Genomic DNA, 56884 nt, shown 5'->3' on the forward strand with positions numbered 1-56884 from the left:
GGAAAAACACCTCCCCGGATAAGAAGTGCAGCCATTCTGCCAACCGGCTCCGAGCCAGGGTTCCACACTTCGGCGCGAGTTCAAGCTCCGGTGCGAGATCCGCAACGAAACCCATGATGGCAGGAGCTTCACGGAGGGTGGACCCATTTGCCAGCTCGAGCAGGGGCGCTTCGCCGAACGGCGTCAGGCGATGAAATCGGCTCCCAATTTCGGAATCCGGTTCTGCCGATTGGAGCTTTACCAACTCGAAGAGGATGCCGCTTTCCATCAGCGCGATATGGGCGGCCTGTGACGCTGCGCCCGGAGCATGATAGAGGCGCATTGGCTCTCGTTGCCAATCGGCAGGCGCCCACCGCCCGACTACACCGTCCATGTCCCGCCGCCTAGCTTCGCGCGGGGAGGATTGTAGCGAATGCAGCTTTACGGGCTGCGATAACGGATCTCGCATGCCGCGGGGGGACGTAGCTACTCAAGAGGGCGGCCCCTGCGTCCTGCGGGAAATAAACTCCGGACATCGAAGCCGCGGACCGTGCGAACTCCGTTCGTTCTACGCTCGTGTTACTGGACAAGCCAGGATCATGCGTCTCTTTGATCGCCAGTTCTTCCACTGGTGAAGTCATGAACGCGCTCCTCGCTTCGGCCGATTGCCGTCCTTCAACACGGCCCCACCATCCCCGACAACGCGAATTTCCGAAATTGGCCTGTGCAGCAATCGCCACTTGAAAACGCAGCCTCGCCGCTTGTGGGCTCTGCAGGTTGCTGTCGACTGCACGCCCGGTTGCTGGACGCTCTGATGCACAAGCACTTCTCGTAATCTCTTCTTGTAGCCCGTTGCGCGTGTAGCAATAAGGATCCCGCTGCCGCGATACCGGCGTTGCCGACACGTCTATTCTGCAGCTTTTCATGCCCGAAATGACAGCCGATCGGCAATCTAGCGGGGGCGCGATAGCCTGATCAGCGCCCTGATCGTAGGGAAGTCTACTTGATCCATAGATCCACCCTGTCCTTCGCAATATGCGCATGCGCTGCCTGCCTCGTGACGGCGCTTCTATTTCTTTCCTGTTTGATAAACCCTTATACAGGCATCACGATAGGTGTGGCATTCTTCGTGTCCATGCTGTTGATGGGGAGTCTCCTCACCCCGGTTACTGAGGTTAGGCTGGCCATCTGCTTGCTCTATGTCCTTTGCTTGCTCGACGTCATCTTCCTGCTCCATGCTTAGACGGTTAGCTCCGGCTTGGAATGAACCAGCAACCTCTCGGTACGGCACAGGCAAGTCCTGTCCGCATTGCTGCACAAGCCTATCTCCCGATCTCCCGTTGTGGAGATGTACTGCGTCATGGATGAAGGTGCGTGAGCCTTTCGGGGAGTCGAAGTCGACCTTTCAGGAGAATATTTCATGTCCCGCGCCGAAGTCCTACTCGCCGCCGCGGCAGTTCTTGCCGGCACGTCTGCAGTTGCGCAGCCTGGCGACAAGCCGGTTTCCGTTGTCCTCGTCCATGGCGCCTTCGTCGACGGATCCGGCTGGCAAATGGTTCATGACCGGCTGGAGAAAGACGGATACGAGGTTCTCATTGTCCAGAACCCGACAATCACTCTCGACGGAGACGCTGCCGCCACCCGGCGCGTGATCGCTCAAGCAAAGCATCCTGTGGTACTTGTCGGCCACTCCTATGGTGGGGCAGTGATCACGGCAGCTGGCAACGACGCGCGGGTCCGCAGCCTCGTCTATATCGCCGCGTATGCACCCGACGCGGGAGAGTCGACAAAGACCCTCGCTTCCAAACCCCAACCCGCTGGTACGCCGACAGCACCCGTGCTTGCGCCGGACGATGGCTTTCTGTTGCTCGACAAAGCCAAGATGCCCACGTCCTTTGCAGCCGACGTCGATCCGGCGCTCGCTCGCTACATGGCGAATTCACAAGTGCCCTGGGGGGTCGGCGCGATCGGTGGTACCGTGACCAAGCCCGCCTGGAAGTCGAAGCCGGTCTACTACCTTCTGGCAACGCAGGACCGAATGGTGCCTCCAGCGCTGCAGCGGGAGATGGCGCTGCGTGCCAAGGCGAAGATCGTCGAGGAAGACAGCAGCCACGCGGTAATGCTCTCCCACCCCGACGCCGTAGTGAAAATCATCGAGGCCGCTTCCGTCACCAAGTGATATTTTTCTCCGCGTGAGGCACGGCATCCCGCGAATGCGCATGTCGCCAATTCACATGTTACGTGCATGGCGACTACCGCCCATTCTGCCGGCACCGCGTGTTCTGCACTGCCGACCGCAACCTCGCGACAGAGCCGGGTACTGCTCCGTGCAAAGCTCTTCGTGAGGCGCAAGCGAAGCGCGCGCTGGAAGCCGTTCGGTGGTTTCGTATGTTCGCTTCCTGACGCGAAAGACTTGACCCTCTACTCTACATTTGTTGTCCTCCGGACATGTCTCGGTCGCGCCGCCCATCGCCCTAGATGCGCAGGCTGATCGCAGCCGAACAGGGAGAAGGCCGATGACACGCACGTGGTCAGGATCGACGGGTCTACTCGGCTGGGCACTTCCGATGGCGGCATTCGCGATCTCCGTACCAGCGCCGGCGCGGTCGCAGGAAGTGCAGCTACTGTCCGCGTCCGAATGGCAGGTATATGGCACCGCCTACACCAGAATGCGTGATGCCGGCGTGCCCGGGGAAGGCACGGTGCGGGTTGATCCCCGTGGCGTGACCGACCAGCCCTGGTCCAGCGGCGCCACACTGCCTGTGCCAGGAGCGCTCGCCGCTGGGGAACGGTGGACGCGGTGTTCTGGGCGCGGGCGGAACGCCCGATGGCGGTGACCGTCGGCCTGCAGGGCGGCGCACCGGATTACGCGCGCTTCGCCGAGGCGGAGGTGACGCTCACTCCCGGCTGGCAGCAGATCAGAATCAGCGGCATCGCACCCTCCGCTTTAGCTGCGGATAGCCAATCGCTGACGGTCCCGCTCGGGCTCGTCTCAGCCAGTGTGACGCTTGGCCCAGTCGCGTTTCAGCGCGGGACACCGGATCGAGACGCCGTGGCCAAGGCCTTTGCCAGCTTCCGTCCTGTATCGATTGCCACGGACGTGACGATCCCATCCGAACCCGGCGTGACATTGGCAGGAACGCTGCACCTACCGGCCGGGCGCCTCGGGCCGGTGCCGATCGCGGTGTTGATCCAGGGACACGGGCGCAACGGTCGCGGTGGTTTTTCGAAGATTGTGAAGCGACTTGCTGCGGACGGCATCGCCGCACTGGAATATGACAAGCGCGGCATCGGCCAGTCGACCGGCGAGTATCGCGAGGATATCGAGCGGCTGACTGCCGATGCGGCCGCGGCGGTTGCCGCGATGCGCCGCCGACCGGAGATCGACGGGCGCCGTGTTGCGCTGGTGGGACACAGCCAGGGCGGCGTGATCGCGCCCGCCGTGGCCGCCGCCGATCCTTCCATCGCGACGGTAGTTACGCTCTCGGGGTCGGTAGGCGACGGACTCCCATATCTGCGCCAGGCGCTGCGCGATCAGATGGTCGCAGCGCGCCGTCCGGCGGCATCGATTGACCCTGTGGTGGATGCCGCAATTGCCTTCATCAAGGGTCGCGTCGACAACCTCGATGCCGCGTCAATGGCGCCTCTGCGCGCGACGCTGGTCACCCGCTTACAGGCTTCGGGTTTCACGCGCACCGAAAGCGAGGTCGGATTGGCGCTGATCGATACCGAAGAGGTCGCCCGGGCACCGCGCCTGCGCTCCGCCTCCGATCTGCGCGCGTTGCGGGTGCCGGTACTGGCGGTGTTCGGCACGCTTGATCCCCAGGTTGTCGCGTCGCGGGAGGCGCCCGCAGCGCGCTCGGCGCTTGCCGGCAATCCGTGCGGCCAGGTGGTGGTGCTCGATGGATTGAGCCACTGGTTCCAGGAAGGGGCTACGAGCGGAAGCTTCGAAGAGAGTGCGGGGCTCGGTCCGAACCTCGGCTCGCCTCGGATCGTCTCGCTGGTCGGGGACTGGCTTCGCAATAGGCTCGCTCAACTCGATGCAGCGCGGCGCTATGAGGGGAGCACCTCCTTCGAGAACAAATGCCACACACATAGTGCCACCGGAGTTATCCGATAGCTTCTCGACGATGTCAGACCAGTAGGAGTGCACGGGCCACGTCTACGGGTCCTCCACCCAGATTTGCAGAGGCCGAAGCTGCAAAGCGCGCTCGTCGCGCCTAGGTAAAGCGCAGACGGCTCGCCAAAGCGCCGTGCTGGCAAGCTGCCGCCGCGACAACTGATCTGCTGCATACGGGTATTGTTGTCAGGCCAATGTTGACCCATCGGGGGGTCGATGTCATGACTAGCGTTACGGAAACGTGATCCGAAGATGTCGCCGCGGCATTCACTCCTTCCTTAAGGCGAGTGGAGCAAGGCGATGGGACAGATGATCTAAGCCGTCTTGGGGAGGGAGTAGTCTGATATGAGTTCGCTCCTAGTCGCCCCCGCTCTGTGGGCCGTGCGACCATCCGCCCAAATCCAGAAGTACGGCCGGACCTGACAGGGACCGGCAATAACTCGGCATGAAGCCGTCAAATCGAGAGGAACTACGGATGGGGAACGACATGCCGGCCAAGGGACTTCCGACCAGCCGCCGCGGGCTATTGCGCGGCGCCGGCATCACCGGAGCAGGCGCGTTGTTCGCCCCATCGATCGCTCGCGCGCAATCGCGCGGCCAAAAGGTCAACATCGCGTGCGTCGGCATCGGCGGTCGCGGCGCAGACGTGGTCAAGGATCTCCACAACAGCGGCCTCGCGAACGTCGTCGCGCTTTGTGACACAGAGATGGGCAACGCTCGCACCGCCGAGGTCATCCGGATGTTCCCCGACGTCCCGCGCTTTCGCGACTTCCGCGAGATGTTCGACAAGGTCGGCAACAGTTTCCAGGCGGTCAGCATCGCTACCCCGGATTTCTCGCACTTCCCCGTGGCCATGCAGTCCATGGCGATGGGAAAGCACATCTATTGCGAAAAACCGATGGGCCACAGCGTCCGCCAGATCCAGCTCATGATGGACGCTGCCACCAAGTACAAAGTGGTGACGCAGATGGCGAACCAGGGCCATTCCGGTCCCGGTTATTTCCAGTTCAAGGCTTGGACGGACGCGGGGATCATCAAGAACGTCAAGCGGATCACCACCTTCATGAACAGCCCGCGCCGCTGGCATGGGAAGTCGGTGACCGGCTTCCTGCCCACGCAACCGGTGCCTGCGGACCTCGACTTCGACGTGTGGCAGGCAACGAGCAAGCCGCATCCGTACAACTTCGGCTATATGGTCGGCGAGTGGCGCTCCTGGTTCGACTATGGCAACGGCGCCCTGGGCGACTGGGGCGCCCACATCTTCGACAATGCGCACGAGTTCCTGCGCCTGGGTTTGCCTACCGAGGTCGAGAGCGTGAAGATCGAGGGAGCAAGCCGCTTCTACTTTCCGCAAGCGTCGACCCTGGCGTTCCGCTTTCCCGCACGCGGCGCGATGCCGCCGGTGGAGCTCAGCTGGTATGAGGGACAGCAGAATTTGCCGCCCCTGCCCGCCGACTTCGGCAGTTCCGTGGTCGATCCGAACATCCCGCCGCCCACGTCCGGCAGCATCGAGACCAAGCGTCTGGCGCCAGGCAAGGTGATCTACGGCGAAGGCCTGACCTTCAAGGGCGGGTCGCACGCCTCCGAGCTCGAGATCCTGGGCGCTGCGGGCCGCGACCTGCGCGGAAAGCTGCCCAAGGTGCCGGCTTATGACACCAGCCATGCCGGCAATTTCCTGCGCGCCGTGATGGGGCAGGAGCATGCCCATTCCAACTTCCTTGTCGCGGGACCTTTGTGTCAGACGATGGCGCTGGGCGTTATCGCGCAGCGGACGAATGCAAAGTTGAGCTTCGACCCGGGCAGCCGTCGGATTACCAACCACAAGGTCGCCGATGCCTTGCTGTTCGGCGACACCCCGCGGCCGGAATGGGAGCAATATTACCGGTTGTAAGTACGAACCGGGGTCGTCCCGACAGCCCCACCGGCCCTATGGATCAGAACTTCAGCGTAGCGCGCAGGCCGCCCGTTGAAGCTTCGTCCAGAACCAGGTCTGCGTCGTAGAAGCGAAGCAGATCGGCAGTCGCGGCGAGGCCAAGTCCCGCGCCGGGCGTCGCCGGGTCGAGCCGCGTGCCCACGGCTGTCACCAGGGCGCGCTGGTCGGGAGGGATGCCGGGACCGTCGTCGGCGACCTCGATATGGTCGGTAGAGCCGGTGATCGTCACGGTGGTCCGTGCCCATTTGAACGCATTGTCGATCAGGTTGGACAGGATCTCGGCAAGATCGCCGCTGTCGCACGGCAGGCGAAGGCCCGGCGGGATATTCGTGACCACCCGGATCGCCCGGTCGGCATGCAGGCGCTGCATCGCGGCCAGAATGCGGGCGAGCAGCGGCTCGACTTCCGTCAGCGTCCCCGCTCCGCGCGTTCCCGCCGCCGCGGCGCGGGCCAGGTGATAGTCGATCTGGTGCTTCATCGCGCGGCATCGGTCGAGCAGGAATTCGGCGCTCTCGGTCTCGCCCGCCAGTGCCAGCTGCTCCGCCTCGTCCGCAATCAGCGCGAGCGGGGTGCGAAGATTGTGCGCGAGGTTGCCGGATTCGGTTCGTGCCCGGGCGATCAACTGCGCCTGGCCTACCAGCAAGGCATTGAACCGCGTCACGATCGGCGCGAACTCCTCCGGAACATGCGGGTCGAGCCGCTCGATCTCGCCATTGCGAAGCCGTTCCACCTCCTCGCCCAGCCGTCGTACCGGCGCAAGGCCGAACCGGACGAGCAACGCGGCACCGCCAAGCAGGAGGAGGCCGACCACCGTCATCGACAAGGTCAGGTCGAGCCGGAACCGTTCCACCTGTTGTTCCAGCAGATGCTGCGCGGATGCGATCGTGATGATCAGCGGCTGCCCTTCCCGCACGACATGGGCGCTCCGCTGGAGAACTTCCTCATCGCCCGCCCGGACATAGTGCCAGGCGTCGTCCTTTGCGGGGATCAGGCGAAGCCCGTCGTGCAGCGAGGGTGAGGAGGCGATGCCGCGTGGCCCTGTTACCTGCCAGTAAAGGCCCGAACCGCCGACGTTGAATTGCGGATCGGACAGCGGCTGGCGAACCAAGGGCCGATTCTGCGGATCGAATTCGACCAGGGCAGTCAGTTCGTCCAAATGGTGGTCGAGCTCAACCTGGAAGCGGTCCGTAGTGTGGCTGCGATAGAGATAGCCAATGAACAGCCCTGCGAGCAGGACCGCGAGGATCACGCCAAGGGCCGATCCAAAGATCAGCCGGAATCGAAGGCTGTTGTGCACCCGCGGGCTCATGCGCTGATCCGATAGCCGATGCCCCGCACCGTGACGACACGATCCCGCCCGATTTTCCGGCGCAGCCGGCCGACCAGCACCTCGATCGCATTCTCGTCGCGATCTTCGTTGAGCGTGTAGAGGCTGTCGAGGATGCTTTGCCGCGTGAGCGTCCGGCCCCCGCTGTAGAGCAGCAGCTGCAACAGGTGGAACTCTCGCGCGGTCAATGGCAGCCGCGCGTCCTCGAGCCAGGCCTCGCCGGACGCGGTGTCGATCGCGATCGGACCCGAGACGACCCGGGTTGCGCTGAGCCCGACGGAGCGCCGCGCGAGCGCGTGAAGGCGGGCGACCAGCTCTTCGGTCCGCACGGGCTTCACGATGAAATCGTCGGCACCTGCATTCAGCCCTTCCACCTTCTCCTCCCACCCGCTCCGTGCGGTCAGGATCAGGATCGGGGTCGCGATCCGCTTCGCTCGCAGGGCACGCACCAGTTCGATGCCCGACATCCCGGGCAAACCGACGTCGATGACAATCACGTTGAACCCGTCTGCGGCAAAGCCAAGCGCATCCTCGCCCGTGCCGAGCCATTCGCAGGTCATGCCATGCCGGCCAAGATTGGCCACCACACGCTGGGCCAGAGCCGCTTCGTCTTCCACCAGCAGGATTCGCATGGCTGCGTTCTGACAGCATCCTGTCAGGTTGCGAAGCTAGTTGCGCCCATGTGAACAGACATACGGGGGCGCACTGACATGATCCGGACCGGGCGATGGCCGTTGCTGCTTGCGCTGTTCGGCGCGCTTTCCGCCTGTGGGGACAAGCCTGAGAGTGCGGCCCCCGAGCAGGGGAATGCGGCGGCATCGGCCGCTGCGAGCACGTCCCCGCTCGCCCTCTCAGCGGCCGATTTCGCGCGCATCGGCGTGACCTTCGCGCCGGTGGAAAGCGTCAGCGAACTGCCGATCGCCACCGTCCCCGCCACCCTCGCCCCTCCGCCCAACGCCCGCGTCGCGGTCGCCGCCGTCATCCCCGGCGTCGTCACCCGGACGATGGTGGTAGAGGGCGACAGCGTGCGCGCCGGCCAGCCGCTCGCCACGGTTGCCGCACGCGAAATGTTCACGCTCGCCGCTGGGATCGACCAGGCGTCGGCCCGCGTCGCCGTCGCCCGCGCCAACGACCGCCGCCTGGGTCAGCTCGCCCGCGAAGGCGTCATCGCCGGATCGCGTGCCGACGAGGCCCGCGCCGCGCTGCGTGAGGTGGAGGCGGAATTGAACGAGCAGCGCCGTATCGTCCGCCTCGTCAACGGATCGCCCAATCGTGGCAGCTACACGCTGACCGCGCCGATCTCGGGCAAGATCACGTCGGCTACCATCACCACCGGCAGCCCGGTGAGCGAGGCGACCTCCGCCTATGTCATCGACGCGCAGAGCCGCTACGAACTGACCGCCCAACTGCCCGAACGACTGCTGGGTCAGGTGCGCCCCGGCATGACCGTGCGCTTGCCCGGCAATGCCGGCGACGGCATCCGCGGCGAAGTGACCAGCGTGGGCACCGTGCTCGATCCGCAGACCCGCTCCGCCACCTTGCGCGCTCGCGTGCCCGCCAGCGCCGGCGTGGTCTCCGGTCGCGCGGTCTCCGCAACCCTTTTCGCTCCCGCCCCCGCCGGCGCGATCGCCGTTCCCGCTGCCGCCGTCACCGATGTCGACGGCAAGCCCAGCGTGTTCGTCCGCACTCCCAAGGGTGCCGCGGTCCGCACCGTCGAAACGGGCGACCGCGCCGATGGCATGATCGTCATCCGCGCGGGCCTTCGCGCCGGGGAGCAGATCGCCGTCGCCGGGGTGAGTGAGCTCAAGTCGATCGCAGGGCAGAACTGATGCTGCGATCCCTGGTCGCCTGGTCGCTGTCCTATCGGCTGGTGGTGATCGGCCTGACGCTGATCGTCGGCGTGCTGGGCGCGCTCGCCTATGCCTCGCTGCCGGTCGATGCCTATCCCAATATCGCGCAGACCCAGATCAAGATCATCCTGAAGGCGCCCGGCATGACGCCGGAGGAGGTGGAAACCCGCGTCATCGCCCCGATCGAGCTCGAAACGCTCGGCCTGCCCAATCAGGCGACGCTGCGCTCCACCGCCAAATACGCCATCGCCGACATCACCATCGACTTCACCGACGGCACCGACATCTATTGGGCGCGCCAGCAGGTGGGCGAGCGGCTGGCGAACGTCATGGCCGACATGCCCGAAGGCGTGACCGGCGGCATGGCGCCGATCTCCACGCCGCTGTCCGACGTGCTGATGTTCACCATCGACGGGCCGCTGTCGCTCGCCGAGAAGCGCGAGTTGCTGGACTGGACCATCCGCCCCGCGCTGCGCACCGTCCCCGGCGTCGCCGATGTGAACGCGCTCGGCGGTTTCGTCCGCACCTATGAGATCCGTCCCGACAGCGCGGCGCTTGCTGCCGCGCGCCTGTCCGTCGACGATCTGCGGAATGCGATCCTTCGCGGAAACCGCAACGACGGCGCCGGCCGCATCGCGGCGGGCGAGGAGGCGCTGATCGTCCGCGCGGTGGGCGCAATCCAGAGTGTCGAGGATGTCGAGCAAATGGCGGTCGTCGCGCGCGATGGGCGCGTGGTGCGGATCGGCGATGTCGCCACCGTCGGCACCGGATCGCTGACCCGCTACGGCGGCGTGACCGCGCACAGCAAGGGTGAAGCGGTGCAGGGCCTCGTCATGGCACTGCGCGGCGCGGATTCTCGCCAGGTCGTCGAGGGCGTGCGTGAGCGCCTGGCCGAACTGGAGCGCAGCTTTCCCAAGGGCACGAAGATCACGATCTTCTACGATCGCTCCGACCTGGTTGGTCGCGCGGTGCAGACCGTGCAAAAGGCGCTGATCGAGGCGACGATCCTCGTCATCGTCCTTCTGATCCTGTTCCTGGGCGACTGGCGCGCGGCGGCGATCGTCGCGACAACGCTGCCGATGGCGGCGCTCACCACCTTCCTGTTCATGCGCGGCATGGGGCTGTCCGCCAATCTGATGAGCCTGGGCGGCCTTGCCATCGCGATCGGCCTGCTCGTCGACGGCGCGGTCGTGGTGGTGGAAAATATCGTCGACCGGTTGAACCGCCCGGGCGAGGATCGCGCGCCGCGCCTCAACATCGTCTATCGGGCAACCGCAGAGGTGGTCGTGCCAGTGTCCGCCGGCATCGTCATCATCGCGCTCGTCTTCCTGCCCCTGCTTTCGCTGCAGGGGCTGGAGGGCAAGCTCTTCGCCCCCGTTGCCCTCACCATCATGTTCGCGCTCGCCGGCTCGCTGTTGCTCGCGCTCACGCTGGTGCCGGTGCTCGCCTCGTACGGCCTCAAGAGCGGCCATCATCGCGAGCCTTGGGTCATGCGGCAACTCGCCCCGCGCTACCACCGGCTGCTGGCGGCCGCCTTCCTGCGCAAGAAGCTGGTCTATGCCCTGGCGGGCGTGGGGCTGGTGATTGCGGGCCTTGCCTATGGCGCGGTCGGCAAGACGTTCATGCCGACGATGGACGAAGGATCGGTGGTGATCCAGATCACCAAGCTGCCGACCGTCGGTCTCGACCGCTCGCTGGATCTCACCTCGCGGGTCGAGCGGGAGCTGATCAGCAAGGTGCCCGAAGTCACCGGCGTCATCTCGCGCACCGGCACCGACGAGATCGGCCTCGATCCGATGGGGCTCAACGAAACCGACCTGTTCGTGACGCTGAAGCCGGCGAAGGAATGGCGCGGCGATCGCGAGTTCGTCGTCGCCGAGATGCGGCGCGCGCTGGAAGGGATGCCGGGTTTCGACCCCAGCTTCACCCAGCCGATCGAGATGCGCGTCGCCGAGATGCTGACCGGCGCCCGCGGTGACCTCGCGGTCAAGATCTTCGGCCCGGACCTCAAGACGCTGGCGGGGCTCGCCGGGCGCATCCAGCACGTCCTCCAGTCCACCCCCGGCGCGGCCGAGGTGCTGACCGTCGCCAACGAGAATATCGACTATCTCCAGCTCGACATCGATCGCACTGCCGCGGGCCGCGCCGGCATGCCGATCGACCAGTTGCAGGACACGCTTCGCGCCCAGCTTGAGGGGCTGCCCGCCGGGATCGTCGCCGAGGGGCAGAAGCGCGTCCCCGTGATGATCCGCAGCAACGACGGCACCCGCGACGACGCCACCCGCTTCGCTGATCTCCAGGTGACGACCCCCAGCGGCGAGCTTGCCCGGCTCAGCGATCTGGCGCGGGTGGAAAAGACCGAAGGGCCGATCCGCATCGATCACGAAAGCGGCTCGCGCTATGCTTTGGTGCAGGCGTTCGTCTCGGGCCGCGACCTCGTCGGCTATGTCGATGATGCCCGGGCCCGCGTTGCTGCGGAAGTCCCGCTGCCGCAAGGCTATCGCCTCGAATGGGGCGGGCAGTTCGAAAACCAGCAGCGCGCCTCCGCCCGGCTGGCGACCGTCATCCCGATCGCCCTGCTGCTGATCTTCCTCGTCCTGTTCGTGACGCTGAAATCGGTGCGCGGCTCGCTGCTGATCCTCGCCAACATCCCCTTTGCGGCGGTCGGCGGGATTGTCGCTCTGTGGCTGACGGGCGAGTATCTGTCCGTCCCTGCCTCGGTCGGCTTCATCGCGCTGCTCGGCATCGCGGTGCTCAACGGGCTCGTGCTGGTCGCCTATTTCCGCCAGCTGCGCGAAGAAGGCATGCCGATTGCGCAGGCGGTACGGACCGGCGCGGAACGCCGTCTGCGGCCGGTGATGATGACCGCCAGCATCACCGGCTTCGGCCTTGTCCCGCTGCTCTTCGCAACCGGCCCGGGTTCGGAGATCCAGCGCCCGCTGGCGATCGTCGTGATCGGTGGCCTCGTCACCTCAACGCTACTGACGCTCGTCCTTCTCCCGATCCTGTTTGAACGATTTGGCGAAAGCCGGAAGGAGCTGGCCGCATGAGCCGGGTATTGCTCACCGTGACCTGCGGCCTCGTGGATGCGGAGGCGATCGCCACCGGCCTTCGCGACGCGCTCCATGTGCCGGTGCACCAGCGCGCGGAAACCGTGCTGGGCCGTGACTTCGATGACGCCGGCACGGTGGAGCGGGTCGCCGGCGCGCTCGCGCGCTCCGCGATCGTGCTGGAGATTGCGGCGGACCAGGTGGCGCACGCGCTCGAGGTGGCCACCAACACGCGCCGCCGCCTTCCATTCCGCTGGCACAGCGTCGCCGTGCTTGATGGGGGGCGGATCGCATGAAGCGGGCATGGCTGCTGGTGGCGGGCGCAATGCTCCCCGCATCGCCGGCAATGGCACAATCCAGCGATCTGCCGCCGGCCGAGCTCGTTATTCGCGTGCTCGACAATGCACCCGGCGTAGAGGCGGCCACTGCGCGGATCGGCGCGGCGGAGGCAGAGGCCGACGCCCTGCGCCGTGGCCCGCACGAAATCACCGCCCAGGGAACGCTCTCGCGCCGCCGCGTCGATCGGGAGGGAAATTTCGCCGAGTTTGACGCCACGATCAGCCGCGCCTTTCGCCTGCCGGGCAAGGCTGCGCTCGATCGCCGAGCGGGGGCGCTTGGCGTCGATGTCGCGCAAAACCGGATGGAGGATGCCCGGCATCAGGCCGCGCTGTCGCTTGCGACCTTGTGGTACGACTGGCTGCTCGCCGCCGATCTCGAACGCAACGCGGTCCGGCTGGTCGAGAACCAACGCGCCCTGGTCGCCGCGACCGAACGCCGGGTTCAGCTACGGGACGCGGCCGAACTCGACCTGCAACAGGTGAGCGCAGCGCTGGCGCTGGCGCAAGCGCAGGTGGCCGACGCAGCCGCTCAGCGTGACCGGGCGCGTGCGCTGCTGGAAGCCCGCTTCCCCGACCTGCCCCTGCCCGTCGAAGCTCCCGCGCTGGCGCCGCCAACGATTCCCCCGGAAGGCCTGCAGGAGCTTCAGCGGCTGATCGTCGCGCGCAGCCACGAGATCGCGGCTGCGGCGGGCACGGCGGAGCGGCAGTCCATTCTCGCGCGCCGCGCGCAAAAGGATCGCTTCGCCGACCCATCGCTGGGCGTTCGATTGTTCAGTGAGCGCGGCGGCGAGGAGAAAGGCGCCGGCCTTTTCGCCTCCGTGCCGCTAGGTGGCGGCTACCGCCGCGCCTTGTCCAATCAGGCGGCGGCAGAGGCGGACGCGGCGCGGGCGGAGCGGGTCGCAGTGGAACGAGAGGTCGGCGGCAACGCCGCGGCCGACATCGCCGAATTCCGCGCCCGCCAGGCCGCGTGGCTCGCCGCACGTGCCGCGGTCGAGCGCGCCGACCGCAGCGCAGCCCTGGCATCGCGCGGCCAGCAGCTCGGCGCCATCGACCTCGCCGACCGGCTCTATGCCGAACGCCAGGCGAATGAGGCCGGTGCGCAGGAACTCACCGCCCGCGCAAACGCGGCCCGCCTGATCCTGAAACTGCGCATCGACGCGCACACGCTGTGGATTGATTAGGGCCGCCTAGCTGACCGCGCGACCATCAGGATCGAGGCGCGCGCGTCCCAGCCCCTGCAAGGTCGTGCGTAACGCCTGATCGAGCGGAGTGGCGGGCACGTCGCCCAGGAAGGCGCGCAACTCGGCGTCGACCAACCGCAGCGGCCGCTGCCAGATGTAGATCAACTCACGCATTTCCCGCGCCGTTTCGTTGAACGGGGCGGCCGCGTGGACCAGCGGCCATGGGAAACGGTATATCGGCGCCTCCGGGCGACCGGCTGCCTCGCGGATTGCTTGTGCGAAGACGGCATTGTCGTCGACCCAGCTTCCCTCGAAGTGGAAGCTGTCAAAGGCGGCGAGGTCCCCTTCCCGCTCGATCAAGCGGACCATCGTTTCGGCCAGATCCGGCAGATAGGCCCAGCCGTGACCGACGCCTGGGCGCGCCGGGTTGAAGACCCGCTTCAGCGGGCCCTTCATCGGCACCATGCCTTGCGGGAGCCAACTGTTGCCAGTTCGCGGACCATAGAAGTCGCCGGCGCGCACCACGAGCGCTTTTGCGCCCCGGCTGCTCGCGTGGCGCAAGCGGCGCTCCATCTCGACGCGGATTGCGCCCTTGCGCGTGACCGGGTTCTGCGGAGCATCCTCGTCGATGGCATCCCCCGCGTCCGGGCCGTAGTTATAGACCGTTCCCGGCAGCAGGATGCGCGCGCCCGTCGCCGTCGCGGCGGCGATCGTGCTGTCGAGCATCGGCAGGACCAGCCCTGCCCAGTTCCGATAGCCCGGCGGATTAACGGCGTGCACGATCACCGACACATCCGCGGCGGAACGCACGACGGTTGCCTCGTCCATCGCGTCGCCCGCCTGCCAATCGATATCCGGATTGCTCGCTCGCGCACGCTCAGGGTCGCGATGAAGCGCGCGGACCTGCCACCCCCCGGCGAGCAACGCTCGCGCCACTTCGCTGCCGATACCGCCCGTCGCGCCGATCACCAGCGCCCTGCCCGTTTCCTTGGTCATTGCACATCTCCTTCGATCGAGAGCGACAATGGGAGCCTGAGGCTTCTACGGGAATTGCGGAATAGCGCAGCATCGCTATGCATAATCGCATGGGCAGCGATGAGCCGGGCTGGGATTTATGGCGGACCTTTGCCGCAGTCCTGCGCGAAGGCAGCCTGTCCGCGGCCGCCCGCAGGCTCGGCCTCACACAGCCCACTGCCGGGCGCCACATCGCCGATCTCGAGAAAGCGCTGGGGACCGGGGGGCTGTTCACGCGTTCGCCGCGCGGGCTCCGGCCGACAGAGACGGCGTTGGCGCTGGCGCCACATGCCGAAGCCATGAGCGCCGCCGCCGCGGCGCTCGTGCGCAGCGCTTCGGCATCCGAAGATGCGGTTGCGGGCACGGTGCGGATCAGCGCGAGCGAGGTCGTGGGTGCCGAAGTCCTGCCAAAGATCCTGACCGACCTTCACATCGCGCATCCCGGTCTGACGCTGGAGGTCATGCTGTCGAACGCGTCGTCAGACCTGCTGCGACGCGACGCCGACCTTGCTGTCCGCATGACCGAGCCGAAGCAGCAGGCGCTGCTCGTACAGGCGGTCGGCCAGGTCCCCTTGGGTCTATACGCCCATCGCGATTACCTGGCGCGCGCAGCAGCGCTGGAGCGGGCGGACGACCTGGCCCGGCACGCGATCATCGGCTTCGATCGCGACACCGCCTCTCTGCAGACGATCAAGGCGATCTGGCCCGACCTGCCTCCCTTCACGCTGCGCACCGACAATCACCTTGCCCAGATCGCAATGGTGCGGGCGGGCTTCGGCATCGGCGTGATGCAGCGTGCGATCGCCATGCGTACGGAGACGCTGGTTCCGGTGCTGCCAGATGTCTTTCACGCGGACCTTCCGGTCTGGATTGCGATGCACGAAGACCTGCGTTCGACGCGGCGCATGCGGATCGTCTTCGATGCCCTGGTGCAGGGCATGGCGGCACACGTCAGGGCGGGACGAAACGAGCCGGATCGCGGTTAGCCCTTGGGCAGAACGATAAACGACACACCTGTCCGCAACCTGGGAAGGCGGTGCCAGTCACCGAGTACCGCTTCGTCGGGCGCTTAAAATGCCAGGTCGAAGCCGATCCGGACACTGCGCGGCCTGAGCGGCGTAGTCTGGTCCTGGTCCCTTATGAGGAATGGTGAGCCGAGCGCGAAGCGGTTTCCCCGCGCATCAAGCAGGTTCGTGGCGGTGAGGCTCAGACCACGACGATCGTCGCCGACCCGCACTTCCAGCCCCGTATCCACATAGTCCCCTTGCAGCCGGCCAAGGATCGAGCCGATGCCAAGCGTCGACTGGCCGATGTAGCGGGCATAGCCGCTGACATCGAACCGCTGGTCCGTCCCGAGCGGCCCGGAATAGCGGATGCCCAGCCGTCCGCTCTTGTCGGCCACATTGGGCAGGCGGCTCTTGTCGATCGGGCCGGCGTCGAGCGGCAGGATTGAAAAGGCAGGCTCGGTGACCCGGCTGTCGTTGAGGTATAGTGCCGCGTCGAGCTCGAGCCCGGGAACCGGGCGCCACCGTCCGGATACTCCGACCGACCACACCCGGCCGTTGCCGATGTTCGCCGTCGTCGGGAAACCGAAGCCGTCGACGATGTCGGCCTGGATGTTGCGCCACCGGGTGTGGGAGACCGTGACGCCGGCGTCGGCCCGGCCGCTGCCGATCCGGCTGCCGACTTCCATCGTCGCGACGCGATCCCCCTCGAACCGCTGGATATAATCCTGCCGCACGGCGATCCCGCCGGGGCGGAAGCCCTCCTGATAGCGCGCGAACAGCGTCAGCTGGTCCGCAGGTCGCCAGGATATCGACGCCGACGGCAGAAACTGGGTTTCCGCGCGTGAATCGCCCGCGCCCGGGTCGACCCGCAGCGCTACCACCCGCGCCACATCCTCGGACCGGCCCGACAGGCGGGAGCGCGTGAGCCGACCGCCGAGCGTCACGGTCGTACGCTCGATCGGGACGATCGCATATTCGCCATACAGAGTGACTTCATCGACGGCGTTGCGAACGCCCGTCAGCATCTCCCGCATCGACGTCTCGCCCATCCGGCGCCGCACACGGGCGCGATTGTGCAGCAGACTGGCGGCGACCAGCCAACCGGCCCCGTCCTTGTCGCGACGCGCAAGCCGGGTCTCGGCCGTCAGCATGCGAATGCGATTGCGCTGGGTGAAGGCCGTCTGGATCGCACCCAGCGCAGGTGCCTCGTCGGGACGGGCAGCGTTGAGCCGCGGCCCCTCGAACTGCTCGAAGACGTGCTGATTGGCGTAGCCGACGGAGGAGGTCCATTCGAGCGACCCCCATGCTTTCCGCACCACAAGGTCGCCGAGCCAGAACTCGTTGCGATAGGGCTGGGCGACCGTGCTTTCGCGCGACAGGCCGTCGCCGACACGATCGGCATATTGGCTGTCCCTGCCGTCGATCTTCTGGCCAAGGCCGGTCAGGTCGATCGTCCAATCGTCTCCGGGCTGGAAGCGCAGAGCCGCCCGGCCGCCCCAGGAATTGACGCGGTTGACGTCCCTCAGATGGCGCTGCCGGTCGTCGATATAGCCGCCCTCTGCCGCCCCGAACGCCAGCACGCGCAGCGCAAGCCTGTCCTCGACCAGCGGCAGGTTGAGGACCGCGCCTCCATCCACGCCGGGATCCCCGTGCTGGGTCGCCTGTACCCCACCCCATATCGACCCGTTGACTGCCGCCAGATCGGGCGCGTTGGGGACGACGCGCACCACCCCACCGAGCGATCCGGCGCCATAGAGCGTTCCCTGCGGCCCCTCGAGCACCTCGACGCTGCGGACGTCATACAGGCGCAAGCTGGGGTCCGGCGCGCTGTAGGTGATGCGGCTGTTCCCCCAATATTGGCCCACCGTTGCCTGGGTCGGCCCGACGAAACTGGAATCGGCAATGCCGCGAATGAACAGCTTGTTGCGCCCCGACCCGAGATGCGTCGAGGTAACGCTGGCGGCACGGGTCTCGATCAGGTTCGTGCCGCGCGCCGCCTCGGCCAACGACAGGCGCTCGCCCGCGATAATCTCCGCCGCGCCGGCATAGGCGGCGAGCGGCACATCGCGCTTGGTGGCGGTGACGATGATCTCCTCCGGCTCAGGCTCCGGCGGAGGTGCGGGACGCGGCCGCTCAGCCTGCGGAACAACCCGAGGCGGCCGCGGCGGGGCGCGCTCGATCACGAAGCTGGCGGGCGCCACCCGCACCGCCCGCGCCGAGGTACCGGCAAGGAGCCGCTCCAGCGCCTGCGCCGGGGTATATCGCCCCCGCACCGCATTCACGCGCATTCGCGTCAGCCGGGGGTCGCGAAAGCCGACGCTGATCCGCGCCTGCTGGCCCAGCGCCCGGATCGCCGTCTCTGCGTTGGCAGCGGGCACATCGATGTCGGTCGCGCGCTCCTGGCCAAGAGCCGGGGCGGTCGCGACCAGCAGGGCGACGGGGGTGAGACTAAGGGCGCGCACCATCAGACGGGGTCATGAGCCAGCCGTCACCACGGCGCTCGAGATGGACGTCGACCAACGGCCCCACCCGCGCCATCACGGCATCGGCCCCACCATCGGTCATGATGGTGCCCGAGAAGCGACGGGACGCCAGCCGACCGTCGATGGTCACGGGCACCCCAAGGTTGCGGGAAAGGTCGGCGGCAAGTTCGGCCAGCGGCGTATCGGCGAACTGGAGGTACCCGGTCCGCCACGACCCGACCGTCTTGGGATCCACGGCAGCCTTGCGGGGCTGGGCAGCGGCGTTCGCCCGCGTCAGCATTTCGCCCGCATCCAGTCGCATCTCGGCGCCGGTACCGCGGTACACGACCGCGCCCTCGGCCACTTCGACCGACAAGGCGCCGCCCTGCCCGATCACATTGAAGGTCGTGCCGACGTCGATCAGGCGAGTGCCGTCCGCCGTCGTCACCACGAACGGCCGCCGTTCATCGTGCCGGATCTGGAACAGCGCCTCACCGTCCGCCATCGTCACAGAGCGCGGGTTGGCAGGATTGATCGCCAACCGGGTGCCGCCGTTGAGCACGATTCGCGAGCCGTCGGCGAGTTCGATCGCACGGCGCTGCCCCGGTCCGGTGGCATATTCCTGCATCGAGCCGTGATCGAGCGCGAGCCAGCCGCCGCCTACGGCAAGCACCGCCACACCCGCTGCGAGCGCGGGCGCGCCCCAGCGCCGCCGCTCACGGCGCACGGGGACGGCGGCCGGCTGCCAGGCTGGAGCGGGCGCAGCGTCGGGCACCGGCGCGGGCGGCACATCGAACAACGCATCGGCTGCAGACAGTTCGTCGAGCGCGGCCTCATAGGCGATGTTGCGCGCGGGATCGGCTTCCAGCCAAAGGGTGAGCCCCTCCCAATCCGCGAACGCAGGGTCGCCGACGCGGATCGCCCAGAGGCGCGCTTCCTCGCGAAGCAGTTCGTCGGATGAAGCGTTCATGCCCATACTTTCTTGGAGACGGAGCCGCCTCGGCTATTCCGCATCGAATTTTTCTCTCAGCTGCGACAGCGCGCGATAGGCCTTCTGCAAGTCCTTCTCGACCGAACTGAGGCTCACGCCCATCTCACGCGCGATCTCGGCCTGGCCGACACCGTCGAGCCGGTACCGGCGGAACACCTGGCTCACCCGCGGTCCCTGGGCGGCGAGTACCGCCTCGGCCTCCTGCAAGCGCTGACGGGCGATCAACACCCGTTCGCCGACGGCCTCATCCTGCTCGCCGACGCTCAGGTCGTGCCAATCCTGCTGGCGTCGTTCGCGGCTGACGGCGCTGCGGCGACGGTCGCGCAGCACGTTCTCGGACGCCCGGAAAAGATAGGCGATCGGGTCCGCGATCGGCTGCGCGGGGGTGGCTACCACGCGCTGCCACAGATCCTGGAACACGTCCTCCGCCTCATCGCCGGCCCCACGGGCGGCAAGGAAGCGCAGCAGGCGCGGCCGCTCTTCGACAAGGACGCGCGCCAGGCCGTCAAGCTTCGAATCCGGTTCCATCGCGCACGGGAAAGCACTCCCGGCGCCGGTTGCCAAGCCCTGTCGCTCTCCGGAGCAGTGGCGCGGCTACCCGGTCGGACACCACCGGCACCGCTTGGGGGTCACAATCCGGGGCGACGCTGAAGCGTGCTGCCGCTGGGCAGACCGGCGGACTCGCCAGATGGTTTTTCGGCCCGCCGCATCGAAAAGCGCGAGCGGTGCGGGGGCGCCGGCGGGGTCATCAAAGATGGGGGGGTAGCCTGCCCGAGCGGCGATGGATGTGACCCCGTGTCGAGGTAGCGCAGCGGGTTCACCGGCGTTCCGTCGATCCGATACTCAAAGTGAAGGTGGGTTCCGGTCGATCGCCCGGTTGAACCCATCCGTCCGATCACTTGCCCTTGTTCCACCAGCTCACCCGGGCGCACGAGGATCTGGGCGAGGTGGGCATAGCGCGTGGTCGTGCCGTCGTCATGGGCAAGCTCGATCAGTTCGCCATAGCCGCCGTGCCGCCCTGCCACCCGCACGAAACCTGCAGCGGCAGCGAGCACGGGCGTCCCCATCGCACCCGGCAAGTCCACTCCCCGATGTTCCGCGGCCCGCCCGTGAAAGGGGTCGCTGCGGGCGCCGAAACCAGACGACACGCGCAGCCCCGGCCGCTCCTGTGCAGAAGCGATCGACGGAAGGAGCGCCAGCAAGGCAAACGACAGTCGCATGACCGGCAGACGGACCTGCGGGCATGATTCCGCATTCGTCGAAATGGTTACGGGATTGTCCCGATGGCTCCGTTTCTCCCCCGAAAACCATCCCGGGAGGACAGAATGAGCCCCACCGAAGCGCGTATGCTCGATTTGCTGAAGAAGGGTCGCGACCAGTATGGCTTCGTCGCCGTAAAGGCGGAGTTCGAAGCAGAGGGAACCCGCCCTGACGAGTTCCTCCGGCTGCTGGAACTGGCCCGCCGTGCGGATCTCAAGGTCGCGCTCAAGATCGGGGGCTGCGAGGCCGTATCGGATCTGCACGCCTCAAGGGTTTACGGCACCGACTATATTATCGCGCCCATGGTGGAGACCCCCTACGCGCTCTGCAAGTTCGCGGATGCACGCGACAAGGTCTATGGCGGTGGTCCCAGCAGCACCGAATTCCTGTTCAATCTCGAGACCGAGTCGACGTTGCAGGCGCTGAACGCGATGCTGCCGATCGCGGCCGAGCGGCTGGACGGGGTCGTGTTCGGCCGCGTGGACTTCACCCTCTCCCGTGGTCTGCCCCGCGGCGCAATCAACGACCGCGCGATCACCGAGGCCGTACTCGTGGCTGCAGAGGCCTGTCGGCGCCATGACCTGACGCTGGTCGTCGGCGGCTCCGTGGCAGTCGAGGCTGCCTCCGCCTTGCGCGAAATCCGCCAGGTCCGGCTCGATCGCTTCGAGACGCGCAAGGTGGTGTTCGACGGCGCAGCCGTCGAAGGAAAGGACTTCGATGGCGGCATCGCACTTGCGACCGCGTTCGAGCTCGCCTGGCTGGAGAACAAGCGCGACCATTATCGCGCCCTGGCCGAGGAAGACGCGAGCCGTATCGCGATGATGCGCGAGCGCACGGCGCGTGCGACCGCTCCCGATCTGGTCGCCGCCTGATCCATGCCGTTGGTCGGACATGTCGCCGCGCTGATGCGCGAAGTCGCCGAGCGCGTGGTGATGCCACGCCATCGGGCCCTCGCAGCGCACGAAATCGCCGAGAAGAGCCCCGGCGAAGTCGTGACCTGTGTCGATCGGGAAGCCGAAGCGTGGCTGCGCGATGGCCTCGACCGGCTTGAAACGGGTGCGCGCGTTATCGGCGAGGAGGCCTGCGCCGAGAACCCGGCGCTGCTCGACGGCATCGGCAGCGGTGCCGTCTGGCTCGTTGATCCGCTCGACGGCACGGCCAACTTCGCGAGCGGACATGGTGCGTTCGGCATCATGGTCGCGCTGGTTTCCGATGGTGAGCCGGTGGCCTCCTGGATGCTGGACCCGACGACCGGTCGCATGTGCCATGCCGAGCGCGGCCTCGGCGCATGGATCGACGAGCGCCCGGTACGCGCACGCGCCACCGGGCGGCTGCGCCCGGTGGCGGCGCTCGCCAGCCAGTTCATGAGCCCGGCAGAGCGCGCGCGCACCCACCGCGCTGCCGAGCGCCGGTTTGCGCTGGAGCCGATCCCGCGCTGTGCGGCCGAAAGCTATCCACGGCTGGTCATCGGCCGCCATGACATCGCCTTGTTCCAGCGTATCCTGCCCTGGGATCATGCCGCCGGCGTGCTGTTCCTGACCGAAGCGGGCGGTAATGCCGCGCATTGGGACGGCAGCCCATACCGGGTCGGCTCGGGTCGTGCCGGATTGATCGCGGCCGCGGACGTTCGGCTCTGGGAGACCGCCGTCGACGTGCTGCGGGGGCCGCTTTCGGAAGTCGGAACGCTGGGGGCGCTCGCCGCATGAAGCCCCGCCGAGTGACCTTCCTGGCGAGCGCCGCGCTTGTGCTCGTTTCCGCTCCTGTCTCAGCTCAGCTTCTCTCCCCGGTAGGCAGTCCGGATCAGGCGCGGGGCGGCTCCGGCACGCCTTCCGCTGCTCCGGGCATCTCCGTGCCTGAAGCAAGCCCCGCACCCTTCTCCCCGGCCCGGATCGACGCGCCTTTGCCCGAAGCCGATCCGGTGCCCCCGGCACGGACACCATCGGCCACTGCGGAGCTGGCGGCGCCCCCGACGAGCGAGTTCGAAGCCTATGTCTCCGGTATCGTCGGCAAGCCGCTGCGCCGTTTCGGGGCTGAGCTTCTCGTGCCGGAGGCCCGCGACTTCACGACGCCCACCACCACCGCGATCCCGGCAGACTATCTGATCAGCCCCGGCGACCAGCTCCGGCTCGACCTGTCGGGCTCCGTTCAGGGATCGAACCTGCGCCTCACCGTCGACAGCGAAGGCCGCATCTTTGTCCCGCGCGTGGGGGCGATCCAGGTCGGGGGCGTCCGGTATGGCGATGTCCGCAACGTCATCGCGGCCCAGGTCTCGCGCCAATACCGCAACTTCCAGCTGGAGGTTGGAGTGGCGCGGCTGCGCGGTCTGACCGTCTATGTCACCGGCTTCGCACGGCGGCCCGGCGCCTACACGGTCAACAGCGTCTCGACCCTGGTGAACGCGGTGCTGGCCGCGGGCGGCCCGTCGGAAGGCGGCAGCTTCCGCTCGATCCAGCTGCGCCGCGGCGGCACGCTGATCTCCGATTTCGATCTCTACGATCTGCTGCTGCGGGGCGACAAGACCGGCGACGCCGTGCTTCGCAACGGCGACGTGATCCACATTGCGCCCGCGGGCGAGCAGGTCGCCGTCACCGGCAGCGTCAATCGTGAGGCGATCTTCGAAGTCGGTCCCGGCGAGACCCTGGCCGATGCGGTCGCCTATGCGGGCGGGGTTAGCACCATAGCCGACGCTACGCGTCTGCTGGTGCTCGATACGCTCGGCAGCGGCAACGGAGGCTGGCAGCAGCTGAGCGCGGCCGACGCCCGCACCCGCGCTGCGCGCCGCGGCGATGTCGTGCGTGTGCTGACCAACGTCGGCATCGCGCGGCCCGTCGCGCAGCAGCCGGTGCTGGTCACGTTGAGTGGCGAGGTCACGAAGCCCGGCCGCTATTATGTCCAGCCGGGCTCCCGCCTCGCCGATGTGGTGCAACAGGCCGGCGGCCTCACCCGCGAGGCCTTCCCCTACGCCAGCGTGATCACGCGCGAGAGCGTGAAGGCGCAGCAGCGGGAGAGCTTCACCCGCGCGGTCAACGACATGGAACTGCTGCTCAGCACCCAGCCGCTGGTATCGGCCAACCGTGCCCAGTTGGCCTCTGCCGCAAACCTCCAGCTGATCGATCAGGTGATTGCCAAGATGCGTGCCCGCGAACCGAGCGGGCGGCTGGTGTTCGACCTGCCGGTGACCGCCGCGGCGCTGCCAACCGACCTGATCGTCGAGAACAACGACGCGATCTACGTACCCACCCGTCCGGTCACCGTCGGCGTGTTCGGCGCGGTCGCGAGCCCCGCGTCCTTCGCTTATCGAGAAGGCCAGACCATCGGCGATGCGGTCCAGAGCGCAGGCGGAATCCAGTCCCTGGGCGACAAAAAGGAGATCTTCGTCGTGCGCGCGAACGGCACCGTGCTCGCGCGGGGTAGCCGGACGCTCAAGGCACCGGCACTGCCCGGCGATCTGGTCTTCGTGCCGGTCGATGCCAACCGCGGCGAGTTCTGGGCACGACTGCGCGATGTTACCGGCAGCCTGTTCGGCAGCGTGGTCGGTGCCGCGACCGTCGTGAATGCGGTGAACTGATGGCGCAGCTTTCGAAATGGGCGCGCGATCCGCGCCGGCGCCTGAGCGTCTACGGCATCGCCGCGCTCGTGCTCGCGTTGCTTTGTGTCGTGCCACAGCCCTTTGAGGCGCGCGCCAAGCTCGTGCCTCAAGAGCCCGGCAGCCTGGGCCTGAGCTCGACCGTCAGTGGCATGGGACAGCTCGGCGGCTTTGCCGCGCTCTTGGGCGGCGGCAAGCAGCCGATCGACCTCTATCTCTCCGTCGCGCGGGGCCGGGAGGTCACCGATGCAGTCATTGCGCGGCTGAAGCTCACCGATGTCTATGGTTCGGCGCGCAAGGCGCAGCTGGCGCTCGCCAAGAAAGTAGACATCCACTCGCTCACCGGCGGCGTGATCGAAGTCGAGGCGCGTACCCATGATGCTGAGGAAGCGGAAAGGCTGACCCAGGCCTATGTGGCGGCGATCAGCCAGCGGCTGAACGGCCTCAGCCGGGACCGCGTCCGCCGGAAGCAGGAGGTGGTGCGCGCGCGCTTCGGCGAGGCTGGGGGGCGCGTCGTGACCGCCGAGGCGGCGCTCAACGCCTTCCGTCGCCGCAACCGTCTTGCCGAGCCTGAGGCCCAGCTGGGCGCAGAGCTGGCGCTGCGCGCAGGATTGCAGGCGCAGCTCCAGGCAAAGCAGGTCGAGGTGGAGACGCTGCGCCAGTTCCAGGGTGCCGAAAATCCGCAGCTGCGCGCGGCGGAATCGGAAATTGCGACCCTGCGCACGCAGATCGCGCGCACGGCCGATCCAGCATCGGGCGCAGCCGGGCCGAACGTCGCCGGCCTTACGGAAGTGTCGGGCGAGTATCTCGACCTCTACCGAGACTATCGCTTCGCGCAGGCGCTGTACGAGGTCTACGCCCGTTCGTCGGAAGAGATTGCGGTGGAGTCCCTCGCGGCTGAGACCGCGTCGGATGCCGAGGTGATCGAAGCGCCGCGGCTCGATGCCGATCGCAAGTATAACGTCTCCGCGGTGGTGCTGCTCGCGCTGGTGATTGCGCTGGCGTTGTTCACGGAATGGTATGCGCCAGCGACCGGGATCCAGCTGCCGTTCCTTGCTAGGCCGCGGTCGTGAGCGGCCCGGAACTCTCGGTCGTGATCCCGTGCTACAACGAAATCGAGAACGTGCGCGCGATCACCGAAGCGGTCACGCGCGAGGCAGAGCGCCACGCCGCGAGCCATGAGATCATCCTGATCGACAATGGCTCGACCGACGGGACGCGGGACGCGATCCGCGCATTGTGCGCGGCCGATCCGCGGGTGCGCGGCATCCTGAACAACCGCAACTATGGCCAGATGCGCTCGCCCACGCATGGCATCTACCAGAGCCGCGGGGCCGCGGTGATCGGCATGTGCGCCGATTTCCAGGACCCGCCCGCGATGATCGGCGAACTGGTCGCACTGTGGCGCGGGGGCGCTGCGATCGTGCTCGGCCAGCGCCGCAGCGAGCGGGCCGGGCCCCTCCTGGGGCTGGTGCGCTGTACGGGCTACGCCTTGCTCGGCCGCATCGCCGACTATCCCGTCATCCCCAACGTTACCGGCTTTGGCCTGTTCGATCGCAAGGTCGTGGACACGCTGAAGCACTGGAAGGAGCCGGAGCCCTTCTTCCGCGGCATGCTGGTGGAAAGCGGCTTTCCGATCGCACTGGTGCCGTTCGACCGTCCGGAGCGCGCCGGCGGCGAGACCAAGAACGGCTTTGCCAGCCTGTTGAGCTTTGCGCTGTCGGGTCTGGCGGGATCGGCCAAGACCCTGCTGCGGGCGCCGATCCTGCTGTCCGTATGTGCGGGCGGTGTGGCGCTGATCCTCGCCGTGCTGGGCTTCGCTGCCGTACTGGCCAGCGGCCCCGCAGGCGCGCTGCTCGGCTGGGCGGCTGGCGTTGGCATGTTCGCCACCCTGCTGCTCTTCCTGGGGCTGATCGGCGACCAGTTGCGGCTGATCGCCGAGCGTACGCGCAACGTGCCGCTGGTGATCGAGGAAGCGCGGCTAAACTTCCCGGACGCGCCATGACCGCGCGCTCGCGACCGCCAGTCCTCGAATGGGTGCTGATGCTCGCCGTGGTCGCGAGCTTCGCGCACATGCTGTGGTGGTTCACCACCCACGGATATCTGCCCCAGCCGTTCGTGTTCGACACGAACGACACCTTCATGGACTGGTTCAACACCGCCTATTGGGCGAACCGGCCGGGGGCCTATGACGTGTGGCGCAGCATCTATCCGCCGCTGTCGTTCGTGTTTCTGGACTGGACTACCCTGCCGGGATGCTACGTCGGCTCGCCGTTCCATGCGCGCGACTGCGACTGGCTCGCGCGCACGACGATCCTGGCGGCCTATGTTGCGGACGTGGCGCTATTGTGGATCGCATTCCGCCGGGCCGATCCACGCACTGCGATCCCGCGCACCGTCGCAATGGCACTGGGCCTGCCGCTGCTGTTCACGCTGGAGCGCGGCAACCTCATCCTGGTTGCTTTGCCGGCCTTCGTGATCGCCCATGGGCCGATAACCCGTTCCCCCGCCTGGCGGGCGATCGGCACGGCTATCACGATCAACTTCAAGCCCTACCTGGTGCTGCCCGCCTTTGCCCATGCGCTGCGCCGCGAGTGGCGACCGCTGGAGCTCGCCGGCATCGCCACGATCCTCCTCTATCTCGTCACACTGGCGCTGGTCGGATCCGGCTCGCCGATGGAACTGGCTTCCAACACCGTGAACTGGGTCAGTTTCGTTGCCGGCCAGATCTGGAACGAGGTCAATTATTCGACCAGCTACGCCCCGCTGCTGCTGATGCGCGAGAGCCAACTGCCGCTGCTCGATTTCGTGCCCTCCCGCACGATCGAGGCGATCGAGACGGCCGTGCCGCTCGCGATCCGCTCGACCCAGCTGCTGGCGCTGGCGACCCTTGCCGCCGCCTGGCTTCAGCCACGGGCGCTCACCCATGCGCGGCTGGCCGCAATCCTGCTCGGCGCCTATCTCGTGACCCAGTCGCCCGGCGGCTATACCCAGGTCTTCCTGCTGTTCCTGGTGTTGCTGGAGCCGTGGCGCGGCGGCGCCGTGCCTGCATTGGTCTCCGCCTATCTGCTGTGCCTGGTAGGCGATCTCCCGCTCGCGACCGTGCTGCGCCTCGACACGCAGAGCTGGCTCAGTGGCCGGCCGGTGCTGCCGGAGTTCGGCCTGACCCTCGGCCATTTCATGCGGCCGGGCCTCGTCATCCTGATCGTCTGGTCGCTGTCGCTGGACGCGTTGGTGCGGGTGGTACGCGCGCATCGCGACGAGCGCCCCGTCCTTGGCCTCGCAACGGCATGATCCCCGAACGCGATCTGCGCGCGATCGACCTCGCGCTCGCGCCCTTCTGGCCGCGGCTGGATGGTGCGCGTATCTTCATGACGGGCGGCACCGGCTTCATCGGCCGCTGGATGCTGGAGGCGCTGGCCCGCGCGCCCATCGACGTCAAGGTCACGCTGCTCACCCGCGATCCCGCCGCCTTTGCCGCACGCGCACCGCATCTCGCGGCCCGGTTCGCGACCACCTCCGGAGACGTGCTCCGCTTCGAGGCACCGGTGGGCAGCTTCACCGATGTGATCCACGGCGCGACCGACGCCAGCGCCGCGCTGACGGCAAACGATCCGCAGCGGATGTTCGACACGATCGTCGACGGCACGCGCGCCCTGCTCGCCTTTGCCCGGGCGCAAAATGCTCGCTTCCTGCTGATGAGCTCCGGGGCCGTATATGGCCCCCAGCCCCAGGATCAGCTTCTCGTCGGCGAAAGCTGGCTGGGCGGGCCCGACCCCCGCGATCCCAAGTCTTCCTATGCCGAGGGCAAGCGCGCGGCAGAGACGCTGACCGCGATCCACCACCATCAGTTCGGCCTTCACACCGTTACCGCGCGGATTTTCGCGCTGCTGGGGCCGGGGCTGTCGCTCGACACACATTTCGCGGCCGGCAACTTCATCCGCGACGCGATGGCGGGCAAGCCTGTCCGCGTCACCGGCTCCGGCCAGGCGGTGCGCTCCTACCTCTATGCCGCCGACCTCGCGGTCTGGATGTGGACGCTGCACCTCACGGCTGCACCGGGCGCGACCTACAACATCGGCTCCGAAGAAGCGGTGTCGATCGCCGATCTGGCCCGACGCACCGCGGACGTACTCGGCGCTCCCGGTGTCGAGATCCTCGGGCAGCCCGATCCCGGCTGGAACCCCGGCCGCTACGTGCCCTCGACCGAGGCGATCCGTCGCGACCTCGGCGTCGCCCCCACCGTCGACCTCAACGAAGCGATCCGGCGCACCGCGCTCGCCAATGGATGGACCCAATGCCCGAAATGAAGCTCTCCGACTGGCTCGCCCAATGGCTCGCCGACCATGACATCGAACAGGTGTTCATGCTGACCGGCGGCGGGGCGATGCACCTCAACCACTCGATCGGCACCCATCCGCGGCTGAAGACCGTGTTCACCCATCATGAGCAGGCGCTTGCGATGGCAGCGGAGGCCTATGCCCGCTTCACCAACCGCCCTGCCGTGGTGAACGTCACCTCGGGCCCGGGAGGCACCAATGCGATCACCGGCGTCTACGGCGCATTCGTCGACTCCATCCCGATGCTGGTCATCTCCGGCCAGGTGAAGCGCGAGACGACGGTGCGCGCCACCGGCCTCAAATTGCGCCAGTTGGGCGACCAGGAACTCGACATCGAGGAGCTGGTTCGGCCGATCACCAAATACGCAACCATGGTCACCGACCCGGCGACAATCCGCTACCACGCCGAACGGGCGCTCTACCTCGCGACCAACGGCCGCCCCGGCCCTGTGTGGCTCGACATCCCGCTCGACGTTCAGGCGGCCAAGATCGACCCTGACATGCTGTCCGGCTTCGATCCTGCCGAGCTCGATGAGCCGTGGCGGGATACCGATCTTTCCGGTACCGCACGGGCCATTCTCGAGCGCATCGCCGCCGCCGACCGGCCGGTCGTGCTGGCCGGTGCCGGCGTGCGGCTGAGCGGCGCACATTGCGCGTTCCTGACGCTCATCGAGCGGCTGGGCGTCCCGGTCGTGACCGGCTGGAACGCCCATGACACGCTGTGGAACGACCATCCGCTCTACGCCGGTCGGCCGGGCACCGTTGGGGACCGCGGTGGCAACCTGGTGACGCAGAGCGCCGACCTGCTGCTGGTGCTCGGCAGCCGCCTCAACATCCGCCAGGTCAGCTACAACTGGAACAGCTTCGCGCGCGAGGCTTACAAGATCTGGGTCGATATCGACCCACTGGAACTGCAGAAGCCCACGGTCACCCCGGACATGCCGGTCGTCGCGGATCTCGCCGACCTTATCCCTGCGATGCTCGACGCGCCCTACCCGGGGCCCACGGCAAAGCACCGCGAATGGTTGGCCTGGGCGAAGCAACGTGTCGCCGCCTTCCCGGTCGTCCTTCCGGAGTACCGCGACCACGGCCCGATGAACCATCCCTATGTCGCGATGGAGGCCCTGTTCGAGGTGCTGGCCGAGGACGACGTGGTGGTTACGGGCAACGGCTCCGCCTGCGTCGTCAGCTTCCAGGCCGGGCGGCTGCAGCAGGGCCAGCGGCTGTGGACCAACTCGGGCTGCGCGACGATGGGCTATGACCTTCCCGCGGCCATCGGCGTGTGCGCCGCCACCGACGGCACCCGCCGCGTTATCTGCATCGCGGGCGACGGCAGCATTATGATGAACCTTCAGGAGATGCAGACGATCGCGGGCTACAACCTCCCGGTAAAGGTCTTCCTGATCAACAATTCCGGCTATGTCTCGATCTTCCAGACCCACCGCAACTTCTTCAACGGCGTAGAGGTCGGCGGCGGGCCGAAGAGCAACGTGACCTTCCCGAGCTTCGAGAAAGTCGCGCACGCCTTTGGCTTCGCCTATGCGCGGGCCGATGGGCACAACGACCTGCCCGGCGCGATCCAGGCGACGCTCGACGCGCCCGGCCCGGCGCTGTGCGAGATCATGGTCGACGAGCATGTCTCCTTCGCGCCCAAGCTCGGCGCCAAGGTCCATGCCGACGGGCGCATCACCTCGCCTCCGCTCGAGGACCTGTCGCCGTTTCTTCCGCGCGAGGTGCTGGCCGCCAACATGGCAATCCCGCTGGTGGACGAACAGTGAGCCTTGCCGCCGTCACCCAGCGGCGGCCGCTCCGCTTCCTGATGGCGGGCGCGGCCAACACGGCGTTCGGGCTCGCCATATACCCGGCGCTGTTGTGGAGCGTGCCAGCGTTTCGCACCCATTATCTGGTGGCGCTCGGCATCGCCCAGGCGGTGAGCCTGTGCTTTGCGTTCACGACCTACAAGCTGGGCGTGTTCCGGACACGCGGCAACATCCTGCGCGAGTTCGCGACCTTCGCGAGCTTCTACCTGTTCAACTATGCCGCCAACTGGCTGGCGCTGCCGCTGCTCGTCGAGCTTGGCCATATCCCGCCGGTGATTGCCCAGCTCGGCTTCACCGTCGCGCTCATCGCCGGCAGCTGGTTCTGGCACAGCCGCGTCACCTTTCGCGCCCGCGCCGAACAAGCCTGATCGTCCCGATGCGCATTTCCGGGCACGAAGAACAGGGGATCCGCACGCCCGCGGATCCCCTTTCGCGATCACGCCGCCGCGCGCACCCGGACCCTGCCCGAAAGCGCTTCATAATGGGCGATCTGCCCGAGCGTCACTGCGCGTGCATCTTCGTCAGCGCCCACGCTCTTGTGCCAGTCCACGATCCAGTCGATCGCGTCGCCCAGCGTCAAGGCGGGGCGCCAGCCGAGCGCAGCACGTGCCCGCGAGCTGTCCAGGCGCAACAGCCCTGCCTCATGCGGGCGCGGGCCGGTGTCGAAGCTCGGGGCAGCCGCACCGTCGCGCCAGACCGCGCGCATCCGATCCACGATCCAGCGGACCGGCTGGGCATCCTCGTCCCCCGGGCCGAAGTTCCAGGCGTCGGCAAACCGCCGCTCGCCGGCGAGCAGCCGCTCGCCGATCATCAAATAGCCGCCCAGGGCCTCCAGCACATGCTGCCACGGCCGAACCGCTTCGGGCGCACGGATCAGCGGAGCCGCGCCCGCTTCGAATGCTCGGACGAGGTCGGGCACCAGCCGGTCCTGCGCCCAGTCACCGCCGCCGATGACGTTGCCGGCACGGACGGTTGCGAGCAGCGGGCCGCCTTGGTGGAAGAAGGAACTGCGCCACGCTGCCGCCACCAGTTCCGCGCATCCCTTGGAGCTGCTGTAGGGATCGTGCCCGCCCATCGGGTCGCTCTCACGATACGGCCACGGCCATTCGCGGTTCTCATAGCATTTGTCGCTGGTGACGCAGACGATGCCCCGCACGCCGCCCATCTGTCGCGCCGCTTCCAGCACATGGACCGTGCCCATGACGTTGGTCGCATAGGTTTCCACCGGCTCCTGGTAGGACAGGCGCACCAGCGGCTGCGCGGCGAGGTGGAAGATCATCTCGGGCCGCGCCTGCGCCACGGCGGCGCGGACAGTCTCCAGGTCCCGGATGTCGCCTTCCACATGATTCAGGCGGCGCGAGAGACGCGTGGCCTCGAACAGGCTGGGACTCGTCGGGGCGGGCAGCGCCAGCCCGGTCACCTCAGCCCCCATCGCCGACAGCCACAAGGACAGCCAGCTGCCCTTGAAGCCCGTGTGCCCCGTGACGAGGACCCGACGGCCGGCCCAGTTGCGATTTACCAGCGCTTCCACGGCGCATCCCCCTTCTGCCAGAGAGTTTCCAGGTGAATCTTGTCGCGAAGCGTGTCCATGGGATGCCAGAACCCGTCATGGCGGTAGCCCCGAAGCTCACCCCGCGCGGCCAGCTGCTCCAGCGGCCCCGACTCCCACACCGTGTCCGGTCCGTCGATCAGGTCGAGCACGCTCGGGTGCGCGACAAAGAAGCCACCGTTGATCTGCCCGCCGTCCCCGGCCGGCTTCTCGCGGAAGGCCGTCACGCGCTCACCGTCGAATTCCAGCGAGCCGAAGCGGCCCGGCGGGGTAACAGAGGTGATCGTAGCGCGCGCGCCATGCGCCTTGTGGAATCGCACGAGGTCCGCGACATCGATGTCGGCGACGCCATCGCCATAGGTGAAGCAGAAGGGTTCGTCGGGATCGAGGTAGGACCGGATCGCCGCCAGTCGGCCGCCGGTCATCGCGGTCTCGCCGGTCTCGACCAGGGTGATGCGCCACGGCTCGCTGCGCGCCCGATGCACTTCCATGCCGTTGCTCCCCGCGCGCAAGTCGATGGTGACATCGGCGGTGTGCAGGAAGTAGTTCGCGAAATACTCCTTGATCAGATACCCCTTGTAGCCAAGGCAGATCACGAAATCGTTGAGGCCGGCCGAGGCATAGATCTTCATGATGTGCCACAGGATCGGCATTCCGCCGATTTCCACCATCGGCTTGGGGCGTACGGCGGTCTCTTCGCCCAGACGGCTGCCGAGGCCGCCTGCCAGTATCACGGTTCGCATGGATTCTCCCGCACATGACGTTCGCGAAGAGGACGGAACCGCACGTCATGGTCCGTAAGCACGAAACGCTGTTGCTACTCGCAATCCTGCTGCTCGCGGCCGCATTGCGGCTGTGGCACCTCGACTTCGGACTGCCGGCCCTCAACGATCCCGACGAGCCGATCTTCATCATGACGGCGCTCGACATGCTGCGGGAGGGGCGCCTCAACCCGGGCTGGTTCGGCCATCCCGCGACCCTGCTCTTCTACCTCCTCGTCCTTGTCATCGTCGGGGTGGCTCTGGTTGGAGAGTTGCTCGGCCGATGGAGCGGCAGCGACGCCTTCGTAGCGGCGGTCTTCGCCGACCCCGGCATCGTCGTCCTTCCCATGCGCGGGCTCAGCGTTGCCTTCGGCGTCGCCAGCGTCTGGCTGACCTGGCGCCTGGGGCGGCGTGTGGCGGGCCCCCGCGCCGGCCTTGCCGCTGCGCTGCTGCTCGCGTGCAACAGCGTGCATGTCGAACTGTCGCAGCTGATCCGCACCGACATATTGGCAACCGCCCTGATGAGCTGGAGCATGCTCCATGCGCTGTCAGCGACGGAGGATAGTCGCAGACGCCACCACGTCTGGGCGGGCATCGCTGCCGGCCTCGCCTGTGCCGCCAAATGGCCGGCGGTGCTGGTCCTGGTAGCCCCTCTCGCCGCCGTTCTCTGGCGGACTCGAAGGGACCCGCGCGCGCTGCGCCTGCTGCCCATCGCCCCCCTGGTGGCGGTGGTGACCTTACTGCTGGTCTCACCCTATCTGCTGCTCGATTACTCCACCGTGCTGCGTGACCTCGGCGCAGAGGCACGGCCCGTGCATCTCGGTGCGACTGGCCACGGCCTGTTCGGCAACCTCGGCTGGTACCTCGCCCATCCGCTTGCGGGTAGCTTCGGGTGGCCGGGCGTCGCCCTCATGATCCTCGGCGCATTCGGGCTTCGCCGCCGACCTGCCGCGGCCGTGGTACTGCTGTCGGCCGCCGCGGCGATCCTGGTGGCGCTGGCTGCACAGGCGCTCGTCTGGGAGCGGTGGATCATCCCGGTTCTGCCGATTGCCGCCGTTCTTGCGGCGGTCGGCCTAGCTACGCTGGCCGACGTGCTGCCGCGGCAGTGGCGTTCCTGGGGTGCTGCCGCAATCCTGTTCACCCTCGCCGGCTGGATGGCGAGCATCACGATCGACCGACTTGCCCGCCGCGCCGACGATCCCCGCCAGGCCGCCACCGCCTGGGTCCGCGCCAATGTTCCGGCAGGGCACACGATCCTGGTCGAGCACGCCGCCTTCGACCTGCTCCGTTATCCCGGTCGCCTGCTCTTTCCACTGGGGAGCGCTGGGTGCGTCGACGTACGCTCGGCCCTGAGCAAGCGGCCGAGCTACCGCCGTGTCGACGGTCTCCGCGAGGGAAAGGCAATCGTCGACCTCGGCCATGTCGAGGTGGCGCAGCTGCCCAGCTGCGACGCCGACGTGATCGTTCTCACCAACTACGCGCGCTACGCCCGTGAGCCCCGACGCTTTCCGGAGGAACTGGCGGTCTATCGCCGCCTGCTACACGGGCACCGCTGCGTCGCGAGCTTTGGTGGCGGCGTTCGCCAGTCCGATCGCGTCGCGCAGATATGCCTTCGCGAGGGCGTAGCACAGGCTGTTGCACCGGTTGGAACATCACCGCCGTCATCCTCCTCGGCGCACGCCGCTCAGGGCTCCGCACGCAATCGATAGCCGACCCCCAGCTCGCTCGCGATGACGCTGCCGACCGGCTCCGGGGCCTCCAGTTTCTGGCGAAGGTTGCGGATGACGATGCGCAGATAGTCGATCCGCGGATCCTCGTCGCCACGCCAGGCGGCGGCGATCAGCTTCTCGTGGGTCACGACCCGACCCAGATGGCGCGCGAGCGTTGCAAGTACGTCATGCTCCTTGCGGGTCAGGTGGATCTCGGCATCGCCCCGCGTGACCGTGCGGCGCTCGAAATCGATCGAGAGCTCGCCCGCACGGACGACTTTCGTGGCGGGGCCGCCAGGTTCGCGGCGGCGAAGCGCGACGCGCAAGCGTGCGAGGAGTTCATCGGTGTCGAACGGCTTGGTGACGAAATCGTCCGCGCCCAGGTCGAGGGCCGCCACCTTCTCCTCGGTCGCCTCTCGCGCCGAAACGACCAGCACGCTCGCGGCGCCGTCGCGCCGCAGCAGCTGGATCAGGCTGAGGCCATCGCGATCCGGGAGGCCGAGATCGAGCAGGGCCGCATCCGGGTGCGACGTGGCCGCCAGGCGGATCGCGTCGCGCCCATTGCCGGCCTCGATCACCTCATAACCGGCGCGTTCGAGGGTGTTGCGCAGCAGGCGGCGGATGGCTGGCTCGTCATCCACGACGAGGATCCTGGCAGGCATCAGGTGACGCTTTCCGGTGCGACATCGCGCACGATCAGGGGGGAGGGAAAAACCAGGGCAAACATCGCGCCGCTGCCCTCAGGGCGGTTACCGGCCTCTACCGAGAGGCCCATCGCTTCGGCAAAGGCTTTGACGATGGCGAGGCCAAGCCCGGTACCGCCGATCGCGCGATCCGACCCTTCCAGCCTGCGGAACGTCTCGAACACCTCGCCCTCGCGGCCAGGGGGAAGCCCGGGGCCGCGATCGAGCACGGCCAGCCGGATCTCGCCATAACGATGCCGTCCCTCGATCACGATCTCGCTGCCCGGGTCGCCATAGCGGCCGGCGTTGTCGAGCAGGTTCAGGAGGCAATGGTGCAGGAGCTGGGGATCGGCGCGGATGAGCGGCAGGTCCGGCGGCACATCCAGCCGCAGCTGGTGTCCCTCCAGCGCCCGGCGGGCGTCATACGATGCGCTCGTCACGGCATCGCTCAGGTCGACGGCTTCGATGTTGAGCTTGAGCGCACCGGCCTCGACCCGCGCCATGTCGAGCAGGTTGGCGACGAACCGGTTCAGCCGCGCCGCCTCCGCCTTGATGGTCGCGATCAGCGACGGTGTCGCGCCATGGTCGAGCGCGTCCGCGGCTGCGATCACCGCGGTGAGCGGCGTACGCAGGTCATGACCGACCGAGGAGAGCAGCGCCGCGCGCAGCTTGTCGCGGGTACGCACGACATCCACGTCGCGCATCTCCGCGACGAGCCGCAGCCGTTCGAGGACCAGCGCGGCCTGATCGATCAGCGCGGTCAGAAGCGGCAGCTGGTCCGCACGGATGGGGTCTTCGCCGGAGTCCCGCGCCACCCCGATGACTGCCAGGACGCGGTCCCCCGCCTTCAGCGGGTGGAACAGCCACTCGGAAGCCGTGAGCGTGCCCGATCCCTTGCCCGCGGGAATGCCGTGGTCGAATGCCCAGCTCGCCGCGGCGACGTCCATGATGTCGACGCGGTACTGCGGGTCGGTGGCCGCCTGCACGGCGAGCGCGGCGCCGTCGGTGGGCGCCATCAGCACCACGTGCACACCGAATAGCCGCCGAACGTCCGCACAGATCATCTGCGCTGCCTCTTGGGGATCGTTGACGCTGCCGATCTCGCGCAGGAAGCCCGCGAGAATGGCGTTGCTGCGCGCGCTGGCCGAGGCAAGATCCGCCTGCGCCCGGACCCGCGCGGCAAGCTGGCTGGTGACGAAGGCGACCCCCAGGAGCACGACCACCGAGACGACATTCTCGGGATTGGCGATGCTGAACGTGCCCACTGGCGGCAGGAACACGAAATTATAGGCCAGGCTGGAGGCAATGCCGGCGAAGAGCCCCGTTCTCAGCCCATACAGGCTCGCTGCCGCCATCACCGGCAGCAGGTACAACATCCCCACATTGCCGATATCCAGCACGTGGGACAGGGCGCGAGCACTCGCCGTAACCGCGCCCGTCATCGCGGCGGCGACGAGGTAGCCGGTCGCGCTGCCGGAGCCGGGGCGGCGACGCTGCCTTGCCCTGTGCGGAACGGGGGGTGCCTCCTCCAGGGGCAAGACATGGATGGTGACGCCTTGCGTCTCGCGGACGAGGCGGTCGACGACCGATCCGTGGCGCAGTTCGAACCAGCGCGAGCGGCGCGACTTCCCCAGGATCAGCTGCGTAGCGCGCGCATCGGCCAGAAAGCCCTTGATTCCGTCGATCACGTTCGCCGCCGGGACGCTTGCCACCGCCGCCCCAAGCTGGGTCGCGAGCGTCATGGCGGCAGCGACGCGCTGATGCTCCGCGGGCGTGAACCCGGCGGCGCGCGGCGTTTCGATGAACACGGCGGTCCAGGGCGCGCGCAGGCCGTCCGCCACGCGCTTTGCCGCTCGCACCATCAGGTCGGCACCCGGCAGTTCGTTGATCGCGACGACGATCCGCTCACTCCCCGCCCAGGTGCCGCCGAGCCCCAGCGCGCGGACATCCTCGAGCATCCGGACGTCGACTGCCTGGGCCGCCCGGCGCAACGCCAGTTCGCGCAGTGCCGAGAGGTTTGATTTGGAAAAGAAATGCCCGAGCGCGCGGGTCGCCTCCTGCGGCAGGTAGACCTTCCCTGCCTTCAGCCGCTCGATCAGTTCGTCGGGCGGGATGTCGACCACCTCGATCTCGGCCATTTCGAGGATGCGGTCGGGCACTGTCTCACGCACCCGTACCCGGGTGAAGCTCGCCACCACGTCGTTGAGGCTTTCGACGTGCTGGATGTTGACGGTGGAGTAGACGTCGATGCCGGCTGCGAGCAGTTCCTCGACATCCTGATAGCGTTTGGGGTGGCGGCTGCCGGGCGCGTTGGTGTGCGCAAGCTCATCGACCAGTACCAGCCGCGGCCGCCTAGCGAGAATGGCGTCGAGATCCATTTCGTGCAGCGTGCGTCCCTCATAGGGGACGCTGCGCCGGGGGATGATCTCGTGGCCGCGGGTCAGCGCCTCGGTCTCGATGCGGCCGTGGGTCTCGACGACACCGATCACCACGTCGATGCCGTCGCGCTCGCGGCCGATCCCCTCCGACAGCATCTCATAGGTCTTGCCGACGCCAGGGGCAGCGCCGAGGAAAATCTTTAGCCGTCCCCGCCCCTCCTGCGCGGCCTGGCGCAGGAGGGCATCCGGATCCGGTCGTCCATCTCCCGATCCCGCCATCAGCGCTCCATTCGGTCCAGCGCGCGATTGAGAGCGAGGACATTGACGTGCGGCCCCCCGAGGATCGAGCCGGTTGCATGGGCGGTAACGAGCGCACGAACCCGCGGCTCAGCAAGGCCGCGGAGGCGCGCGACGCGTGGAACCTGCGCCAGTGCTGCGGCGGGCGAAAGGTCAGGGTCGAGTCCCGATCCGCTCGCGGTGACCAGATCGACCGGCAGTGCGCCAACGACGCCGTCTGCCCGCTGCCTGGCGATGTCGGACGTCACGCGGTCGACCAGCGCCTGCGAGGCTGGGCCGAGGTTCGAGCCTGAGGAAGCGAGCCCATCATACCCTTTGCCGGCTGCTGACGGGCGGGTTTGAAAATAGCGATCCGTGGTGAATGCTTGCCCCACCACGGCAGAGCCGATCACCCGACCGCCGGCATCGCGCACCAGGCTGCCGTTGGCCTGGAGCGGAAACAGCATCTGTCCAATCCCGGTCATCGCTAGCGGATACGCCAGCCCCAGCAGACTTGCGAACAGGATCGTCATGACGATCGCGGGCCGAAGCGCCGAGGTAAAATCCTTGCCCATGTCGAAACTCCTTTACGCGAGGCCCAGGCCGCCGACGACAAGATCGATGATCTTGATGCCGACGAACGGTGCGATGAGGCCGCCGAGGCCATAGATTGCGAGGTTGCGGGCGAGCAGTGGCCCTGCACCCATCGGCCTGTAGGTGACGCCTTTCAGCGCCAGCGGCACCAGCAGCGGGATAATGATCGCGTTGAAGATGATCGCGGAGAGGATCGCCGATTCCGACGAACCGAGCCGCATCACGTTCAGCACGCCCAATCCCGGATACAGTGCCACGAACATCGCCGGGATGATCGCGAAATATTTCGCCACATCGTTCGCGACCGAAAACGTCGTGAGCGCACCGCGCGTCATCAGCAGCTGCTTGCCGAGCCCCACGACCTCGATCAGCTTGGTCGGATCGCTGTCGAGATCGACCATGTTGCCGGCCTCACGCGCGGCCTGCGTGCCGGTGTTCATCGCAACCCCGACATCGGCCTGCGCCAGCGCCGGCGCGTCATTGGTGCCGTCGCCGCACATCGCCACCAGTCGCCCGCCGGTCTGCTCCTTGCGGATCAGGTCAAGCTTGTCCTCCGGCGTCGCCTGGGCAAGGAAGTCATCCACACCCGCCTCGGCAGCGATGGCGGCAGCGGTCAGCGGATTATCGCCGGTGATCATCACCGTGCGGATGCCCATCTGGCGAAGCTCGCCGAAACGCTCGCGGATGCCGGCCTTCACCACGTCCTTGAGCGAAATCGCACCGAGCAACCGGCCATCCTGCGCCACGGCGAGCGGCGTACCACCACCGCGCGCGATCTCGTCGGTAATGCGGCGAAGTTCGGTCGCAGCAGCGGTTTCGCCAACTCCGGGGTTCGCGCGCAGCACGGAATCCACCGCGCCCTTCTGGATCAGAGAGCCGCCTGCCCTGACGCCCGACAGCCGGGTCTGCGCGGTGAAGGGAATAACCTCCGCTCCGTCCGGCAGCGCGCTGGTTTCGACGCCGAACTTCTCGCGCGCGAGCACCACGATCGAACGGCCCTCCGGCGTTTCGTCCGCAAGGCTGGCGAGCAAAGCGGCGTCGGCGAGCGCCTTGATGCTGACGCCGCTGATCGCGCGAAATTCGCTTGCAGCCCGATCGCCGACCGTGATCGTGCCGGTCTTGTCGAGGAGCAGCACGTCGATATCGCCGGCTGCCTCCACGGCGCGGCCGGACTTGGCGAGCACGTTGAAGCGTACCAGCCGGTCCATGCCCGCAATGCCGATCGCCGAAAGCAACGCTGCGATCGTCGTCGGGATCAGCGTGATCAGCAGTGCGGCGAGGATCGCGACCGGGATGCTGCCCCCGGCGTAGGACGCGAAGCCGGGGATCGTCGCGACTGCAATGAGGAAGATGATCGTCAGCCCGACGAGCAGCAACGTCAACGCTACTTCGTTCGGAGTCTTCTGCCGCTCGGCCCCCTCGACCAAGGCGATCATGCGGTCGAGGAAGCCCTTGCCCGGCTCCACCGTCACCTTCACGCGGATCTCGTCAGAGATCACTCGGGTGCCCGCGGTAACGGCGGAGCGGTCGCCGCCCGCCTCACGGATCACCGGCGCGCTCTCGCCGGTGATCGCGGCTTCGTTGACCGAGGCGACGCCCGAGACGACCTCGCCATCCGACGGGATCAGGTCGTTGGTCTCGACCAGCACGACGTCGCCGACCCGCAGCTCGCTGGCGGGCACCTGATCATATTGCCGGCCGTCGCCCTTCAGCCGCTTGGCGGTGAGCTCGGCCTTGGTCGCGCGGAGGGAGGCGGCCTGTGCCTTGCCGCGCCCCTCGGCCAGCGCCTCGGCAAAGGTGCCGAACAACACCGTCAGCCAGAGCCAGATGACGAGTTGCAGCTTGAAGCCGGTGGCAAGGTCATCCTGGCCGATGACAAGCAGCACCGTCATCAGCACCGCGACCGTGGCGGTGACGAACATGACCGGGTTTCGGATGAGTTCCCTCGGGTTGAGCTTCACGAAGGAAGCCGCGACCGCGGGCAGGACGAGATCGGCCGTAAACAGGCCGGCGCTTTGCGTTTTCGCCATGGTGCTTCTCACGTCAGAACAGCTGGCCGCGGATCATCGCGAGATGATCGGCGATGGGGCCAAGCGCGAGGCTCGGCAGGAAGGTGAGGCCACCCAGGATCAGGATGATACCAACGAGCAGGCCGACCCACAGGGCGCCGGTGGTAGGGAAAGATCCGGCGCTTTCCGGCGTATGTCGCTTCGCCGCCAGGCCGCCGGCGATCGCCAGCATCGGCACGATGATGAAGAACCGGCCCACCCACATCGCAACGCCCAGCAGACCATTGTACCAGGGCGTGTTGGCGGTCAGCCCGGCGAAGGCGGAGCCGTTATTGGCGACCGCTGACGTGAAGGCGTAGAGGATCTCGCTGAACCCGTGCGGCCCCTTGTTGAGGGGCCCCGCGAGGCCCTGTTGCATCACGCTCGACAGGGCGGTGAGGCCGAGGATCATCAGCGGCAGCACGGCGATCGCGAGCACCGCAAGTTTCACCTCGCGTGCCTCGATCTTCTTGCCGACATATTCCGGCGTGCGTCCCACCATCAGCCCCGCGACGAACACCGCCAGGATCGCAAACAGCAGAAAGCCGTAGATGCCGGCGCCAACGCCGCCGATCACGACTTCGCCAAGCTGCATGTTGAACAGCGGGATCATGCCGCCCAGCGCCGTGAAGCTGTCATGCATGGCATTCACCGCCCCGCACGAAGCCGCCGTTGTAATGACGGAAAAGAGCGCGCTGGCGGCAATGCCGAAGCGGACTTCCTTGCCCTCCATGTTGCCGCCCGCGACCTGCAGGCTGTGCAGCACCGGATTGCCGGCCGCTTCCTGCCAATAGGTGACAGTCACCCCCGCCAGGAACAGCAGCAGCATTGCAGACAGGATCGCCCAACCCTGGCGCGTGTTGCCTACGGCCTTGCCGAACGTCCAGGTGAGCCCGACCCCGATCACGAAGATCGACAGCATCTGGATGAGGTTGGTGAGCGCGGTCGGGTTCTCGAACGGATGCGCGCTATTGGCGTTGAAGAAGCCGCCGCCATTGGTGCCCAGCATCTTGATCGCTTCCTGGCTGGCAACGGGTCCGAGCAGGATGGACTGGCGCACGCCTTCCAGGGTGGTGATATCGACGACCCCGCTCAGCGTCTGCGGCACCCCGCTCGCGATATAGAACAGCGTCAGCGCGATGCAGAGCGGCAGCAGGAGATACAGGGTGATGCGCGTGACATCGGCCCAGAAGTTGCCGATCGCAGTCGCCTCGCGGCGCGCGAAGCCGCGAAACAGCGCGAAGGCGAGCGCGATGCCGGTCGCCGCCGAAAGGAAATTGTGGATCGTCAGCCCCAGCATCTGGCTGAGGTTGGACATGGTGCTCTCGCCGCCATAGCTCTGCCAGTTGGTGTTCGTGGTGAAGCTGATGGCGGTGTTGAACGCGAGGTTCGGCGCGAGCCCCGGCAGCCCTTGCGGGTTTCCCGGCAGCACGCCCTGCAGCCGCAGGACCGCATAGGTGAACAGCATCAGCGCCACATTGAACAGCAGCATGTGCAACGCGTAGCGCCGCCAGCCCTGCTCGGCCGCCGGATCGATCCCGGCGAGCCGATAGAAGCCGCGCTCGACGGGCCCGAGGACGACATGAAATGGGGTGCGCCGCCCCTCGTACAGCGCGAACAGCCATAGGCCGACGGGCTTCGCCAACGCTACGAGAAGCGCGACGAAGCCCAGGATCAGGAACCAGCCGTGCAATGTCATGGAACCGCTCCCTTCAGAAGCGTTCGGGGCGGAGCAGCACCGCCACCAGATAGATGAGGAGGCCGACCGCGGTGATCGCGGCGAGCCACAGGTCGAGGGTCATGCCATCACCTCACGCCAGGGTTGTTCAGGCATTGTCGCAGAGCCGGGCGAGCGCGAGCGTTGCCGCCACCAGCCCGAGCATCACGAGGATCCACAGCAGGTCCTGCATCGCCGGCGCTCCTTCAGAAGGCCGCAGTCAGCGAAGCGAGGATCGTATCACCAGCAATGTTGCCGGTGCCGTCCTGGCCCTTGCTGAAACTTGGCTGCAAATACGCCGCTTCGCGGCTCGAAATGTCCGTGCCGACGTAGGAGAGGTTGAGCGTCAGGTCGCGCCATGTCGCCTCCGCGCCGAGCGACCAGTCCCAATAGTCGCCGGTGGGCGCAACCGCCGTGGCGTTGGGACCAAGCCCATCCTGCCCGCTGCTGTGGCCGATGTGCGCCTTTGTGGTGAACGGCGTGCCGTCGACCGCCAATGCCGCGTCTCCCCACAGATAGAGGTTGTCGTCCTTCGCGCCCGGGTTCGTATAGACACCGGCCGCCGCATCCGCGCCCGTGCGGTACCAGCGGCCGAGAGCCTGCTGCTTGGGCGCATAGGCCACGCCGGCGGTGAGGGTGGCGGGACCCGTGGTGCCGCTTAGTTTGACGTAAGGCTCGGCGAAGTCGGTCTTGTCCGCGCCGCCGGGGTACATGTACCAGGTGAGGCCGACGTCGAACGTTGCATGCTCCGTCAGCGCAGCCTTGTAGCCGCCGATCAGGTCGAGCTCCATGTTGGCGCCCCCGAACGTGCCCCAGCCGGCGAGGTTCGATCCCCAGGCACCGACGTAAAAGCCGCTGTCGTGCGCAACGGTCACGCCGGCCTGCACGGCCATGTCGCGATCGGTTTGCGAAATACCGCGGAAGCGATAGTCCGATGCGATCGCCGCCGAGCCGCTCACCGTCAGCACCGGCGCGTGCGCAGCATCGCTGACAGCCGACGCTTCATCTGGCGCTCCCTGCGCCCGTGCGAGACCCGGCAGCGCGAGAAGCGCCATCGCCGCGGTCGACCAAAGAAGCTTCATCATTTTCCCTCGTGGAGCGGCTTCAATCCAGGATCGGAGGAGCCGTCAGGGAAAGCGATTAGGCGCGCCCGGCGTTGGAATTCGAGCGCGATTCAGACCAATCGCATATAGTCGGCATATGGTTCTGCAGCTGTCCGGGGAGCGGCTGGAGCTACGGCCACCGATGAAGTCGCGATGTGTCGTTTCAAGATATAAGGATGTCTTTATATCCCGGTTGACAGGGCGGGCAGGATGGTGTTGGATCCTCTTGTCGAGGTTCCCCATCCCAGGCGTGGCGGTGGGGCTAAGACGGGAAGCCGGTGGTGTCCTTCAGGGGCAGAATCCGGCGCTGCCCCCGCAACTGTAAGCGGCGAGCGGCGGCTCCATTTCGTGTCACTGGGCTTTGCAACAAGCCCGGGAAGGCCGGAGCCACCGCGTTGACCCGTGAGCCAGGAGACCTGCCTCGGACGCCATAACGTTCCTCGGACGGGGGTTCCTCCGGTGGATCGCGCTTGACGCACGGTCCGCGGCTTCACGCCCCCTTGGCCTGTCTCCGCCCTGCGCGCTCTTCCGTGACCCCTGCCCCCTAAAGCCAGGTGAGTCATGACGAATAGCGGGTTTACGTTCACGATCAGCAGCATCCCGTTCGACGAGGAATATCGCCCGGCCGACAACACGCGGATCACCACCAACTTCGCGAACCTCGCGCGGGGGGAGAGGCGGCAGGAAAACCTCCGCAACACGCTGGTGATGATCGACCATCGCCTCAATTCACTCCTCCCCTGGGACAATCCGACCGCCGACCGCTACGCAGTCGAGTTGAACATCATCTCGGCAGCGCTCCGCGTCGCTGCGGACGAGCGTGACGAAGCGTTTCCGCTGATCGAGATCCTGCACACCATCGTCGTCGACAACACCACGGGCGAACGTACCGACGGGATGGTCGGCAACAACTTCTCGTCCTACGTGCGGGACTATGATTTCAGCGTGGTCCTGCCGGCCCATCTGAAGAGCGGAAACACCGGCACGCCCGATCGCTTCGGGGATCTTCACGGCAACCTGTTCAAGCACTTCCTCGTGTCCAGCGCCTACCGGGATCATTTCCGCAAGCCCCCGGTCATTTGCCTGAGCGTATCGAGCAAGGAAGTCTATCACCGCACAGCGAATGCACATCCCGTACTGGGGGTGGAGTACCGGAACGACTACTGCTCTCCGACCGACCAGTATTTCGCAAAGATGGGCATGAAAGTACGGTACTTCATGCCACCGCACAGCGTCGCACCGCTATCCTTCTATCATATCGGCGATCTGATCAGCGACTATACCAACATTGAACTCGCCAGTACGATCAGCACCATGGAGACGTTTCAGAAGATCTACCGTCCCGAGATCTACAACGCCAACTCCGTAGCGGCCGAGCTTTACCGGCCAAGCCTGAACTATCAGGACTATTCGCTGACCCGCATCGTCTACGATCGTGAGGAGCGCAGCCGGCTCGCCTTTGAGCAGGGCAAATTCGCCGAAGAGCATTTCATCAAGCCGCATGGTGCCGCGCTTCAGCGCTGGCTTGCGACCTGCGACCTCTGAACCTCACGAACAGGATTCCATCATGACGAGATTGTTGCCGACGACGACCGCGGGCAGCCTGCCAAAGCCCTCCTGGCTCGCCCAGCCCGAAACCCTGTGGTCGCCGTGGAAGCTGGAAGGCGAGGAATTAATCGCGGGCAAGCAGGACGCGCTGCGCCTCGCGGTCAACGACCAGCGGCGGGCGGGGATCGAGATCCTTGGCGACGGCGAACAGACGCGCCAGCATTTCGTCACGACGTTCATCGAGCATCTCGACGGCGTCGACTTCGAGAAGCGCGAGGTCGTCCGCATCCGCAACCGCTATGATGCCAGCGTGCCGACCGTCGTCGGCGCCGTCTCCCGCCCCCGCTCCGTCTTCGTCGACGATGCGCGGTTCCTGCGCGTGCAGACCGACCGGCCGATCAAATGGACGCTGCCCGGGCCGATGACGATGATCGATACCCTCTACGACGCGCACTACAAGAGCCGGGAGAAGCTGGCATGGGAGTTCGCCTGCATCCTCAACGAGGAAGCCCGCGAGCTGGAAGCTGCCGGCGTAGACATCATCCAGTTCGACGAGCCCGCGTTCAACGTGTTCTTCGATGAAGCGAATGACTGGGGGATCGCCACGCTGGAGCGCGCGGCCGAGGGGCTGAAGGCCGAGACCGCGGTGCACATCTGCTATGGCTATGGCATCAAGGCCAATACCGACTGGAAGCAGACGCTCGGCTCCGAATGGCGGCAGTATGAGGAGACCTTCCCCAAGCTCCAGAAGTCGAAGATCGATATCATCTCGCTGGAATGCCAGAACTCGCGCGTGCCCATGGACCTGATTGAACTCATCCGCGGCAAGAAGGTGATGGTCGGCGCCATCGATGTCGCGACCAACACCGTGGAAACGCCGGAACAGGTCGCTGAGACCCTGCGCAAGGCGCTGGCCTTCGTCGACGCGGACAAACTCTATCCCGCCACAAACTGCGGCATGGCCCCCCTGCCCCGTGCCGTCGCCCAGGGAAAGTTAAAGGCGCTCACAGAGGGAGCGGAGATCGTGCGGAGAGAGATATCGGCGTGATCGTCCTTGCCACCTAGTCGGCGCCGGACGCGATCGGTTCGGCAAGCTGTCCGACGGTCAGAACCCCTAATACTCTGCGGCACTGGCTGAAGTGCTTATCGCCGCGCTACGCTGGACCCGGCCGGCTACCGCCGGACCAGGGCGACTCCGGGCGCACGCGGCGAACCGCCAGAAGGCGTGGGCCACGCAGAACGGGAAGGAGCAACGACAATGGGCTACATCACCACCGATGACGGCGTCGAGATCTTCTACAAGGACTGGGGCCCCAAGGACGCGCAGCCGGTCCACTTCCACCACGGCTGGCCCTTGTCGTCCGACGACTGGGATGCCCAGATGCTGTTCTTTCTGCAGCACGGATATCGCGTCGTCGCGCACGACCGGCGGGGCCACGGCCGGTCGGCGCAAGTGCCGTTCGGGCACGACATGGACCATTATGCGGCCGACGTGAACGCGCTGGTCGAGCAGCTCGGCCTGCGCAACGTCGTCCATATCGGCCATTCCACCGGTGGCGGCCAGGTGGCGCGGTATGTCGCCCGCTACGGCGAGCCGCAGGGACGGGTTGCGAAGGCAGTGCTGGTCGCCGCGGTCCCGCCATTGATGCTCAAGACCGAAAGCAATCCGGACGGCACCCCGCTGGAAGTGTTCGACAGCTTCCGCTCGGCGCTGGCGGCCAACCGTGCGCAGTTCTTCCTCGATGTCGCGTCGGGGCCCTTCTACGGCTTCAACCGACCGGGCGCCGAGGTGACGGAAGGGACGATCCGGAACTGGTGGCGGCAAGGCATGATGGGCAGCGCCCAGGCCCATTATGAAGGCATCCGGGCGTTCTCGGAGACGGATCAGAGCGAGGATCTCAAGGCGATCAGCGTCCCGACGCTGGTCCTGCAAGGGGACGATGACCAGATCGTACCCTATAAGGCGGCGTCGCTGTTGCAGGCGAAACTGCTGCAGAACGGCACGCTGAAGATCTACGAGGGGCTGCCGCACGGGATGCTGACCACCCATGCCGAGCTGATCAACCCGGACATCCTGGCCTTCATCGAGGGTTAGCCGGGGGATGTCGCGCGGAGCAAGCCACCGCTCTTTCCTCTGACGGCATTGGCCGTCGGCGCCGGCCCGAGCAAGGAGTAGGCGCCGACGACCACCTGCCGCGGAGGTGAACAAGCCGCCGCTTCAGATCGCCGTGAGCACGATCTTGCCGCGCAAATGGCCTTCAGCAGCCCTCTCATGGGCGAGCCTGGCGTCAGACAGGGGAAAGATGCTGTCGATGACGACCCGTACCGTGCCGTCGTCCAGCAGCGGCGCGATCTCGGCGAGCTGCGCTCCGCTTGAGCGAACCTGCGTGGTCGACACCGTGACGCCCAGCCGGCCAGCCTCGCCATCGTCTTCATACCCAAGGCCGAAGACGGGAAACAGCGCCCCGCCCCGCTTCAGCGTGCGGAGGAACCGCACGGTGCTCGGACCGCCCACTGCGTCCACGACCAGGTCGACGTTCCGAATGCTGTCTTCGGGAGCGGTTCTTCGATAATCGACGACCTCGTCGGCCCCGAGGTCGCGCAGCAGCGCCTCGCTGTCGCCGGACGCTGCCGCGATGACATGAGCTCCCTGCCATTTCGCCAGCTGCACCAGCAGATGGCCCACGCCCCCTGCCGCACCGCTGACGAGCACGGTCTTCCCCTTGAGCGGCACCGGCACATGGGGTTCGGGCTGAAGCGGGTTTGGCGCGTCATGTCCCTGTTCGATCAGGAACTGCCAGGCGGTCAGCAGCGACATAGGCGCCGCGGCTGCATGGACATGATCGATCCCGATCGGCTTGAGCGCCAGCTCGGTCGCCGAAACCGCGACATATTCCGCATAGGCTCGGCTACCGCCCGCCAGCCCGCTCGGGAAGCGGACCATCGAATACACGGCATCTCCCGGAGCGAACCCGCTCACGTCCGGCGCTACCGCTTCGACGACGCCGGAAATATCGGTCCCGGGGATGATCGGAAACGTCATGGCGGGGCGCCATTCCGGGGGGAGCATTGCATAGCCCTGGCGCAAATACCAATCCGGCGGATTGACCCCGATCGCATGGACCCGGACCAGAACCTCGCCGGCTTGCAGGGTCGGCTTGGGCGCATCCTCATAGGTCAGGACCCCGGGTCCGCCGAATGCGTGCAGCCGAACCGCCTTCATTACCTCCGTCACATCAACCTCCGTCGAGCATCTTGTGTTCGACGCATCATCTAGCCGCTGCGAAGGGATTGATAATGAGCCCGAAGTTCGGTTCACTGATGCCGTGAAGGAACAGATTGTCCTTGAGCGGCTGACCGGCCTCATCGCCTTCGCGCGCGCCGGCTCCCTCGGCAGCTATACTGCGGCGGCTCGAGTGCTCGGGATCTCGCCCTCGGCGGTGAGCAAGAGCGTGCAGCGGCTGGAACAGCAGCTCGGCATCTCTCTGTTCACACGAACGACCCGTTCGCTCACGCTTACCCCGGAGGGGCGTGACCTTCATGAGCGCGCGCTGAAGCTCCTCCAGGACGCGGAGGCGATCGGCCAGGCCGCGATGGCAGCGCGGAGCGAACCGTCGGGCACGCTGCGGATCGCCGCGTCGCTGCCGATCGGGCTTCATTTGATCGCACCCATCCTTCCCGCCTTCCGATCGCTTCATCCAAAGGTGACAATCGACCTCAGGATTGACGATCAACTCATTGATATCGTGGAGCAGGGTATCGATGTCGCAGTCCGGATTGGCGAACTGGCGGACTCGGGGTTGCTGTCGCGTCAACTCACGCGCTTGCGTCTTTGCGCCTATGCCTCGCCCGCCTACCTCGCCGCCCGTGGAACGCCTCTCCACCCCGACGATCTTGCGAGCTACGAAACCGTCAACTTGCGCTATCGGAGCTCCGGTCAGCTTTTCCGCTGGCCCTTTCGTATAGGTGGCCGCGAGGTCGAGATCATTCCCTCCTCCGGCGTTGTGGTGGATGCCAGCGAAGCGGTCGTGGCAACCCTGGTCGCCGGGGGCGGGATCGGCATGACGGCCGACTTTGTCGCGGCCCCTTATGTGGCACGCGGCGAACTCGTCCCGCTGCTGACGGAGTTCGCCGTCGAGCGACACGGGGTGACGGCCCTATGGCCAGAAAGCCGGCGCGCCAATCCCGCGGTTCGTGCCTTTCTCGACCATCTGCACCACGCGGCAAGGCAGATCGCGGGTGCGGCATTGCCCAGCGACTAACTTCGCGAGCCCACCGCCGCAGACGCCCCACCCATCAAAAACTTGGAATTGCCGTCGACCTTAGCCACAGGGGTGCAATGAATGTGTTCTTGGATTTCGAAGCGTCGTCGCTCGACAGTGACAGCTACCCGATCGAGGTGGCGTGGGTGTTCCAGGACGGCCGGTCGGAGAGCCATCTGATCGCGCCGGCCCCGCATTGGACCGACTGGGATCCGGCGTCGGAAGCCATCCACGGGATCCGCCGGCAGACGCTCATCGATGAAGGGGAGACGCACGAATTCGTCGCGAACAGGATGGTCGAAGTCCTGGACGGACATGACCTCTTCGCAAGTGCGCCCTCGTGGGATGGCAAGTGGATGAGCGCTCTGCTGCGCGGCGCCGGGCTCGCGCGCGATGCGCTTCGTCTCCGTGACACCGACGATGCCCTGCGCGAAACAGCCACCGACATCCTCAAGCCATACTTCCCGCCCACTCGCCTCCCCGTAGCAGTCCACAACCTGATCGCGAGCGTGGACGTCGGGAGCGACGGCCCGCCGGCGCACCGCGCCTTGGCGGATGCCACTGCGGAGTATGAGAAGTGGCGCGCGGTCCGGACAGCGGCGCGTGAGCTGATCGCGACCCTGTGAGGCCTGCCGGTCGAGACGGTACCAGACGCAGTATTTTGAGGATCGCGACAACTGCGCACCGCTAGGCGATGATCTCCCGAACGAAGTCGAGGAAGGCTTCAACCTTGGCCGGCATCAGCCGCGCAGCACGATGGTAGGCGTAGAGCGGGAATGTCTCGTCCGACCATTGCGGAAGCAGGTGAACCACCCGCCCCGACGCCAGGATGTCGCGGGCATATAGTTCGAGCAGTTGGGCAACCCCGGCGGCGCCCATGCAAGCCCCGACGAGCCCGCCGGTGTCGTTGACCAGAAGCCGGCTTTCCGGCGTGAACGGGACCGTCTCACCGACACGCTGGAATTCCCATTCGAACGGGCGTCCGGTTGCGGGATCGCGGATCAGAATACAGCGGTGCCCCTTCGTGAGATCTTGCGGCGCAAGTGGTGTCCCGTGGGTCGCGAGATACTCTGGCGAAGCACAGGTCAGCACGCGTGTCTCCAGAAGCAGTTCTGCCTGAACCGCGTGCGCGTCGACCTCTCCGAAGCGGACGGCGACATCCATGGCCTCGCCCACGAAGTCCCCGATCGCATCCCGCACGAACAGCTCGACCGAGAGCTCTGGGTATCGATCGAGGAACTCCTGAAGTCTCGGCGCCAGCACGTAGTGCCCGAAGGTCGCATCCACGTTGATCCGCAGTCGGCCCCGGACGCGGACTTTGGCTGCCGCCGCCACCGCTGCTGCCTCTTCGATCCCGGAAAGCAGCGGCACGACCATTTCGTAGAACAGGCGCCCCTCGTCCGTGAGAGAGATCGCGCGGGCACTGCGGTTGAAGATCCGGATTCCGATCCGCTCCTCAAGACGCGCTACCGCGCGACTGACTGCGGGTTGCGTGAGCCCGATCGCGTCCCCCGCACGCGCGAAGCTGCCTGCTTCGACAACTGCCGACATCACCCCAATTCCGCCGAGCAGTCGGCCGTCGAACGTCATGACGCGTACTTTCTGTCATCTCTGCCCTGACAACTATGCATTTTTGTTTTCCCCGCGCGAGTCCTAGCTCTGCTGCACAACGCTTCCGAACGGAGGCAGGCGACCCAGGAGAGCGAGATGGGCAGCAATGGAAAGGTTGCACTGGTAACCGGGGCCTCGCGAGGCATCGGTGCTGCAGTCGCCAGGCGGCTGGCGGGTGACGGTTTCAAGGTCATCGTGAACTATGCGGGCAGCGAGAGCGCTGCCGCGGCAGTGGCGGCCGATATCCGTGCCGCCGGCGGCGAAGCGATCGTCGTCCAGGCCGACGTCGGCAACAGTGCAGACGTCGCCGCCTTGTTCGATCAGGCGATCGAAGCCTTTGGCGGGGTCGACGTCGTCGTCAACAATGCCGGCATCATGAAGCTGGCGCCCATTGCGGAGAGCAGCGACGAACTGGTCGACGATACCATCGCGACCAACCTGAAGGGCGTCTTCAACATGTGCCGCGCAGCCGCGCAGCGGATGCGGAACGACGGGCGGATCATCAACTTCTCGTCGAGCGTGATCGGGATGCGCCTGCCGACCTACGGCATCTACATCGCCACCAAGGCTGCCGTCGAAGGGCTCACGCAGGTTCTGGCGCAGGAGATGCGCGGGCGCGGCATCCGGGTGAACGCCGTGGCGCCCGGACCGGTCGCGACCGAGTTGTTCCTGAAGGGCAAGGACGCCGACCTGCTCGACAAGATGGCGAAGATGAACCCGCTCGAGCGGCTGGGCGAGCCAGACGATATCGCACGCGTGGTGTCGTTCCTGGCGGGACCCGACGGCGCATGGATCAACGGCCAGACCGTGCGCGCAAACGGCGGAATGTGCTGATCCGTCGCACGCGCGGGCAAGTCGCACACCGATTGGATCGAAGGAGAGGAACCATGGGCACTCTAGGCAAGACGGTCGTCATCACAGGCGGCACCAAGGGCGTCGGTCGAGCGATCGCCGTACACCTCGCCACCCTCGGTTACGACCTTGCGCTCAGCTATTCATCGGATGAGGGCGCGGCAGAGGAAACTGGCGCGGCAATTCGCGCGGCCGGCGGCGACTGCCTTGTCGTCAAGGCGGATGGTCGACGGCGCGAGAGCGTCGAAGATCTCTTCCGCCAGACCGCGGCCCGCTTCGGCGACATCTATGCGGTCATCGCAAACGCGGGCGTCGAAAACGTCGAGTCCCCCTTCGCCGAGATGGCGGAGGACGAGATGGACCGCGTCGTCGACACCAACTTCAAGGGCACCTTCTTTACCCTTCAGCAGGCAGCGCGGAGCGTCGTCGATGGCGGCCGGATTATCGCGACCGCCTCGACGATCGCCAGCTACCCGCCGCCGGGATCAGGCGTCTACGCCGGCACCAAGGCTGCCGTGCGGGTGATGATCGAAGTGCTGTCGCTTGAACTCGGCCCGCGCGGGATCACCGTGAATTCGCTCAACCCGGGACCCGTCGGGGGCGCCGGAATCTTCACAAACATGTCGGACGATCAGCGGGAAGCGTTCGAGAAGCAGACACCTATGGGCAGGCTCCCCCGACCCGAAGATCTCGTCGGCACGGCCGCATTCCTGCTCTCAGACGGGGCGGCCATGGTGAGCGGTCATCACCTTGCCGTCACCGGCGGCTTCCGCGTCTAAGGAGTGACGATCATGAAGGTCGCGTTCAAAATGGCTGCATTTGTCGTCGCCACCTCGCTCACCGGGTTCGCTCCTGCCTCCGCCCAAGGCCAAGGGCCCGCAAGCGTCGTGCAGCCGTCGAATTCGAACATCGAGATCATACGAAGTGCATTCGACGCTTGGACCGCCGGGGGCACGCGCTTCTTCGATGACGTTCTGTCCCCGGATGTGCGGTGGACAATCAGAGGGTCCGGACCGGCTGCGCGAACCTACATCGGCAAGGACGATTTCGTGCGCGAGGCGGCGGCACCGCTGGCCGCGCGGCTCGCCGGACCGATCAAGCCGACGGTTCGGCACCTGCTCGCAGACGGTGACCTGGTGGTCGCGATCTGGGACGGCGCCGCCGTCGCCCGCGATGGAAAGCCGTACAATAACAGCTTCGTGTGGATCTTCCGGATGCAGGAGGGGAAGGCGGCGGAAGTCGAAGCCTTCCTGGACCTAGACCGCTATTACGGGGTCTTACGTCGCGTTCCCGTGCGCTGAGAACCGCCCCCGTGGAGGTGGGATCGGGGAGTGCTTTCGCTTTGCCGAAGCCCGTGCAAGAAAGGTTCGGCGTTCTATACTTGGCGGTTGGCGGTGCCCTCTGTCTCAGCGGTAGCCTTGGGCTTTGGGAGTTCGCCTTTAGCTACGCGATGACGCTGTTCGCCTACGCAGAACTGTCGGGATGTCGCGGTATCACGATGGGTCGATCCCTCTGGAGCTTTCTTCATCGGCATCGCAAGCCAATCACGAAGATCGAACCAGGTTCATCCTTCGGCTGCACGACCTGCGACCCTGTGCTCGCACTCCGGAACGCCATGGGCGCACCGACCGCGTGGGCGGTCGCCGGACGCTCACATCCGCAACAGACGTGTCCGGCAAGCTGTACGATCTGCCGCGGCGGAGGAGCGGCTGCGCTGCCGGGACTAAACGCCGTTCCCTTTTCCGCGACGCAGTTGCGCGACTGACGGCACTACTGCGCCAGTATCGGCTGCTCTACCTCAGCTATCGCCATGAACAAGCGGAAGCAGCCGTGACCCATATCCTTGCCTTGAACAGCAGCATCGCGGGTGAAACATCCGTGTCGCGAGCACTGGTTGCGGAGACCATTTTGCGGCTGCGCGAAAAGCACCCTGAGGCATCGCTGACGCTTCGGGATCTTGGCGAGGCACCGGTGGCGCATCTCACCCCCTATACCGTTGCCGGCGTCCGAGGGGTTCCTGCTACCGACGCTGAGTTGGCCACGCAGGCGCTGTCCGACACGCTGATTGCCGAGTTGGAGCAGGCCGACATCCTCGTCATCGGTGCGCCGATGTACAACTTCAGCATTCCGACATCCTTGCGCGCATGGTTCGACCACGTCCTGCGTCCGCGTGTCACCTTCTCGTACAGCGAGAGCGGACCGCAAGGTTTGATGATGGGCAAGCGCGCGATCGTGGTCGAAACTCGGGGCGGCTTATACTCCGAGGGACCGTCGAAGGCCGTGGACTTCCAGGAGCCTTACCTCCGACAGCTCCTCGCCTTCATCGGCATCACGGACGTTACCTTCATTCACGCTGAAAAGCTGGGTTTTGGCCCGGAGGCCCGAGAACTCGCCGTGCAGTCTGCGACGACGAGAATTGTCGAAGCGGTCGTGTAAACACCGCGGCAGAGCCCGGTCCCTCTCTGACGTTCCCACAACTGCGACAGTCTGTGTCGCATGTTGGCGCTACCGCATTCAGATAAGGTGACGGTACACTGGCGGGGCGCTGGGGCGTCCTGCAGGACGCGTTCGGCTTCCGGGGGAGGTCGCGTTGTTCAACCCAGCCGGGGGTGATCGTCGACGCGTGATGTCGGCTCCCGATACCGACATGGCTGGTCCGCAGCCCTTATTTCGCACGCCAGGATGCAGGAGCAATCATATGAGCAAAGTCGAAGACAACCCGTCCGAAGGCCGGTTCGAGCTGGAGATCGATGACAGCCACGAGATCGCGGCCGCTTATTATAAACGGCGGGGAGAGCGGCTTGTGCTCACCCACACCATCGTCCCAGAGCGGTTTTCCGGACGCGGGATCGGTTCGCAACTGGCACAGGGCGTCTTCACCGCGATCCGTGAGAGCGGGCGCAAGGCCGTTCTGGTCTGCCCCTTCATGACGGCCTTCTACGCCCGCCACCCGGAATATGCCGATGTCGTCGATGCCGACGCCAGCGAGGGAGTGGGACATGATTGACCTCGTCATCGATCAACGGCGCCGCGACCTGGGCGGCGGCTTCGAGGTCGGCCGCGTCCTGCCCTTTGCGAAGCGCCGCATGGTCGGGCCGTTCATCTTCTTCGATCATATGGGTCCGATCGACCTGGCTCCCGGCCTGGACCGCAGCCTCGACGTCAGGCCGCATCCTCATATCGGCCTCTCGACGGTGAGCTACCTGTTCTCCGGGCAGATCATGCATCGCGACAGCCTCGGATATGAGCAGGAGGTGCGGCCATATGAAGTGAACTGGATGACCGCGGGCAGCGGCATCACGCACAGCGAACGCTTCGAACATGCGCGCCAGCATGGCGACCATCTCCACGGCATCCAGGCATGGGTCGCGCTGCCGGATGGGCTTGAGGAGACTGCCCCGAGCTTTTCGCACCACGCCGGCAGCGACCTGCCCCAATGGGAGGAAGCCGGCGTGACCGGACACCTCATCGCGGGCAGCGCCTACGGCCTGACAGCGGGAGCGTCGACCTTCTCCCCGCTGTTCTACGCGCATCTCGAATTAGCACCCGGATCTACCGCCGAGATCCCGGATGGCCATTCGGAACGCGCGCTGTACATCGCCAAGGGTACGGTTGAGGTTGACGGCCGCCGGTACGAGGCCGGCAAGATGCTGGTGTTCGGCGCCGGGATCTCGCGCGTAACCGCCTCGACGCAGGCGACCGTAATGGTTCTGGGCGGAGAGCCGCTCGGCGAACGTTTCATCTACTGGAACTTCGTTTCGTCTTCCAAGGACCGGCTTGCGCAGGCGGCATCGGATTGGAAAGCGGGACGCATGAAGCTGCCGGACGCCGATGATCAGGAGTTCATCCCGCTGCCCGATACTCCTGCTCCCCCGGCCGCGCCTGCGTGGTCATGATCGTGAGCCCACGATTGATTGCCGCCGAACACGATCAGGATAACGAACGGGCCCACTCAGGAAGGCTTGGGCGAGGGAAATACTAGGATGGCACCTCGCACCCATGTTGCGGTTTCCGAGACTGGCGAAAGCCCGTTCGCCGTCCGTATCGAGACAAGCGCTCATCATCTCATCGGCGACGAGCCCATCAGCGCGGGCGGCGGCGGACTGGGACCAACCCCGTTCGACCTGATGACCGCGGCCCTGGCGGAATGCACGGCCATGACGGTGCGCTGGTTCGCACGGCAACAGGGCTGGCCCCTGGAGCATGTCGAGGTCGAGGTCGAACACCGCAAGGTGGTGCTGGTAGGCACGACCTCGCCCGTGGACCTGTTCGAGAAGGCGATCTCCCTTCGGGGACCGCTGCTGACCGACGAGCAGTTGCAGCGCCTTCTCGACGTAGCTGGGAAGTGCCCGATCCAGCGCGTTCTGGAAGGCACGCCCAAGATCACGTCGATCCTGCGACACCGCCTCTAGGTTGCTTGCCCCGGGGCGTTGGACCCGGGAGGCCGTTGATGCGTCTTCGGGGCAAGCCACTCGGTTTCTCCAGCCCAGGCAACCTCAGGCGAGCGGTTCCGGAATAGGCCGCAGGATGAGATGATCGCGGCCGGACATCTCGTCCCCTTGCACCTGCTCGCACAGGCGTTGCACGTCGCGTCGGCGGATATCCTCGACCGCTTCGTCGACCTCCTCCTCGGCAAAGCCCAAGGCTCGCAGGCCAGCTGCGCCCAGCAGATAGGCGGATTCCACCGTCTCCCGGATTTCGTAGTCGACGCCCGCGCGGATCAACTCCACGGAATGCCCGCGATCATAGCTGCGCACCATCAGCTTCGCCTGCGGGAACTCGTGCTGGGCCAGTTCCACGATACGCGTCGCGACGGCGGGGTCGTCAACGCACACCAATATCCCGTCGACATTGCCCGCGCCTGAGTGCTGCAACGTGTCCAGGCGCCGGCCATCGCCGAAGAATACCTTGAAGCCAAAGCGCGCGGCGTCGCGGATGCGGCCGGGGTCATTGTCGATAACCGACAGGTCGATCCCTCTGGACAGGAGCGGCTGAGATGCGATCTGGCCGAACCGCCCAAAGCCGATCAGCAAGATGCGACCCTTGAGCTCGCGAGCGAATTCCACACCCTCGAGGGACGTTCCCGACCCCATCATCCGTTCGACCGCGATCATGAACAACGGCGTTGCCGCCATCGAGAGGATCACGACCGTGGAGAAGATCGCATTCGCGCGCGGATCGATCACGCTCTCGGCGACCGCTGCGGCATAGAGCACGAACGCGAACTCGCCGCCTTGCAGGAACATGGAAGTGCGGTGAAGCGCCTGGCGAGATGAGCTGCCAAATAGCCGGGCCACCGCGAACACGACAGCACCCTTCACGATCGTAAAGCCGGCAAGCATCGCGACAAGAAGCCGCCATTCCGCCGCGACCACACGCAGATCGAGCGACATACCGACGGCCAGAAAGAACAGACCCATCAGCAGGCTGCGAAACGGCTCGACGTCGCTCTCGATCTGGTGCCGGTAACTGGAGCTCGACAGCATGACCCCGGCGAGGAACGCGCCCATCGCCATCGAGAGGCCGACCGCGTCC

Annotated in this window: 51 protein-coding genes, 1 pseudogene and 1 riboswitch (1 of these 53 cut by a window edge); of the genes and pseudogenes, 31 read left to right on the plus strand and 21 right to left on the minus strand. The window is 66.5% G+C overall.

The features are described 5' to 3' along the window. Both QP045_RS16940 and QP045_RS16945 read right to left on the minus strand, forming a co-directional pair. Positions 1-322, minus strand: a pseudogene (locus QP045_RS16940) (glutathione transferase GstA); the annotation flags it as partial. Positions 323-1048: 726 nt separating this feature from the next. After that, positions 1049-1216, minus strand: coding sequence for a hypothetical protein (locus QP045_RS16945; RefSeq protein ID WP_422516177.1), 168 nt, complete (start codon positions 1214-1216; stop codon positions 1049-1051). Positions 1217-1399: 183 nt separating this feature from the next. On the opposite strand from QP045_RS16945, the gene QP045_RS16950 reads away from it, so the two are divergent. The 3 genes from QP045_RS16950 to QP045_RS16960 all read left to right on the plus strand — a co-directional run bounded on the left by QP045_RS16950 (position 1400) and on the right by QP045_RS16960 (position 5990). Further along, the gene (locus QP045_RS16950; protein ID WP_422516178.1) at positions 1400-2158 is read left to right on the plus strand and encodes an alpha/beta fold hydrolase; all 759 of its coding nucleotides are present in this window, start codon (positions 1400-1402) and stop codon (positions 2156-2158) included. A gap of 612 nt (positions 2159-2770) precedes the next feature. Then, positions 2771-4099: an alpha/beta hydrolase gene (locus tag QP045_RS16955; protein WP_422516179.1), complete on the plus strand. Its 1329-nt coding sequence runs from the start codon at positions 2771-2773 to the stop codon at positions 4097-4099. Between the two features lie 475 nt (positions 4100-4574). After that, positions 4575-5990 carry a Gfo/Idh/MocA family oxidoreductase gene (locus QP045_RS16960; RefSeq protein WP_422516180.1) on the plus strand — a complete coding sequence of 472 codons (1416 nt, stop codon included), beginning with the start codon at positions 4575-4577 and terminating at the stop codon, positions 5988-5990. Positions 5991-6033: 43 nt separating this feature from the next. Here QP045_RS16960 and QP045_RS16965 read toward each other — a convergent pair whose 3' ends face one another. Continuing rightward, the gene (locus QP045_RS16965; RefSeq protein WP_422516181.1) at positions 6034-7341 is read right to left on the minus strand and encodes a sensor histidine kinase; all 1308 of its coding nucleotides are present in this window, start codon (positions 7339-7341) and stop codon (positions 6034-6036) included. Beyond that, positions 7338-7991 (minus strand): response regulator transcription factor, encoded by a 654-nt coding sequence (locus QP045_RS16970; RefSeq protein WP_422516182.1) that lies wholly within the window; start codon positions 7989-7991, stop codon positions 7338-7340. Before QP045_RS16970 ends, QP045_RS16965 begins: the two co-directional genes overlap by 4 nt. A 78-nt stretch (positions 7992-8069) precedes the next feature. Here QP045_RS16970 and QP045_RS16975 point away from each other — a divergent pair, with 78 nt between their 5' ends. Genes QP045_RS16975 through QP045_RS16990 form a run of 4 tightly spaced genes read left to right on the plus strand, consistent with a single transcriptional unit; the run spans position 8070 to position 13778 of the window. Further along, positions 8070-9188, plus strand: a complete 1119-nt coding sequence (locus QP045_RS16975) for an efflux RND transporter periplasmic adaptor subunit (protein WP_422516183.1) — start codon at positions 8070-8072, stop codon at positions 9186-9188. Beyond that, the gene (locus QP045_RS16980; RefSeq protein WP_422516184.1) at positions 9188-12259 is read left to right on the plus strand and encodes an efflux RND transporter permease subunit; all 3072 of its coding nucleotides are present in this window, start codon (positions 9188-9190) and stop codon (positions 12257-12259) included. Before QP045_RS16975 ends, QP045_RS16980 begins: the two co-directional genes overlap by 1 nt. Continuing rightward, on the plus strand, positions 12256-12555 hold the full coding sequence (locus QP045_RS16985) for a DUF3240 domain-containing protein (protein WP_422516185.1): 300 nt from the start codon (positions 12256-12258) through the stop codon (positions 12553-12555). The genes QP045_RS16980 and QP045_RS16985 overlap by 4 nt, the downstream gene beginning before the upstream one ends. Beyond that, positions 12552-13778: a TolC family protein gene (locus QP045_RS16990; protein WP_422516186.1), complete on the plus strand. Its 1227-nt coding sequence runs from the start codon at positions 12552-12554 to the stop codon at positions 13776-13778. Before QP045_RS16985 ends, QP045_RS16990 begins: the two co-directional genes overlap by 4 nt. A 6-nt stretch (positions 13779-13784) precedes the next feature. Here the strand turns inward: QP045_RS16990 and QP045_RS16995 are convergent, their stop codons facing one another. Next, positions 13785-14774: an NAD-dependent epimerase/dehydratase family protein gene (locus tag QP045_RS16995; RefSeq protein WP_422516187.1), complete on the minus strand. Its 990-nt coding sequence runs from the start codon at positions 14772-14774 to the stop codon at positions 13785-13787. 89 nt (positions 14775-14863) lie between these two features. On the opposite strand from QP045_RS16995, the gene QP045_RS17000 reads away from it, so the two are divergent. After that, positions 14864-15778, plus strand: coding sequence for a LysR family transcriptional regulator (locus tag QP045_RS17000; RefSeq protein ID WP_422516188.1), 915 nt, complete (start codon positions 14864-14866; stop codon positions 15776-15778). 83 nt (positions 15779-15861) lie between these two features. Here QP045_RS17000 and QP045_RS17005 read toward each other — a convergent pair whose 3' ends face one another. The 4 genes from QP045_RS17005 to QP045_RS17020 all read right to left on the minus strand — a co-directional run bounded on the left by QP045_RS17005 (position 15862) and on the right by QP045_RS17020 (position 20472). Then, positions 15862-18264, minus strand: a complete 2403-nt coding sequence (locus QP045_RS17005; protein WP_422516189.1) for a TonB-dependent receptor domain-containing protein — start codon at positions 18262-18264, stop codon at positions 15862-15864. Further along, a complete protein-coding gene (locus QP045_RS17010; protein ID WP_422516190.1) occupies positions 18248-19231 on the minus strand; it encodes a FecR family protein in 984 nt (327 codons plus the stop codon). Before QP045_RS17010 ends, QP045_RS17005 begins: the two co-directional genes overlap by 17 nt. A gap of 33 nt (positions 19232-19264) precedes the next feature. Beyond that, positions 19265-19780, minus strand: a complete 516-nt coding sequence (locus QP045_RS17015) for an RNA polymerase sigma factor (RefSeq protein ID WP_422516191.1) — start codon at positions 19778-19780, stop codon at positions 19265-19267. Positions 19781-19881: 101 nt separating this feature from the next. Further along, positions 19882-20472 (minus strand): M23 family metallopeptidase, encoded by a 591-nt coding sequence (locus QP045_RS17020; RefSeq protein WP_422516192.1) that lies wholly within the window; start codon positions 20470-20472, stop codon positions 19882-19884. A 105-nt stretch (positions 20473-20577) separates the two neighbouring features. Between QP045_RS17020 and QP045_RS17025 the strand changes: the two genes are divergently transcribed. Genes QP045_RS17025 through QP045_RS17065 form a run of 9 tightly spaced genes read left to right on the plus strand, consistent with a single transcriptional unit; the run spans position 20578 to position 30626 of the window. Further along, the gene (locus tag QP045_RS17025; protein ID WP_422516193.1) at positions 20578-21384 is read left to right on the plus strand and encodes an aldolase/citrate lyase family protein; all 807 of its coding nucleotides are present in this window, start codon (positions 20578-20580) and stop codon (positions 21382-21384) included. A 3-nt stretch (positions 21385-21387) separates the two neighbouring features. Continuing rightward, positions 21388-22218, plus strand: coding sequence for an inositol monophosphatase family protein (locus QP045_RS17030; RefSeq protein WP_422516194.1), 831 nt, complete (start codon positions 21388-21390; stop codon positions 22216-22218). Continuing rightward, entirely contained in the window at positions 22215-24080 is a 1866-nt protein-coding gene (locus tag QP045_RS17035; protein ID WP_422516195.1) for an SLBB domain-containing protein, read from the plus strand. Before QP045_RS17030 ends, QP045_RS17035 begins: the two co-directional genes overlap by 4 nt. Then, entirely contained in the window at positions 24080-25171 is a 1092-nt protein-coding gene (locus QP045_RS17040) for a capsule biosynthesis protein (RefSeq protein ID WP_422516196.1), read from the plus strand. Before QP045_RS17035 ends, QP045_RS17040 begins: the two co-directional genes overlap by 1 nt. Further along, positions 25168-26103, plus strand: a complete 936-nt coding sequence (locus QP045_RS17045) for a glycosyltransferase family 2 protein (RefSeq protein WP_422516197.1) — start codon at positions 25168-25170, stop codon at positions 26101-26103. Before QP045_RS17040 ends, QP045_RS17045 begins: the two co-directional genes overlap by 4 nt. Further along, entirely contained in the window at positions 26100-27392 is a 1293-nt protein-coding gene (locus QP045_RS17050) for a hypothetical protein (RefSeq protein WP_422516198.1), read from the plus strand. Before QP045_RS17045 ends, QP045_RS17050 begins: the two co-directional genes overlap by 4 nt. Beyond that, on the plus strand, positions 27389-28408 hold the full coding sequence (locus QP045_RS17055) for an NAD-dependent epimerase/dehydratase family protein (RefSeq protein WP_422516199.1): 1020 nt from the start codon (positions 27389-27391) through the stop codon (positions 28406-28408). The genes QP045_RS17050 and QP045_RS17055 overlap by 4 nt, the downstream gene beginning before the upstream one ends. Further along, a complete protein-coding gene (locus tag QP045_RS17060; RefSeq protein ID WP_422516200.1) occupies positions 28396-30216 on the plus strand; it encodes a thiamine pyrophosphate-binding protein in 1821 nt (606 codons plus the stop codon). The genes QP045_RS17055 and QP045_RS17060 overlap by 13 nt, the downstream gene beginning before the upstream one ends. Then, entirely contained in the window at positions 30213-30626 is a 414-nt protein-coding gene (locus QP045_RS17065) for a GtrA family protein (RefSeq protein WP_422516201.1), read from the plus strand. Before QP045_RS17060 ends, QP045_RS17065 begins: the two co-directional genes overlap by 4 nt. Before the next feature lie 68 nt (positions 30627-30694). On the opposite strand, the gene rfbG is transcribed toward QP045_RS17065, so the two are convergent. Both rfbG and rfbF read right to left on the minus strand, forming a co-directional pair. Then, positions 30695-31789: a CDP-glucose 4,6-dehydratase gene (gene rfbG, locus QP045_RS17070; protein WP_422516202.1), complete on the minus strand. Its 1095-nt coding sequence runs from the start codon at positions 31787-31789 to the stop codon at positions 30695-30697. Continuing rightward, complete coding sequence (rfbF, locus tag QP045_RS17075; RefSeq protein WP_422516203.1) at positions 31774-32550, minus strand: glucose-1-phosphate cytidylyltransferase; 777 nt, start codon at positions 32548-32550, stop codon at positions 31774-31776. Before rfbF ends, rfbG begins: the two co-directional genes overlap by 16 nt. Before the next feature lie 47 nt (positions 32551-32597). On the opposite strand from rfbF, the gene QP045_RS17080 reads away from it, so the two are divergent. Beyond that, positions 32598-34277, plus strand: a complete 1680-nt coding sequence (locus tag QP045_RS17080) for an ArnT family glycosyltransferase (protein WP_422516204.1) — start codon at positions 32598-32600, stop codon at positions 34275-34277. Here QP045_RS17080 and QP045_RS17085 read toward each other — a convergent pair. The 7 genes from QP045_RS17085 to QP045_RS17115 form a co-directional block, all read right to left on the minus strand. Beyond that, positions 34253-34939, minus strand: coding sequence for a response regulator transcription factor (locus QP045_RS17085; RefSeq protein WP_422516205.1), 687 nt, complete (start codon positions 34937-34939; stop codon positions 34253-34255). The two genes, QP045_RS17080 and QP045_RS17085, sit on opposite strands and share 25 nt — an antisense overlap. Further along, on the minus strand, positions 34939-37617 hold the full coding sequence (locus QP045_RS17090; protein ID WP_422516206.1) for a DUF4118 domain-containing protein: 2679 nt from the start codon (positions 37615-37617) through the stop codon (positions 34939-34941). The genes QP045_RS17085 and QP045_RS17090 overlap by 1 nt, the downstream gene beginning before the upstream one ends. After that, positions 37617-38189 carry a potassium-transporting ATPase subunit KdpC gene (kdpC, locus tag QP045_RS17095; protein WP_422516207.1) on the minus strand — a complete coding sequence of 191 codons (573 nt, stop codon included), beginning with the start codon at positions 38187-38189 and terminating at the stop codon, positions 37617-37619. The genes QP045_RS17090 and kdpC overlap by 1 nt, the downstream gene beginning before the upstream one ends. Positions 38190-38201: 12 nt before the next feature. Beyond that, complete coding sequence (gene kdpB / locus QP045_RS17100; RefSeq protein WP_422516208.1) at positions 38202-40238, minus strand: potassium-transporting ATPase subunit KdpB; 2037 nt, start codon at positions 40236-40238, stop codon at positions 38202-38204. Between the two features lie 13 nt (positions 40239-40251). Continuing rightward, on the minus strand, positions 40252-41955 hold the full coding sequence (gene kdpA / locus QP045_RS17105) for a potassium-transporting ATPase subunit KdpA (protein ID WP_422516209.1): 1704 nt from the start codon (positions 41953-41955) through the stop codon (positions 40252-40254). A 13-nt stretch (positions 41956-41968) separates the two neighbouring features. Continuing rightward, on the minus strand, positions 41969-42058 hold the full coding sequence (gene kdpF / locus QP045_RS17110) for a K(+)-transporting ATPase subunit F (protein WP_422516210.1): 90 nt from the start codon (positions 42056-42058) through the stop codon (positions 41969-41971). Between the two features lie 121 nt (positions 42059-42179). Next, on the minus strand, positions 42180-43055 hold the full coding sequence (locus QP045_RS17115) for a TorF family putative porin (RefSeq protein ID WP_422516211.1): 876 nt from the start codon (positions 43053-43055) through the stop codon (positions 42180-42182). A 236-nt stretch (positions 43056-43291) separates the two neighbouring features. Continuing rightward, positions 43292-43514: riboswitch (cobalamin riboswitch) on the plus strand. Positions 43515-43637: 123 nt separating this feature from the next. Between QP045_RS17115 and QP045_RS17120 the strand changes: the two genes are divergently transcribed. The 3 genes from QP045_RS17120 to QP045_RS17130 all read left to right on the plus strand — a co-directional run bounded on the left by QP045_RS17120 (position 43638) and on the right by QP045_RS17130 (position 46719). Beyond that, positions 43638-44621 (plus strand): DUF1852 domain-containing protein, encoded by a 984-nt coding sequence (locus QP045_RS17120; RefSeq protein ID WP_422516212.1) that lies wholly within the window; start codon positions 43638-43640, stop codon positions 44619-44621. A 22-nt stretch (positions 44622-44643) separates the two neighbouring features. Further along, positions 44644-45672 carry a methionine synthase gene (locus QP045_RS17125; RefSeq protein ID WP_422516213.1) on the plus strand — a complete coding sequence of 343 codons (1029 nt, stop codon included), beginning with the start codon at positions 44644-44646 and terminating at the stop codon, positions 45670-45672. Between the two features lie 210 nt (positions 45673-45882). Beyond that, a complete protein-coding gene (locus QP045_RS17130) occupies positions 45883-46719 on the plus strand; it encodes an alpha/beta fold hydrolase (protein ID WP_422516214.1) in 837 nt (278 codons plus the stop codon). Between the two features lie 123 nt (positions 46720-46842). Here QP045_RS17130 and QP045_RS17135 read toward each other — a convergent pair whose 3' ends face one another. Beyond that, on the minus strand, positions 46843-47859 hold the full coding sequence (locus QP045_RS17135; RefSeq protein ID WP_422516215.1) for an NADP-dependent oxidoreductase: 1017 nt from the start codon (positions 47857-47859) through the stop codon (positions 46843-46845). Between the two features lie 91 nt (positions 47860-47950). On the opposite strand from QP045_RS17135, the gene QP045_RS17140 reads away from it, so the two are divergent. Further along, on the plus strand, positions 47951-48886 hold the full coding sequence (locus QP045_RS17140) for a LysR substrate-binding domain-containing protein (RefSeq protein ID WP_422516216.1): 936 nt from the start codon (positions 47951-47953) through the stop codon (positions 48884-48886). Between the two features lie 77 nt (positions 48887-48963). Next, complete coding sequence (locus tag QP045_RS17145; RefSeq protein ID WP_422516217.1) at positions 48964-49512, plus strand: transcriptional regulator; 549 nt, start codon at positions 48964-48966, stop codon at positions 49510-49512. 61 nt (positions 49513-49573) lie between these two features. Here QP045_RS17145 and QP045_RS17150 read toward each other — a convergent pair whose 3' ends face one another. Next, complete coding sequence (locus QP045_RS17150; protein ID WP_422516218.1) at positions 49574-50476, minus strand: LysR family transcriptional regulator; 903 nt, start codon at positions 50474-50476, stop codon at positions 49574-49576. 117 nt (positions 50477-50593) lie between these two features. On the opposite strand from QP045_RS17150, the gene QP045_RS17155 reads away from it, so the two are divergent. The 8 genes from QP045_RS17155 to QP045_RS17190 all read left to right on the plus strand — a co-directional run bounded on the left by QP045_RS17155 (position 50594) and on the right by QP045_RS17190 (position 55761). After that, entirely contained in the window at positions 50594-51331 is a 738-nt protein-coding gene (locus QP045_RS17155) for an SDR family oxidoreductase (RefSeq protein WP_422516219.1), read from the plus strand. 53 nt (positions 51332-51384) lie between these two features. Beyond that, entirely contained in the window at positions 51385-52128 is a 744-nt protein-coding gene (locus tag QP045_RS17160; RefSeq protein WP_422516220.1) for an SDR family NAD(P)-dependent oxidoreductase, read from the plus strand. A 12-nt stretch (positions 52129-52140) separates the two neighbouring features. After that, the gene (locus QP045_RS17165; protein ID WP_422516221.1) at positions 52141-52650 is read left to right on the plus strand and encodes a nuclear transport factor 2 family protein; all 510 of its coding nucleotides are present in this window, start codon (positions 52141-52143) and stop codon (positions 52648-52650) included. Positions 52651-52703: 53 nt separating this feature from the next. Further along, complete coding sequence (locus tag QP045_RS17170) at positions 52704-53114, plus strand: DUF6010 family protein (RefSeq protein WP_422516235.1); 411 nt, start codon at positions 52704-52706, stop codon at positions 53112-53114. Next, complete coding sequence (locus QP045_RS17175) at positions 53018-53785, plus strand: FMN-dependent NADH-azoreductase (protein WP_422516222.1); 768 nt, start codon at positions 53018-53020, stop codon at positions 53783-53785. Before QP045_RS17170 ends, QP045_RS17175 begins: the two co-directional genes overlap by 97 nt. A 262-nt stretch (positions 53786-54047) precedes the next feature. Beyond that, positions 54048-54356, plus strand: coding sequence for a GNAT family N-acetyltransferase (locus tag QP045_RS17180; protein WP_422516223.1), 309 nt, complete (start codon positions 54048-54050; stop codon positions 54354-54356). Beyond that, entirely contained in the window at positions 54349-55245 is an 897-nt protein-coding gene (locus QP045_RS17185) for a pirin family protein (protein ID WP_422516224.1), read from the plus strand. Before QP045_RS17180 ends, QP045_RS17185 begins: the two co-directional genes overlap by 8 nt. A gap of 87 nt (positions 55246-55332) precedes the next feature. Then, on the plus strand, positions 55333-55761 hold the full coding sequence (locus QP045_RS17190) for an OsmC family protein (RefSeq protein WP_422516225.1): 429 nt from the start codon (positions 55333-55335) through the stop codon (positions 55759-55761). Between the two features lie 84 nt (positions 55762-55845). Here QP045_RS17190 and QP045_RS17195 read toward each other — a convergent pair whose 3' ends face one another. After that, positions 55846-56884, minus strand: partial view of a monovalent cation:proton antiporter-2 (CPA2) family protein gene (locus tag QP045_RS17195; RefSeq protein ID WP_422516226.1) — the 3' portion only. 707 nt of this gene lie beyond the right edge of the window; 1039 of the gene's 1746 nt are visible here — the last part of the coding sequence; the start codon falls outside the window, past its right edge; the stop codon is at positions 55846-55848.

The organism is Sphingomonas sp. 3-13AW (assembly GCF_049311085.1).
Taxonomy (GTDB): domain Bacteria; phylum Pseudomonadota; class Alphaproteobacteria; order Sphingomonadales; family Sphingomonadaceae; genus Sphingomonas.

Excerpts from the sequence above, each read along its gene's own strand:
- QP045_RS17155 (WP_422516219.1), top strand. The coding sequence starts at position 50,594 with ATGGGCAGCAATGGAAAGGTTGCACTGGTAACCGGGGCCTCGCGAGGC.
- QP045_RS16960 (WP_422516180.1), top strand. The coding sequence starts at position 4,575 with ATGGGGAACGACATGCCGGCCAAGGGACTTCCGACCAGCCGCCGCGGG.
- QP045_RS17120 (WP_422516212.1), top strand. The coding sequence starts at position 43,638 with ATGACGAATAGCGGGTTTACGTTCACGATCAGCAGCATCCCGTTCGAC.
- QP045_RS16990 (WP_422516186.1), top strand. The coding sequence starts at position 12,552 with ATGAAGCGGGCATGGCTGCTGGTGGCGGGCGCAATGCTCCCCGCATCG.
- QP045_RS16950 (WP_422516178.1), top strand. The coding sequence starts at position 1,400 with ATGTCCCGCGCCGAAGTCCTACTCGCCGCCGCGGCAGTTCTTGCCGGC.
- QP045_RS17165 (WP_422516221.1), top strand. The coding sequence starts at position 52,141 with ATGAAGGTCGCGTTCAAAATGGCTGCATTTGTCGTCGCCACCTCGCTC.
- kdpA (WP_422516209.1), bottom strand. The coding sequence starts at position 41,955 with ATGACATTGCACGGCTGGTTCCTGATCCTGGGCTTCGTCGCGCTTCTC.
- QP045_RS17125 (WP_422516213.1), top strand. The coding sequence starts at position 44,644 with ATGACGAGATTGTTGCCGACGACGACCGCGGGCAGCCTGCCAAAGCCC.
- QP045_RS17050 (WP_422516198.1), top strand. The coding sequence starts at position 26,100 with ATGACCGCGCGCTCGCGACCGCCAGTCCTCGAATGGGTGCTGATGCTC.
- QP045_RS17015 (WP_422516191.1), bottom strand. The coding sequence starts at position 19,780 with ATGGAACCGGATTCGAAGCTTGACGGCCTGGCGCGCGTCCTTGTCGAA.
- QP045_RS16965 (WP_422516181.1), bottom strand. The coding sequence starts at position 7,341 with ATGAGCCCGCGGGTGCACAACAGCCTTCGATTCCGGCTGATCTTTGGA.
- QP045_RS17000 (WP_422516188.1), top strand. The coding sequence starts at position 14,864 with ATGGGCAGCGATGAGCCGGGCTGGGATTTATGGCGGACCTTTGCCGCA.
- QP045_RS16995 (WP_422516187.1), bottom strand. The coding sequence starts at position 14,774 with ATGACCAAGGAAACGGGCAGGGCGCTGGTGATCGGCGCGACGGGCGGT.
- QP045_RS16980 (WP_422516184.1), top strand. The coding sequence starts at position 9,188 with ATGCTGCGATCCCTGGTCGCCTGGTCGCTGTCCTATCGGCTGGTGGTG.
- QP045_RS17025 (WP_422516193.1), top strand. The coding sequence starts at position 20,578 with ATGAGCCCCACCGAAGCGCGTATGCTCGATTTGCTGAAGAAGGGTCGC.
- rfbF (WP_422516203.1), bottom strand. The coding sequence starts at position 32,550 with ATGCGAACCGTGATACTGGCAGGCGGCCTCGGCAGCCGTCTGGGCGAA.
- QP045_RS16945 (WP_422516177.1), bottom strand. The coding sequence starts at position 1,216 with ATGGAGCAGGAAGATGACGTCGAGCAAGCAAAGGACATAGAGCAAGCA.
- QP045_RS17060 (WP_422516200.1), top strand. The coding sequence starts at position 28,396 with ATGCCCGAAATGAAGCTCTCCGACTGGCTCGCCCAATGGCTCGCCGAC.
- QP045_RS16970 (WP_422516182.1), bottom strand. The coding sequence starts at position 7,991 with ATGCGAATCCTGCTGGTGGAAGACGAAGCGGCTCTGGCCCAGCGTGTG.
- QP045_RS17040 (WP_422516196.1), top strand. The coding sequence starts at position 24,080 with ATGGCGCAGCTTTCGAAATGGGCGCGCGATCCGCGCCGGCGCCTGAGC.
- QP045_RS17150 (WP_422516218.1), bottom strand. The coding sequence starts at position 50,476 with ATGACGTTCGACGGCCGACTGCTCGGCGGAATTGGGGTGATGTCGGCA.
- QP045_RS17160 (WP_422516220.1), top strand. The coding sequence starts at position 51,385 with ATGGGCACTCTAGGCAAGACGGTCGTCATCACAGGCGGCACCAAGGGC.
- QP045_RS17190 (WP_422516225.1), top strand. The coding sequence starts at position 55,333 with ATGGCACCTCGCACCCATGTTGCGGTTTCCGAGACTGGCGAAAGCCCG.
- QP045_RS17080 (WP_422516204.1), top strand. The coding sequence starts at position 32,598 with ATGGTCCGTAAGCACGAAACGCTGTTGCTACTCGCAATCCTGCTGCTC.
- QP045_RS17115 (WP_422516211.1), bottom strand. The coding sequence starts at position 43,055 with ATGAAGCTTCTTTGGTCGACCGCGGCGATGGCGCTTCTCGCGCTGCCG.
- QP045_RS17145 (WP_422516217.1), top strand. The coding sequence starts at position 48,964 with ATGAATGTGTTCTTGGATTTCGAAGCGTCGTCGCTCGACAGTGACAGC.
- QP045_RS17090 (WP_422516206.1), bottom strand. The coding sequence starts at position 37,617 with ATGGCGGGATCGGGAGATGGACGACCGGATCCGGATGCCCTCCTGCGC.
- QP045_RS16985 (WP_422516185.1), top strand. The coding sequence starts at position 12,256 with ATGAGCCGGGTATTGCTCACCGTGACCTGCGGCCTCGTGGATGCGGAG.
- kdpF (WP_422516210.1), bottom strand. The coding sequence starts at position 42,058 with ATGACCCTCGACCTGTGGCTCGCCGCGATCACCGCGGTCGGCCTCCTC.
- QP045_RS17035 (WP_422516195.1), top strand. The coding sequence starts at position 22,215 with ATGAAGCCCCGCCGAGTGACCTTCCTGGCGAGCGCCGCGCTTGTGCTC.
- kdpC (WP_422516207.1), bottom strand. The coding sequence starts at position 38,189 with ATGGGCAAGGATTTTACCTCGGCGCTTCGGCCCGCGATCGTCATGACG.
- QP045_RS17055 (WP_422516199.1), top strand. The coding sequence starts at position 27,389 with ATGATCCCCGAACGCGATCTGCGCGCGATCGACCTCGCGCTCGCGCCC.
- QP045_RS17005 (WP_422516189.1), bottom strand. The coding sequence starts at position 18,264 with ATGGTGCGCGCCCTTAGTCTCACCCCCGTCGCCCTGCTGGTCGCGACC.
- QP045_RS17130 (WP_422516214.1), top strand. The coding sequence starts at position 45,883 with ATGGGCTACATCACCACCGATGACGGCGTCGAGATCTTCTACAAGGAC.
- QP045_RS17020 (WP_422516192.1), bottom strand. The coding sequence starts at position 20,472 with ATGCGACTGTCGTTTGCCTTGCTGGCGCTCCTTCCGTCGATCGCTTCT.
- QP045_RS17185 (WP_422516224.1), top strand. The coding sequence starts at position 54,349 with ATGATTGACCTCGTCATCGATCAACGGCGCCGCGACCTGGGCGGCGGC.
- QP045_RS17085 (WP_422516205.1), bottom strand. The coding sequence starts at position 34,939 with ATGCCTGCCAGGATCCTCGTCGTGGATGACGAGCCAGCCATCCGCCGC.
- QP045_RS17010 (WP_422516190.1), bottom strand. The coding sequence starts at position 19,231 with ATGAACGCTTCATCCGACGAACTGCTTCGCGAGGAAGCGCGCCTCTGG.
- kdpB (WP_422516208.1), bottom strand. The coding sequence starts at position 40,238 with ATGGCGAAAACGCAAAGCGCCGGCCTGTTTACGGCCGATCTCGTCCTG.
- QP045_RS17030 (WP_422516194.1), top strand. The coding sequence starts at position 21,388 with ATGCCGTTGGTCGGACATGTCGCCGCGCTGATGCGCGAAGTCGCCGAG.
- QP045_RS17180 (WP_422516223.1), top strand. The coding sequence starts at position 54,048 with ATGAGCAAAGTCGAAGACAACCCGTCCGAAGGCCGGTTCGAGCTGGAG.
- QP045_RS16975 (WP_422516183.1), top strand. The coding sequence starts at position 8,070 with ATGATCCGGACCGGGCGATGGCCGTTGCTGCTTGCGCTGTTCGGCGCG.